We start from the raw sequence: 53,252 nt of genomic DNA on the forward strand, positions 1-53,252 counted from the left end.
TGGCTGTTTACTTATTTTGATTGGGACACTTCTCTATCAAACTTAATTATAGATTTTCGCATTTATGAGATTCATAGGAAAAAACCAATAGAATGGATGGGACAGTTGGAGAACTGTCCCGTCTCATTTAAGAAAGTTTAGAATTGAGAAACCAAATTGGCATTTATTTGCTGCTTGAACTTTGCCCTATATAGTTACGTTTTTACAATACCCAGTAAAATATCGGAGGCATTTTAAAGCTTATTAAGCTTTTTATTTGATGGGTAAACTCAAGTCTGATCAGTCAGCGACAATGACTTTGGAAAGTTATCAAAAGTAGGAGTGAAGATAATTGAGGAATAAAATCACAATTTTATCTATTTTATCATTGTTATGTTTACTTGGTGCCTGTTCGTCTTTAACCTCTGTCAATGATAACGATATACTTATTAAAACGAAAAGTGGAAATATCTCCAAAGATGATTTATATAAGGAAGTGGTAAATACCGAACGGGGAAAGGAATTGGTTCAGGAATTGGTTTATATGCAAATATTGAAAGGTAAATATGAGGTATCTGATAATGAAGTGAATCATCGATTAACAGAGATTAAAGAACAAGTCGGTGATAAAGATGAATTTACAATATTTCTACAAAAACAAGGATTTAATAATGAAAATGAACTAAAGGATTATATCGAACAATCACTTTATTTCTTAAAAGCAACAACAGAAGGGTTAAAAGTCTCGGATAAACAAATAAAAGATTACTATGAACAAAATAAAGATCAATATACAAAGGTGAGAACTAGCCATATTCTCGTGAAAAATGAGTCAGATGCTAAAATAGTAGATGAAGAACTCAAAAAAGGAAATGACTTTACTGAATTAGCAAAAAAACAATCGACAGACAAGGTGTCTGCATCACAAGGCGGAGATTTGGGTTATCTTTCCGGTCGAAGCCAGGAATTGGATCCGACTTTTCTTGCTGCGGCTATGAAGTTAAAAAAAGGTGAAGTGAGTGAGCCAGTCAAGACACTATTTGGTTATCACATAATTAAGGTAACAGATAGAAAGGAGAAACCATTAAGTGAAGTGGAAGACCAAATTAAACAAACACTTATGGAAAAAGACGCAAAACCGGTACAAGAGGTATTAAACAATTTGAATAAAGAAATTGAGATAAAAGAAGATGTATTTAAAGATGTATTTAAGAATGTAGAATCAAAAGAACCAAATATGTCCCATTAAGGTTAAAATGTTCAACTATAATTTTTCACTTCAGTTTACATAATGCATGTTATTGTACTATTCCATAACTGACGGGCGTATAGTTGTTATGAAATGGTTGTATTTTTTGTTATAAGTGTCTAATAAGAGGATTGTTACAATTGAACAAAACTGATCTAGTAAATACTGTAGCGACACCAGCAGAACCAACAATAGATGATGCTAAAAAGATGGTAGAAGAATACTTGAACAGATTTCTACTACCTGCGAAAGAGGAGAAAGTCCAGTTAGTTGGATTGGTACATTTGAAGTGCGTAACCGTGCAGCATGAATGGGGAGGAATCCGCAAACAGGAAAAAAACTACAAAGTGCGGATTCTAAAGTCCCAGCATTTAAGCAGATAAAGAATTAAAGGAAAGCTCTTAAATAAATTTATACTTGTTTAAAATCGTCTTGGGACTCATGTATCAAGGGGATTTTTTTTCATGTTATTTTAGGTACTTATAGGACAGCCCCCTGAAATTTTGAACAGGACCCATATTAGCATTCCATAGATAGATTAATTAAAACGTTTTTCGCCATTCGTCATCTTCTAATGCCACTCCATCAGTGCTGACGTAATTCACGATGAGTTCACCTCGAACAAGAGCGCGGTCGGTTTTAATGGATTGAATAATACTGTTAAAATCATTTTCATCTGAATCTTGTTTTTTACGGTGAATTGTAAGAAGGATAGATGGTGCAACATCATACTCTTTATAACTTTTTGGATGATTCGGGTCAATGTCTAATTCTCTTCCAATCTCCCTATCAAAAAGGACAACTAATTCACTAGAATCCCCTATTTTAGCCTGGATTTCTTCATAATTGTTACTATCAGTAATTTCTTTCATTTCGACTGATGACTTTACATCCCCAATTTTTTCTTCGAAATAGGGCTTTATTTCTTTTTCTGAATCATCTCTCCATTTATTAGAAATAAAGGAATCCTCCATTTTTCCAGTATGCACGTTAGAATACACAAGAAATTCTGTACCATACTTTTCCTCTCTAACTTTAGCGGCGTATTCAAACTCATCAAAGTTACCCATGTTATCGTATAACACGTCGTATACATACGTTTTTTCTTTAAAATTTTCCACTAGATATTGTTCCGCTTGCACCCGGACTTTCTTTTCTTCATCAGGATCACCCTTCATACCTTGTGTGAAGGAATACATCAGGATGACTACTCCTGCTAATATAAATAGAAAAATTACAAGTAAAATCAATAAAATCTTTTTTGTGTTACTCACGATATGCCCCCCTATTATCCATTCTCTTATTTCCATTATATTCTAATGTTTGAGATATACAAAAAGATATCCAAATTTACTGATTTATCTCTTGGAAAAATACTATTTCCTTGTTGCTGAGAATCTCTACATTAGAGCAGTCTTTTGATACAATAGTTTAATCAGTTGTACATAAAGGAGTGTTAAGTCTTGGAAGCCTTCCAAAGGGATTTGAATCATAATCGTGACGAATATAGAAGGATTAAATGGGGAAAACATCGTGAACGGGTAACAGAATTATTTGATACCGTTTTTTCCAAACAAGCTTTTGTAGATAAAATAGGGATTATTGGAGCGGGCAATTGTGATGATCTGGATTTAAATCATCTATCAACAAAATGTAATTCGATTTATTTATTCGATATAGATAAAGAAAGCATGGTAAATGGAATCAAGAACTTTTCAGAAAGTACTCGCAATAAAATTCAGTTAGTTGCAATGGATGTGACCGGATTGGATAAAATAAATTTCGAACAAACACTGACTTCCATGTTGGAGCATGGTGAAAAGACTGAAGACATCATTCAATACGTATTGAATATGAAGGATAAGTTATCAGAAATCGTTCATAATGAATTCAATGATTATATTGGCCAATTTGACATATTCGCAACATCGGCCATTTATACTCAATTATTTTATAATTGGGCGTTAGATACTCTTGAAAAGAATAAACACCACTATGAACAATTTGATTTAGTAAGAATGAAAGATGGATTTTTGGATGTAAGAGATCAGATTGTGCTTAATTTGCAGGATGTAGCCTTCAAGTGTTGTACTGGAAATGGGTTCTACATAACCTGGTCCGATATCTTGAAGATGGAACCAGAATACATTGAGACTACCAATCAAGGAATTAACGCCATTTTTTCATTAGCTTCCAATGTCGGGTACGGGGCCGCATTAATTGCCATCCAGCATTATATGAGTAAAGTGGATCGGCAAGATTTTTCCTTGCGCCATTGGTTATGGGATTTCGATGAAAATAAGCAATATTTATCAATCGGGCTATTGGGAAAAGTGAAACAAGTTTAAGGAACATCAGAGGACAATAAGGATATTAGCACAGACCTGCATCAAAAAAATCAAAATCCTACTTTCATATAAAGAGATCCTTTCTACTAGAAATCGAATAGAAGGGATCTCTTTATTTTTGAAAAACCTTACTAGTTATCTGCCACATCCAAAATAGGAAATATATTATTTGTAAGATTTTTCATAAACTTTTTAAACCCTCCATATACACACCAGCGAAGTTTGAATCGTTAAACTAGTGATTACTGGTAAAAAGGAGGACGATGATGATGGACTCACGAGAATTAACATATTTCGAACATACTATAGAAAAGCTAAAGGAAGCTTATGAACAAGTTTCAAAAGATATTACAAAACAAGACCACTCCTATAAAGAGTTACAAAAATATATGATTGATTACAAAAGTGAAATCGATAAATTTGAGATATATGATTATAGCCAAACGTTAAATATGATTGACCGACGGGGTTTTGCTCAAGTTACCGAACGAGAGCAACGAGAGCAACTAGAGAAACTAATCGATTCCCCATACTTTGGTCGATTTAATTTTGTTTATGAAGGCGATGAACCAGATGAAGTGGAATCATTTTATATAGGCCGTTTTGGATTTAGTGATGAAGCCAGTAATAATCTCATCTATGATTGGCGTGCTCCAGTTTGTAATATGTACTATGAATTTGAAATAGGAAAAGCTTATTATGAGGCAAAAGAAAATCATTTTGACGGTGAAATTGTTTCGAAAAGGCAATTCAAAATCGAAAATTCCAAAATTGAGTATATGGTTAAAAGCTCATTAACAATTCAAGATGCTGTGTTACAAAAGACTTTAAGTGAGCATGCGAATGATAAAATGAAAACGATCGTGACCTCAATTCAACGGGAACAAAATAAAATTGTCCGTAATGATTCTGCCTATAATGTCATCATACAAGGTGTCGCGGGATCGGGGAAAACGGCAGTTGCTCTGCATCGTATTGCGTACCTTTTATACAAATTTCGAGATACCCTACAAGCAAATCGAATTTTTATACTATCCCCTAACAAAGTTTTCGGTGATTATATATCTTCAGTCCTTCCGGAACTTGGCGAGCAGCCAATCCGTTCCTTTACTATAGATGAGTTAACGGAACAGTTACTTCCTAACCACTTAACTTACGTATCGTTTGAACAAGAGGTAAAAGATATTTTAGCAGATCCCAAAAGTGACTATGCAATAAGAGCTTCGATCAAATCAACTTATGCTTTTGTAGAACAGTTAAATGCTTTTTTACAAAGATTGAACTCAACCTTATTTAAAAATGGTACCCTTTCGGTTGCTGATTATGAATTCACAACAGAATATTTGCAGAATCGTTTCAGCAAATATGCAAAAGAACCCGTACTTATTCGCTTAGAGATGATAGCTGATGATGTAATGAATGTTCTCAAGACGAAGCGCCAAGGTGAACTAAAACTACCCAGTAAAAACGAAATCGTAAAACGATTAAAAAAACGGCTACTTATTAACTCCGCAATCGATATTTATAAAGCATTTATGTCGGAATTCAGTGAAGAAACATTCTATTTCAAAAAGCGGCACTTTGAATTTACCGATGTATATCCCTATCTTTATTGTCAGCTTTACTTTGAGGGTATAAAGACATTTGATATGATACAGCATTTTGTCCTAGACGAGATGCAAGATTATACACCCATTCAATATGCACTACTCGAAAAAGTATTTGAGTGTAAACGTACGATTATTGGTGATTTTAGTCAGGCACTTCTACCATACGAAACAATTTCAAAAGAAGGTTTTGAGCAAATTTTTTCAAACCTAGAATATGTTGAACTAACGACTAGTTACAGGTCATCTTATGAAATCGCAATGTATGCGAAAAAATTCATGCGGAATTCGACAATTCATCCAATCGCTCGTCACGGAGAGGAACCAAAAGAAATCCCCTATAAAACATTGAATGAAATGATTTTGAGATTGCTTGGATCTATTAAAAATGATTTCAAATCTACAGCCATCATTTGTAAAACGGAATCAGAACTTGTTTTGTTAAAAGAACATGTAAACCATTTGCCGATTCACCTAGTAGATGCTCATACAGAAAAATTTGAAAAGGGGATTATTTTAACAACAATCCAATATGCAAATGGACTTGAATTTGACTCGGTAATAGTGCCATTCGTAAATGGCACGAATTATCGGAATGAATTCGATCGTGGGTTACTCTATATTTCAACGACAAGAGCAATGCATGAACTAACCATTTTAAAAGACGAAGTAAATCCGTCTCCTTTATTATAAGTCCTCTAATAATGCGATGATTGACTTTACGTCTTTCATCGCATTTTTTAAATTTATCTCAAGTTCATCTGTAACATGTAAAAATTCATCAGCAAACTTTGGTGAATTTAAAAGGGATTGAATATCCCGTGCGGTTTGCACTTCTTCAATACCTTCTATTAAATGATGTATGGCTGCAATGGAAAAATGAGCAGTACGAAGCGTACGAATAATTAATAGTTTCTGAATATCACGCTCTGAATATTGACGTCGGTTTTGGGAATTTCGTTTTACCGTAAATAAGCCATTTCTTTCCCAATTCCTAAGGGTCTCTTCCGTTAATTGCAGATTATTTGCTACTTCTCTATGAGTGTATGTCTCAGTATGAACTACTACCTTCGTTAAAATCTTTTCAACTATTTGGACAGCACGACAAGTATAAGAATACTCCGCTTCTAAAAATTGCAGATATTTATTTGCTTCTATTAATGCCTCGCTAAACAGCTCACTACCACTTAATCGGACAATTCGGGTAGCTTGTTTGCGCAGGTTATTTTGAATGAATTCTTGTCGAAAAGCATAGCGAGCGATTTGCATTTGAATTAGATGGATGTTTGAATATCTCCTGTATGTATTTGCTTCTCTGGGAACTGAAGAAATAAACCCCCAATCCTCATAAAGCCTTACAGTGTTAGGGTGAACTTTCACTTTTTTTGCTACTTCATTTGTTCGCATTAAATCACTCCTTCCTTTAGCTTTTCCATTATAGTTAACTTTTAAAAATACAACAACATTTCATATCCCTTAGTAAAAAACAATTGTTGGTAGTGTTTTTTGTTGTTTTAGATAGTAGTAATTGAAAATAGATAAAAGGTATAAAAAACGGTCCAAAGAATTAACTTTTTGTCTAATGAATGTAACAGTCTATGCAAGTATAATAAAAAGAATAATCCGAAAATTAAGTTTTATAGAAAGTCATCATGTTTTTTAGTAAGTATTCGAAGGGAGTAGTGCTCTATGAAAAAGCAAAAACTACTGATAAATGGTAAGAGGTTAAGTGACTCACTTGAAAAATTTGCAGATTTCGGACGTACTGAAAATAATGGAGTCACCCGCCTTTCGTTGACTGAAGAAGACCGTTTAGTCAGAGATTACTTTTGCTCTTGTTGTGAAGAATTAGGAATGTCGATTAAAGTTGATGATATGGGTAATATTTACGCTACATTAGAAGGTTTGGAGAATAAACCGCCAATCGTCATGGGTTCACATATGGATACCGTGAAAAAAGGTGGGCGCTTTGATGGAATCCTAGGGGTGGCTGCTGGGTTGGAAGTGGTTCGTACCTTAGTAGATAATGATATCAAACCAAATGTTCCAATCACGATCGTCAATTTTACAAATGAAGAAGGAGCAAGATTCGAGCCTTCGATGATGGCCTCCGGGGTCCTTTCGGGGAAATTTGAAAAAACTACGATGATACAAAAAACCGATAGTGATGGAATTACTTTCGAAGATGCCCTGAACTCGATTGGGTATGCAGGAGATATTGAGTCCCGCCTAAAAGAGGCCACAGCCTTTTTAGAATTACATATTGAGCAAGGACCTATCCTTGAAAGAGAAGCTTTGAAGATTGGTGTAGTGGAATGTGTTCTTGGAATGGTCTGCTACGAAATAGAAGTGACTGGCGAATCAGACCATGCTGGAACCACTCCTATGAATATGAGAAAAGATGCCTTCTTTACGACAAATAGTCTTGTCACAGAAGCCATTCAAAAGTTAAATCTTCTTGATGAAGATTTAGTTTTTACCATAGGGCGGGTAAATGTGCATCCTAATATTCATACAGTCATTCCGAATAAAGTAGTTTTTACATTAGAAGCGAGACATAAGGATCAACAGGTTATTGAGCGTGTAGAAGAAATTATAAAAGGGCTAATACAGTCAGGCTCAAATGATGGGTGTGAAGTCATTGCCACAAAGCTATGGGGACGCGACACGGTTTGGTTTGATGAGTCACTTTGCGATTTATTAGAGCAATCTACTAATTCATTGGGGTATTCCTACAAAAGAATGGTAAGTGGAGCTGGGCATGATGCACAATTCATCGCAAGCTATATCCCTACCGCGATGGTTTTCGTTCCAAGTGTCAACGGAAAAAGCCACTGCGAAAACGAGCTGACATCTTGGGAAGATTGTGAAAAAGGTGTGAATGTCATCTTAGAAACAGTCCTTGCGATACAAGCTAAATAGGCAGATTGAAAAAACACTACTAATATATTACGTGGTTTCCTAAAAGGGCAGATTTCATATGAAATCATGCCTTTTTTTATTGCAACTTACCATGTTGGTGAAATGTATTTCTAAAGATAATGGAGCCTTCCGGATTTAGCTAAATGGAGGGTCGGAAATCTAGAATAGAATAGGAAAAAAATGGTTTTAAAATAGAGAGGATGGGTAATTAAAAAAAACAAATATATTTAGGGTGTTCAATGGCAAGAGGATGCGAAGGAGAGATGGAATTGTTCTTTTCTAAGGAGTTTTTACCAATAGGGAGTGTAGTTGGAGTCCAAGGTGATTCAAGGCGTTTGTTAATCATCGGTCGTCTGGTGTTTTCTGAAAATCATAATGTGGTTAAAGATTATACAGCTATTGAATATCCAAATGGTTATATCCATTCGAAAGAAAAATTCATTCTTTTTAACAAGGATGATATAGACGTTTTGTATCATTATGGGTATGTGGATGAAATGGAAGTAAAAGTTGATCAATTACTTAAAGAGGCGGAAACAAAGGGAGGCGATTCGAAAATTGAAGGAGGCCAAATAAGTGGGGGTATTTAAATTTAATAAAGACTTGCCTGATATGGTTTCTGGAAGCGTCCGAAAATTAGAAGATACGATATTAGCCGTTTATAAACCCATCGTTTTTTTTAGTAAGGAACTTGAGAATCATAGCGGTGAAGCTGTTACAGCGCTTAAGACAAAATTGAGTAATCATATCGAATTTTTTAACAAAGCTAGCGTTGGTTTACTGTATTTTGCTGATACTGTTATGAACTTTGTATCAATGATTTTGAGTACGGATGAATCAGGTTCAGTAGAGACTGTACCTCAGAACAACCGTGCAGTGCAGCAATACGAGTTTTCTTATGAAAATATGAGTAACGAAATTAAACTAAATGCCTACACATTAAAAACAGCAAAAAAAGAATTTTCTTCTAACTTAGATAGCTTAAACGAGTTGTTAAAAGACTTTGAAAAATTATTGAATGATGTACTTTTTCATACGGAGTTTCCTTGGGGGGATGTTGCCGATGTGTGGGAGGAAGGAAAGGTGCAAATTACTTTCCTTTTATCCACGTTTTTAAAAAGTGTCGAAGAACTTAGCACTGACGCGGATGGAATTATTAAAGAGCTTGAACGAGTAGATAATCTCATTGCTCATAACCTAGGGAAGTGTGAATAACCAGGAAAGGATAAAGAACCTATGTATAAAGAGCCAGAAGTAACGAGTTTGATCAATTTACACACTAGCCGCGCAAATGCTACGGTATTATTAGCAAATTCCAAACTTGTAAGAAATGCATATGCAAAGATTTGGGGTTTTATTGATTCAGGCAGTATAACGGAATTGGCTGGTACTATGATTATGTTTGACTTCTCTGATTTGAAAGCTGAAGTGGACCAATACATAAGTGATTTAGACGAGTTAAGGTTGAAGTCGGAGAACAAAAAACTTCAGTTAAAAGGCGATCAGATTGAAGAAGAACTATTAAAACTTACGAATATTATCTCTCAATGTCAGGAAATTTCACTTTATTATAATATGCTCAAAAGTGAAATATCTGAAATTGAATTAGATTTCGAAAATGCTGTCCGCTATTATCGTTCGCCGATGCGACAGGGATTAAATGATATTTCAATCATTTATAATTCCATGAAAAATATTAAAGGACCTATGGGGGACTTTGAAGAAGTATCAGTTTATATTCATGGAATCGAATCAAACGGGAACGAGTTTTTGGAAAGTGCTAAAAAGGCTTCTGTTGAGGGTGACGTAATCGTTCATGTGAAACGTAACGGAAAGAAAGAATATTATGTTGTGAAAATGAATGAATATGGCGAAAAGGAAGTGCTTGCACTAGACGATTTTCAATCCTTACAAAAGGAAGATGCCTTTAAATATCCTGAAGGACGTATTCATTTAGTTTATGATACAGAACAGTCAAATGAACATAGACAGGAAACCAGTGATGATTTAACTAGATTGCTCTCAGAAATGGGGCTTATAAACAAAACCACAAAACTTAATTTGTTTGGTCATAGTTATGGAGGCAGAAGGTCTATGCAATTTGCAATGGATTATCCAGACTATGTACAGAGCATTACTACTATCGGCACACCTTATGACAAAAACAAACTAGCTAAAACGGGAAACAGTTTACCTTATGTTGCTGAAAAAATAGGGCAAGACCCACGGCAATTTACAGATTTTTTGGATTTCAATCCAGAAAATAAAAGGGAGGATAATGGAATTCTCCATAGCAATGTCTATACCGATCTATCTAAGGAAGAAATGAAAGAGGACTTACAAAATCTCAAATCTGCAAATCCTGAAGTATATACTAAACTTGAAAAGATGAATATAATAGCTTCTGCCGGTTATCGAATGGAAACGGTATATTATGAGGGTGGGTCTATGGAAGTTAAAAAAGATAGCGACGATGTAGTCTCATTGGAAAGTCAAAATGCAAACAATCTTGAATCATTGATTGATGAAAGACCGCAATATGAGGTAGAGGGTGTTAGCACAATAAAGAATCCAGGTCATGGTAATGAAATTAAAGATGAAGAATTCATTGAACTCATAAGACAAGTTAATACAGACAAATAATTAGGAGCTAAAATCTATGAAAAAGTGTTTCTTTAACGGAATCGTACTTTTAATCATTATTTTTCTCATTGGATGTGGACCGGATCTTTCAACAACAAAAAAACAAGAGGAAGTGAAGGACTTGCTTTATATAAAGGGATTCCCTGAAACGGATAATGAGTCACTTTCTCGATTTATGATCAATTTTTTCGCTCCGAATTATGGTAATCCTCTTTTTATGGAAGACGGCGTTAGCGTAAATGCCATAAGAAAAGGGTCTGAAGAGTTCTCCCCCATTCAATACTTTTCGTATGGTAAGGTATTCCGTGACTTTTACAAGCCCTTGTTAGGTTTAGAGGATGTTTCATCAACATTGAACTCATTACAAAATAAAAATATAAAGCAGGAGGTTTTTCTACCAGTAAAACCACTGCATGAATATAATCTCCCTTTAGTTGAATTGGAAAAAAAGAATAGATTACGAATTAAGACCATGGAAGGTGAGAAAACACTCAATTTGCCTGGCATTTTAAATCGATATAGTTTGACGGAGACCGATCGGCTCAGTTTTAATATAAGGGGATTAAGTAAGGAATCAATGGCAATTGAAATACAACAATTAAATAAAAAAGAAAGTGGGTCAATTTTTCTTTTCGTAAAAAGTGATTTTTCAACGGTAACCGCCAGTAAACTGGTACCAGATGAACTTCAAAACGTCGTTGATTCTGAAGAATTGAAAAACTTTGAAGATTTATTCGTTAAGACTGATCCATCAGGGGAATTCTTTAACATCCTGCATTCCGAAACGATATGGAATAAAAAGGAACATACTGTTTTTAGGATTCATGAAAAAGATGTTCTTCTTAGTGATGATGGGAAGTTTGTCTATTTAAATGGAACGAAAGAAAGCTTTAAAGATGGGATACAAAGGATACAGACTATAGAAAATTATAAAAAAGGAAATGAGAAATACGAAAAAGTATTTAAAATAGATTTTATGGATATAGCAAAAGAGCTTAATCTAAAAGCGGATAGTGTCAACTTTGCCCATATTAATTTTTTTTACGATGACTTAATCGTATTAAGTGTTGATTACGAAGCAAAAGTAGTTGGAACAGCAGGTTTTACGAATGTATTAATTGATCTTAACGAGGATAGCGATAATTCTAAGGCTTATCTGGTGGATTTGGGGGTCCAATAACACCTTAAAGTTGATATATCAATACCCATGTCAAACTTCGATAAGGTAAACTATATAGGCAATTATTTGGCTAACCGACATCGGTTGGCCTTTTATTAGTTGCGATGAAATCCTGTAAATCATAAGGACACCAAGATGCCTTTTTTAGTAGACTTTGCCTGTTTCATTTTTTCTCAATATTCCGTATACTTATATTATTAGGAGTTACAGAGAGAACGTAATGTATCTCAAAATGAAGGTGCATGAGCGGGGGGATTAACATGAAATTTTCCATGATATTGGTCTTTATCATCATGATTGCTGCCTTATTTGGTACCATGGCTTTGGGTGGAAAAAGCGATGAAAATTATTCAGGCGCTGTTAGAGGCAATTTAACCAGGCTAACTTGGATATATGCCGTCCTAGGGATTGTCTTAGCTCTAGGAGTGGGGATTTATATAGTCACTGTATAAAACTAAGGGAGCGTTTCTTCTAACCGAGAAACGCTCCTCTTAGTTTAAGTTGGTATATCCATGCTATTTGTTCATCCTAAATACACGGTAGCCTAAACTATTTCCATAAGTGAGGGTTAGACGATAATGTTCTTCCAGTATTCGGCTGTAGGCTTCATTAGAAGGCAGAGGCTTGACATGTTCCGCTTGAGCATTCTCTAATTCTTCTATAACCGTATTGGATTTTAGAATTTCCAGGTGTGAAAATCCTTCTTTTTCAAAAGCACTTATCCATTCAGATTGTGTCAAGAGGGTTTTAAGCTGATAAAAATTCATGATTTCCTCTTTATGTTCACCAGGCAAAATACATTCCGCTGTCATATCTATAGAGATTAACGTGCCTCCAGGTTTAAGGACACGGTAGTATTCCCGAATGGATTTTTGAATGGTAGTGAATGATGTAGATGATTCAGCTATGATAAAATCAAAAAAATATTTGGGGAAGGGCATTTTTTCAATGGAGCCCATAAATACATTCACCGGTAATTGAACTTGTTGTAATCTTTTCGTTGTCTTATTTACCATTTCCGGATGATTATCCATTGCATAAACCTGACAACCATAAGTTTCGGCTAGATATTGTGAAGTCTGGCCAAGTCCACATCCAGCCTCGAGGATCTTATCATTTTTATGAATGTCTTCATTTTTTAGAATACTTTTGGTTAGTTCAAAACCGCCTGGATGAGCCCCTTCCAATTCATAAAAGACCAAGGCATCTTGGTAAGAGTGTTTCATTCCTGTTGTCTCCTTTTTCCATGTAATTGATTCATAGTATGTCACGGAAGTTAAAGTGGATATGATAATTGCTTTTCATAGTGGGTGTTTATCTATGCAAGCTAGTCCCCTTCTGCATACCATGTAGAATCGAATATAAGGGAAGTGTTTATTAAAGTGGGATATAACAATCAAAACTATTTTCATAAGTGCAGCCAAGGAATTGGGAGACCGGTAGAAATCCGTACAAATAGAGGAACAATCCATAGGGGCATTATTCATAGGGTAACACCCAACAAAGTCTATATTCGCCCATTTAATAATGGAGGTAACCTTGGTGGATTTGGCTATGGTGGATATTATGGGGGATTCGGTTGGGGAGCGGCTTCTGGGTTCGCTTTTGGAGCAATCACCTCATTAATCTTCCTTGCATTCCTTTGGTAATAGAAAAAGATTCTTTAAAAACCTGTAAGGCAATGGCCACAGGTTTTTTTCTATCTTTGTATTCCAAAGCGGAAAGGTACAATTAAATATTAAGGTACTAACAATAAGTATAATCACTCTAAACAATAGAATCCCCTTAATAAAAATTGTAAATGATCTATTATTAGGGGGATCATTTCATTCGAGAAGATTTTCTTTTATAACAGCTTCACATAAAACTACAGCCATTTCGCTAGATTATTAGATGATACGGCAATTTATTGGAGAATCCTTCTAAGGAGACAGAAACCATTGGAAAGTAAGACTGCTATCCCTTGCTCACCCTAAACGCACGGTAACCAAGACTATTTCCATGAGTAAGCATAAGGCGATAATGCTCTTTGATGATATCATTTAAGGTTCCTTTGAAAACCGGAGAATCGCTCGAGCGTTGGTTGGCAGCAGAGTATCTTTTTAACTCTTCTAAAACTGTACTGGAATGAAGGATTTCCGTATGTTTGAACCCTTGTTCTTTAAAGGCACGTACCCATTCCAATTCAGTCGGAATATTTTTAAGTTTATAGAAATTCATCAATTCAACTTTCAAATTGGCATGCAATGCAATTTCCGCAGTCATATCAATTGAAAGCAAAATTCCGCCAGGTTTTAATACCCTATAATATTCTGCAATGGACTTGTTGATTTCCGTAAAACCTGTGGTGGACTCAGCCACAATATAGTCAAATGAATCGTTGGGAAACGGTAATTCTTCTAAGGAACTCATATACACTCGAATAGGCAGATTGGCTTGTTGAAATCGCTGTGCTGCCTTTTTAACCATCTGTGGATGATTATCCACCGCATAAATGTGGCATTTAAAGGTTTCTGCCAAGAAATGTGATGTTTGCCCTATCCCGCATCCTGCGTCGAGTATTGTGGTATTCGCATCAATTCTCTCATTCATCATGATGTTTGATGTCAAATCGAAACCGCCTGGATGAGCACTTTCAATCCCGTAGAAGGCTAAGGCATCTAGATATGTGTGATACATAACTTTTATCTCCCTTGGTGTAGTCATATACATATTTTATGCTTTAGAATGAAAGGGTGACTGAAACATTCATGTCCTAGGTTGAATATTAGTGGACATATTAGGAGTTACCTCAGAAAAGGGGCGGTTTGTATGTGGAATCGGTGTTATCAAGTTCATTCCGCGAGCTTGCACTAAGGAAATGATCATTAGTTCTAGAATATATACTCGTTGTTTAATTCAAAATCACAGATATTCTCTATCTTTAAAGGTAAGAAATTGGTGTGAAGGCACTTGAAAGAAGGAACATAAATGAATAAGACAATTGGAATAGTGGCACATGTGGACGCTGGGAAAACAACATTTTCCGAACAGCTTCTTTTTTATACGAATAGCATTAAACATAGGGGGCGTGTTGATCATCAGGACGCATTCCTCGATAGCCATGATATCGAGCGGCAACGAGGAATTACGGTCTTTGCAGATCAAGCCATGTTTTCTTACCGAGATTCGAACTATAATCTCATCGATACGCCGGGCCATGTTGACTTTTCACCGGAGATGGAGCGGAGTATTCAGGTGATGGATTATGCAATCATCATCGTCAGTGCAGTGGAAGGCATAGAAGGTCATACGGAAACCGTTTGGGGGCTTCTCCAGAAGTATCAAGTGCCCACTTTTTTCTTTATCAATAAAATTGACCGTGTAGGAGCAGATGTGGATGCTGTAATGAAAGATATACAGTTGAATTTAACCCAGGACGTCTGTAATATCACAGACTCTTTCACAGATGGAGTGATGAAAGAGGAGCTTGTGGAATTTGTCGCTGAACGTAATGAACTCTTACTGGATCATTATATGGATCAAGGTTATAACCAGGATTTGTGGTTTAAGACGATGAAAGATTTGTTTCATGATAATAAAGTATTCCCACTTGCATGTGGGTCAGCACTGCATGGTGTCGGAGTAGAGAGTTTTATGAAAAAGGTTGACCAGTTAACGGCCACGGATTATCGCAGCCAAGGACCATTTGCTGGGCGTGTGTATAAGATTCGTCATGATGGTAACGGAACGAGAATAACATTTATCAAAGCATTAAGTGGAACATTAAGAGTACGAGATGAAATCGAATATGGAAAACCAGAAGACTCCGTCTTCGAAAAAATCACATCCATTCGCATCTATAATGGTAGTACATTTAAAAACGTAAATCAGGTTGCGGCAGGGGAACTCTTTGCAGTCACCGGTTTATCCTTGGCATCAGTTGGGGATGGTCTAGGACTGATTAAAGAAAGTTCCGTTTTTGACATGATACCGACATTAAAGTCAAAAGTTACATTTGAACCTACTGTGAATATCAAAGAAGCATTACAGTATTTTAAAATTATGGATGTTGAAGACCCCTCATTGGATGTGTCATGGGAAGAACGCTCTCAAGAAATACACGTTCATGTCATGGGGACCATACAGCTAGAAGTATTGGTGCAGTTGGTCAAGGACCGATTCCTATTAAATATCACTTTTGAAAAGCCTGAAATCCTCTATAAAGAAACAATCGGTACAGACGCTATTGGATATGGACATTTTGAGCCTTTAGGACATTATGCGGAAGTTCATCTTCAATTAGAGCCGGGAGAAAGAAATAGTGGGATTACGTTTGATAATAGATGTCATGCTGATGACCTTACTGTGGGAATACAGAACTTAATCCGCCATCATCTCTTTGAACGGGAACATCATGGCATACTTACAGGTTCTCCCCTTACGGATATACATGTAACACTACTTACTGGACGAGCTCACAATAAACATACATCAGGTGGGGACTTTAGAGAGGCTACATACCGGGCATTAAGGCAGGGATTGGAAAAGGCGGAAAATATCTTGCTTGAACCTGTTTACCTATTTAAGATCAGAGTAGACCTGGACCAGATGGGCCGTGTACTTTCTGATATTCAACAGGCACATGGGAGTTTCGATTCTCCAAAAACGGAAGGTGACAAAGCGATTTTAACGGGTCTCGTACCAGTTGCCACATTTATGGACTATAGTAGCCAACTGGCTTCTTTCACCCAAGGGAAAGGGAACATAAACTTGACCTTCGCTGGATATGACTTGTGTCATAATCCCAAAGAGGTCATCGAACGGACCGAATATAATAAAAATGCTGATCCTGATTACACCTCATCCTCCATTTTCTGTTCCAAAGGGCAAGGGTATACAGTAACGTGGGAAGAGGCCGAGGGAAATATGCATGGACTTCAATAAGAAAAATCATATGGAATTATACAGTTAAAATAAAAAGAAACCAGATGTCGCAGCTAAAATGCTTCATCTGATTTCTCTTCAATGGCAATGGCAGGGGTGCTTTTTGTAAGTGTATCAAGAATCTTTTCTACTTTATCACTATAAGAAAAGTCCCCGTAACAATATGGATAACGGAAATTTTCCTCATTGCCACCACAGTCGTAGAGTTCAGGGTTCTTTTCAACTTGCAGGGCAGAGAACTGTTTTGCTAGCTCCTCAGTATGTTTGCCGCCGGAATTTGCAACGTAATCAATATATCCAATCCCCATATTATAAGATTGGATGATGGTTGAGAAGTCAACGGCTTTTTCGTTCCCATATTCCATGATTCTCTGGAAATGTTTCACGCCATATTCGATGCTTTCATTAGGGTCGGTTATTGTATTGGGAGCTAGACCGGCGGATTCGGATGCTTGCATGGGATCTCCTCCTTTTCCTCGACTTTCTTGTTGCATCACGGCAATCAATGTTAGCGTTTGATCCTCAAGGCCATATTTCTTCAATTCAGATTGAATTTGGGTGCTATATTTTTCAACGATTGCAAACGAGTTCATCTTATTAAGCGGTGTTGATAGTTTTACTGAAAAAGGTGTCTGCAACACTTGTTTTATAAACAGAAATAAAAAAAGCATCATCGATATTATCAGAATGACCTTTGATTTTTTACGTAATCTTCTCATGTTTTCTCCCTATTATCACTTTATCTTCTCTTATTCTACCAAAAAGAATGAGTAATAACTATTTTAGTATTCTTTTAAACATCCACAGTATATAGAATGAGTCTAGTCGTAGAAAGTAACGTATCAGAATCTATTCGCCTTCCATCATTTTTTAAATTGAAGGGCACGAACGATTTATATTTACCGGATGAAAATATATGTTCATGAAATGAGTAAACCATTGTTTTTTACCGGTGTTTTGGTTGCTTTTTATATAAAGGAAGGCATATGATAAATAAGGAGTCTCAACTAGAAAAGATAATTTAAGATGAAAGAGGATTTTAAATGATTACATTGAAAAGTGAACGAGAAATACATTTGATGCATGAAGCGGGCAAGCTTCTTGCTGAGACGCATAGAGAAATCGCAAAAATGATCAAGCCGGGCGTAACGACTTGGGAAATTGAAGAATTCGTTGAAAAGTTCTTGGCTGATCATGGTGCAACACCGGAACAAAAAGGCTACCAAGGTTATAAATACGCGACGTGCGCATCTGTTAATGATGTAATCTGTCACGGTTTCCCACAGAAGAAGCCATTGAACGAGGGAGATATCGTAACGATCGACATGGTTGTAAGGCTTAACGGAGGATTAGCTGATTCAGCTTGGACCTATAGTGTGGGTGAAGTTTCCGAGGAAGCACAACGCTTGATGGATGTAACGAAAAATGCTCTTTATAAAGGGATCGAGGCTGCACAAGTAGGCAATCGTCTTGGAGATATCGGGCACGCCATCCAATCGTATGCTGAAGGAGAAAAATTCTCTGTCGTACGTGATTTCACAGGACATGGTATCGGTAAAACGATGCATGAAGATCCAACCGTGTTACATTACGGTAAACCTGGTAAAGGCGCTCGTTTAAAAGAAGGCATGGTCATCACAATCGAACCTATGTTGAATGCCGGAACATGGCATATGAAAGTGGACAAGGATGGCTGGACAGCAAGAACAACAGACGGCAAACTTTCCGCCCAATATGAACATACGATAGTGATTACAAAAGAAGGACCAATCATACTTACAGAACAATAAGAGATAACAAAAGCGATGACCTAATTTTATGGTCATCGCTTTTGTTATATCCTCGGTGTAAATTTATTCCAGTAAATACCTCGTCAGAATACTATGAATGAATTTGACAACTAAAATGGACGGTATACATAGTTTAAGTACTAAGGTAATTAGGCACGAAACCCTTTACTAATTTGTGGGTGCGCAGGATAATAAGAAGAAGCTGAACTATTTTGTGACAAACAATATATAAGGGGGGTTGACAGTGAAGAAAGGGGAAAAACTATCTACAACGGTTGAGTCTGTTGGATTAAGCCAGAGAGAATTCTTAACGATTTTTTTACTGCATTCTTTGACGGATAAAGCTAACTATCCACGTGCCATTCATCAAGACCTGAAAAATATGTTTACAGGGAAAGTCCATAGTTATGACTACTTATGTAAAATTTCTAATAATCTCGTCGAATCCGGCCATTTATCATTATATACGAGTAAAGGAAGAAATTATTATCAAATAACAGAAAAAGGGAAAGACCTTTATACATGGTACCAAGAAAATTTCCTGGAACGTTTTTCTGAAGTGAAAAAGGTCATTGACAGGTTTATGTTCGATTTAAAAGGTTCTGGTACGAATCCTCCGGTTGTGAATGAACTACCAGAAGAATACCGCTCTTATTTCTCGAAAATCATTTCTGTGAAGGATCTAGTCCGTTACGTTACTTTGAAGGCCGCTTTCACTAAAAGACCGATTTATATGGGGGAAATTGCCGACTTGTTAAAAAATCAATTCGGCTGGATTGCCTCCAATGGATACTTATATGATTTATCACACGAAATGGAGGAGAATGGGTTACTTGTTGGTAGATGGGAAAGTGAAAAACGAACGAAGCGTTATTTACGGATTACAGATGAAGGACAGCATCACTATAAACAAATTGCCGATTCTGCGGCTTACCAAGTGCAGGAAATCCAAAAGTACCTGGCAAGCGTAGTGACCTTTCTCGAAGAAAAATCCTAACATCTTTCAATCTCCATTTACTTCGTTAAGAACAACTAATGCCTAGTGACTGAAAAGATCAATCATCTCATGTATATGCTTAAGACGAATCGTTCAGGGGTAAAGTTTAATAAAACTGTTCTTAATTAAGGGGGAATCACAATGAAAGAAAAGCGCGATGAAATGAGTAGTATATATACATTGATTAAGAGCCAGGTCGATAAACTTCCTATTTCAGAATCTAAAAAGAATAAAATGCTGGACCAACTCTTAAAAGTAAAAACGATGACGGTTGATGCTAGGGAGCCACGGATTGCTCTTGTCGGAAGGCGTGGTTCAGGAAAGTCCTCTCTTATTAATTCGATGTTCGGAGAAAAACGGCAATATGTCAGTTCTGTTAAGTCTGGAACGGGTAAAGGCAAATGGCTGTGGTACCCTAGTGAAAACAATCCAAAAATCCGTTTGCTTGACTCTCGCGGTTTGGGAGAAAGTGAGGCGCCTACAGAGGCGTTTGAAGAAGAAACACCAATGGATGAGTTAATTAATGCGGTTACTGGGGAACAGCCGGATGTGTTTCTTTTCTTGATTAAAGCGAAAGAAACCGATTCACGGATTGAAGAAGATTTAAAAGAGCTAAATAAGCTACGGAAAATCGTGAAAAATAAACATCACTATGATGTACCAGTAATCTGTGTGGTTACCCAAGTCGATGAATTGGATCCACCTCATTATAAACAAGTGCCATTTGATGCCCACCCTAAGAAAAAACAGCATATAGATGAAGCAGTTTCGTTGATGGAAAAGCGATTTAAAGAAAGCGACATCCCACTTTTGAATATCATTCCGATTTGTTCTTATATTGATTTTGATGAAAATGGCAATATCGATTACGACATGAGATGGAACATCGATGAGTTATCTACCTACTTGATCGAGGCCTTACCCAGTGAAGCGAAATTAATGACGGCTAAGGCCATGCAAAGTCACTTCGTCAAGAAGAAATTCGCACGGACAATCGTCAGCACATTTACCGCTATTGCCAGTTTAATCGGCGCTGAACCCATCCCATTTGCTGATTTTCCAATATTGACCGGTATTCAAGGACTGATGATTGTAGTGATTGGATTTATCGCGGATAAAGAAATTAACACAAAAACAGCAAGTGAATTCATCGCCGCTCTAGGCATTAATGTCGGATTAGGCCTCCTTGTTAGGGAAGGCGTGCGTGCCGCAGTCCGTTTGATACCCGGCGCAGGTCTAGCTGTTTCGGGTGCTGTAGCGGGAGCCGTAACATATGGCATTGGTCAGGCTGCCATTACTTATTTCATTGAAGACAAAAGCATGGAGCAAGCGAAAGAAGCATATAAGCATGCTAATAATGTATATGAAAAAGAAGAAATTATCCCTTAATCAATTCGATTAAGGGAATTCTCGAATCATATATATGACTAAAGTGATAAGATATAGGTGAGTTATAGTGATGGATGATACTCGCGAATACTTGTAAGAGTATTTGGTTACATATCTAGAAGGGATGATCGACATGTTTTATCAAACAGACGCGCAAAAAAAATATATAGAAGAATTAGAGCGAGCGATACAGTCCTTCCCGGATCGTTCCGAATCACTTGATGAGTCTAAAGGTTTTCCTTTTGACAACATTCAAGAATTAAAAGCATTCGGTTATCCAACATTAACGTTGGCTAAAGAGTTTGGAGGACAGGGCGGTTCCTTATATGATTTTCTCTTAGCCCAGGAGAAAATTGCAGAATATTGTGGACCAACCGCTTTAGGAATTGGTTGGCATGTTGGGACGGTTTTATCTTTAACGGAGAAAAGGCCGTGGAAAAAAGAGGTCATGGACGAATTTTTCGAAGAAATATCTAGAGGAGCCCTTGTCAATACGGCTGCATCAGAAGCCGGAACGGGTAGTCCCACACGTGGAGGACGTCCTGAAACGACTGCACGTAAGAAAGGCGATAAATGGATACTTAGTGGCCGTAAAACGTTTACGACGCTTTCCCCAGTCCTTGATATCTTTCTTGTTACCGCCTGGGTAACGGAAGAAGAACAGATGGGTACTTTTTTGGTCCATCGAGACGTTCCAGGAGTATCGATAGAAGAAACATGGGATATGATTTCCATGCAGGGAACAGGTAGTCATGATCTTGTCTTAGATGACGTTATCATTCCAGAAAAGTACTATGTCATGCAAAAAAATCCCGGTAAAAGAATACCGGATGCTTGGCTACTGCATATACCAGCTTGTTATCTGGGAATTGCGACCGCAGCAAGAAATTATGCAGTCGAATTTGCAAAGACGTATTCCCCAAATAGTCTACCCGGACCCATCCGCGACCTTCCGAATGTGCAAAGAACAATTGGGGAAATTGAATTGGCATTAATGGAAGCGCGACATTTTCTCTTTTCCATTGCGGAAAAATGGGAAATGCAACCCGAAAATCATGACGAATTATCAAAAGAATTAGGAGCGGTTAAATTATCGGTCGTCAACAAATCCATAACCATTGTCGACAAGGCGATGAGAGTCGTTGGAGCGAAGAGTCTGCAACGGTCTAATCCGCTGCAACGATATTACCGCGATGTACGTGCAGGACTTCATAATCCACCCATGGATGATGTTACGATTACCACACTTGCGAAATCAGCCCTTTATTAAGAAAAAAGCTATTTAGACACTGAAATGGACCATTCGTTTCAGTGTTTTTTACGTTTAGTTATAGGGAAGCTTTAAATTTCTTTAAGACAAAACTTGTGAGGGATTCTCAGAAGAAGAACCTCATTCTTAGCTTTCATGGGTACAAATTAATGGAGATATTTATCACTTCGTTTTAAGTAAATATTCAATCTAGCTTTTATAGTACGTGAAGGTCTATAGGCGTGTTTGAAGGGAATTATCGAATAATTCAGCCTTCTTGATTGTATACGGATTGACGGTATTTCAACAATCCAGTATCATCAAGTTGAATTACCATTTATAGGATGTGTGCATTGATAAACAACTAGTAATAAACTGTTTGATTTTCGATAGCGAAGGGGGAAAATGATATGAAGTCACTTACAGAAGGACAAATCATTTGGGAACCGACACAAAAGCGGATTGAGCAAACGGGATTGACACACTATGCAAACTGGTTGAAAGAAAAGAAAGGCTTGGAATTTCAAGATTATCAACAACTATGGAAATGGTCAGTCGATGAACTCGAGGAATTTTGGGCATCTGTGTGGGAATTTTGCGAAGTGATTGCAACTAGACCATATGATAGGGTTTTAGCGGATCAGACGATGCCAGGTGCTAGGTGGTTTGAAGGCTCGCGGTTGAATTATGCGGAGAATGCCCTATCGAAAGAACAAGAAGGCAAGACGGCCATTTTCTTTCGTTCCGAGCATATAGTCAATCAAGAAATCAGCTGGAAAGCGCTAAAAGAAAAAGTTGCCTCTGTTTCTCACTCATTAAGAAAACTAGGGGTGAAATCGGGTGATCGAGTTGTTGCATACATGCCCAATATCCCTGAAACCGTCATTGCGTTCTTGGCTACGGCCAGTATAGGTGCCATTTGGTCAAGCTGCTCACCTGACTTTGGGGCAAAAAGCGTCATTGATCGCTTCAAACAGATAGAACCCGTTGTTTTATTTGCTGTTGATGGATATCACTATAATGGAAAGTCGTTCGATAAAACATCCGTAGTTGCCCAGTTACAAAAAGAATTGATTACAGTTAAACATACCGTACTAGTTCCTTACATAGATAAAGAGAATCTAGAGCAAAATATAGAAAATATCATTCCATGGAAAACACTTTTAATAGAATCATCAGAGTTGTCCTTTGAAAGCGTTGCATTCGACCACCCACTTTGGATTCTTTATTCTTCAGGTACCACGGGCATGCCGAAACCGATTGTTCAAGGACATGGAGGAATCATTCTAGAGCATTTAAAAGCCACGCGCCTGCATCAAGATATGACATCTGAAGATACGGTTTTCTGGTTCACAACGACTGGCTGGATGATGTGGAACCTGTTGATGGCCGGACTACTCAATGGGGCGACCATTGTCCTCTATGATGGCAGTCCTTCCTATCCTGACATGGATACACTTTGGAAATTGGCAGAAGATGCAGGTGTGACTTCATTTGGTACTAGTGCTCCTTTTCTTACCAGCTCGATGAAACTAGGCATTAAACCAATCGAAACATATGATCTATCAAAATTAAAATCTCTTTTTTCTACGGGGGCCCCTTTATCAAGTGATGCTTATAAGTGGGTGTATGAACATGTTAAAAAGGATATTTGGCTTAGTTCATCCAGTGGAGGGACTGATGTATGCTCCGGCTTTGTGGGGGGTGTATCCATACTTCCCGTTAGGATTGGAGAAATACAGGGTCGCTCGTTAGGTGTCCATGTTGAAGCATTTGATGAACAAGGGAACTCACTAGTAAATGATGTCGGTGAACTAGTGATCACTAAACCGATGCCTTCCATGCCGCTATATTTTTGGAATGATCATGATGGTGCAAGATACTTCGATAGTTACTTCGATACGTATCTAGGCATCTGGAAACATGGCGACTGGATTAAGATTGATGATAGAGGCAGCTGCATCATTTATGGACGTTCAGATTCTACCATCAACCGTTCAGGTGTACGCATGGGGACCAGCGATATTTACCGTGTCGTGGAAGCGATGGATGAAGTGATGGAGAGCCTGGTTATTGATAGGGAGGTACTTGGTCGAGGATCATCCTTGCTGCTATTCGTTGTCCTTAAGCGAGAGAACACTCTCGATTCGAATCTGATGACAAAAATCAAAAATGAAATTAGGGAACATGTTTCCCCACGCTTTATTCCAGATGAGATTTATCTCGTCAATCAAATACCAAAAACGTTGAATGGTAAGAAGATGGAAGTGCCAATACGTAAACTACTATTAGGATTCGAATTCGATAAAGTAGTAAATCCCGATTCCATGAGCAATCCTGAATCACTGTCGTTTTTCAAACAGTTGGCAATCGAGTTAAACGAGGAGAGAATCTTTTAAGAAAGATGGGCGGGGTTCAAAAACTCCGTCTTTTATTCGTTTTCTTAATGCTATTTTAATCTATCATTTTGTTAAGCTCATACTGTTGACTGGTGAGGCTTTGCAGACGTAAGGGGTTTAAGTAATATGTTGGGCTCAAATTAGAAGAAAAAATCAAGGATAGTGGCTTTATGGCCATTAAAGACGTACCCATTCAAAGTAACGTACAAGTTTATTTAAACGATATTGGTATTGGAAGGTTCAGACTAGATTAAGAGAAAGGACATCTACTTTGAAGCTATGCATACATAGGGAGAGGAGTTAAGTGGATTTTGTAGAGTACATTGATGATTAATTGAATTCGTACCTGATAACTCGGAGGTTCATAATCTGATGAAAAATTATTTATAGTTCTATACTTCATTAATGGAGAATTGGAGCAACTTTTCATATGAATTAACGTCTATCTAATAAAGGTGGGGATTCTATATGAAGAAATGGTTAGCATTATCATTCTTTGTGCTTAATCTAATGGGGTGTTCAAACAGTAATGAAATGGATGGGGAAAAGCCCCCAAAGGTTCAGATTGAACTGGCTAATGAAGCATATGAAACGAAACTAGGTACTTACTGTTGGAGCGATAACAAAGTAAATACTTGTGTAGATATGGCAGGACCAGTGGAACTATTAGCGGATAAAAAGCCTATTGAGGCACTACCAGGTGAGAAGGTTACCATAAAGATGGATTATGAACCTAAACCAAATGAAATGTATATAACACAGTTTAATGCGAATGAGAAAAATAAAGAAACAGATATTCATTTAAGGAATGATCAGTTTACTGTTCCTAAAGAAAAAGGCATTTACTATTATTCATATAGCGTGTGGTGGATGGATGGAGAAGATGCTACTGTGTCCAAAGGTGATGCTTTGTATGCATTTGTACTAAAAGTTAATTAGGAAGGGGATGTTGGTTGATGATACCTAAATTCTAATAGTGAAAAACCCAAACCAATAAATACCTATTAGTGGTTTGGGTTTTTATTTTGGTAAGTATCAAAACTAGAAGAGTGAATACATTTCTAAAAAGCAACAGGAAGTGAATCAAGACTTTGGGATGAGAGTGAAAACTGCCACTCAACTTTCTCCTTAGGAATACTTAACCTTAAGTTGGGCATTCGTTTTAAAAGAGTAGTAAAGGCAATATCTCCTTCTATACGAGCAAGCGGAGACCCTAGACATACGTGTAGGCCATGTCCAAAGGCGAGGTGACGATCTATCTTACGTTTTATATCTAAATCTTCTGAGTCAGTAAAGACTTTCTCATCACGATTGGCGGCTTTCACCATCACAAGTAGTAAATCTCCTTTTTTGATTTGCTGCCCACCCAATCGTGTATCTTCTTTAGCAAAACGTGGTCCTACAATCGTTGATGGACCATTGAATCGCAATAGTTCTTCAACAGCTGAAGGAACTAAAGTTAAATCAGCCTTAAGCATTTCTAACTGTTCTGGATGTTCAAATAACATCATAGTCCCAGTTGCAATTAAGTTCGACGTTGTCTCATGACCTGCAAAAATAAGTAATGTGATCATCGAAATCAATTCTGACTTATCAAGACGCTCACCTTGTTCTTCAATGGCAATCAACTGGCTAATTAAGTCATCGGAAGGATTCTTCCTTTTTTCTTCGACTAACATTTCAGTATATTCCCCGAACTCTTGTAAGTGCTTCCCAACTGTCGGATCTTGTTTACCCAAACCTAGGCCATTAGCGATTGCGGTGGACCAAACTTTAAGCTTTTCACGATCTTCATGGGGCACACCTAACATTTCTGAAATTACGTTTATCGGTAAGGGGTAAGCATAGTCTTTAACAATGTCCATCTCACCTTGAGACTGAACTTGATCCAGTAATTCATCGGCGATTTCTTGAACGCGAGAACGTAACCCTTCCATGTATCGAGGTGTAAAGGCTTTTGAAACTAACATACGTAATCTTCTATGATCTACACCATCAGCAAAGAGCATGGATTTCCCAGTGAAAAAGGTATCGGGCGACGATGAATCTACATCATTAGCCATTTTATCCCTAAAGCTTTTGTCATTCTCAATCGTTTTTGGGTCTACAGTATATATAGCGTGCTGTTTCAAAACTTGAATCGCTTCATCCATATGTACAACTAGCCATGCTTTACTATCTGTTTGGCCAAAAGGGTTTGGAATAGAAATGACAGATCCCGCTTTACGTATTTGCGCGAATATAGAAAATGGATTCTCTTTATTTTCTCCACTTAATAGATTTAGAACTTGCTCTGGCATCATTTGATCTGACTTATTCATGTTCTATCATCCTTCCTAATAAATATTGGTTATTAGTTCATACTCGTGTAAGTTGTCGTAAAGCAAAACTATTTCATTCAAAGAATCCAAAATTATTAATTAATTTGCAGTTTAGTAATAAGTACATGTACTATGATTACTTATTTCACTAACCTCCTTAATTAGAACTTCATCTTACTCAAAATACATTACTTTAATTTGAGTAAGATATTATTAAAGGTTACAATTGATTTTTTTCTTAGTCAATGCGAGTAAAGTACTTTACTGATAGTAGGTATAATGGAGGAATGTTTAGAAATATAGTTTTAAATCTGTATAACTTTGCTTATAAAAGAAATCTATATCTAACTAATTAATTGACTAAAGTATGTATTCAATTAATTAGTTAGGAGTGACACTTGTCCATTTATACTCAGCGAACTTATTAGTGAACGTATTAACGGAATTGCTATCATTCGTAACAAAATCAGACTGGAGGGAAAACGGAAAGGAAACATAATTATCATTTTCAGTTTAATTTATGGAAAGCGGCTACAGTTATATTTAACAATTGGGAAGGTTGTGATGTTGAAAAGAATTTATAGATATTATTAGTGTTAAAGTGGAAATCAATAATAAATTCGAATGAATTTATTATTCTGAAATACTTTTATTGAAGTGTTAACCCGTGATTTTTATCATTTTATTTATATTTATATATATTGATATAGTAATGGGCGTTTTAAGAATATCTTGTTCATTCGTTATACTTTTGATTGATTGAAGCCAGTGAAGTAAACGGATTTTACTAATATATATAATACGAGATAGAAGGGGAAGGGCGGGTAATATTGATAGTGGGTTTAAAAACAATTCAAGTCAATACACATCCAAAATTGAGAGATATTACTCGTATGGTAAACCAAAGTTTACATAACAATAAAAAAGTATTTTGGATGTTGTTTCATTTAGAATTAAAGACTCTTGGCGGTTTGCTGTTATAACGTATGGTATGGGGATAATATACAGGCTTGATACAAAATGTGATACAAACGCTTGTTATTATCTGGTAAGTAATTTAAAGCGAGACTAATATTAATAATATAAGCAGGAGCTCATATGAATATATTTCTGTTATGGAAATAAAATAACACTGGAGTTTCCAGATTACATTTACTGTGAGTGCATTAAAATGAATGAAAATTGTAAGTGATCCTGATCAAAAATAATCAATAATAGTTTTATAAATTATTTACATTAAATCTTAAATCATTTAAATAGATGAAAACTTGTATGTGTTATAAAAATCATAGTTATGTTAGAGCTTTAAATAAAAACATAAATTTTGATTCGGTCTCACTTAGTTAAGTATTCTTATGATATGAGACAAAGGTTGATATTATTTTATAACTTCCTATAATATATATTATGTAAACTAGAATTATTTATTTTGCTCTGTGACAGACTTTCTTCCCTAACCTTTCATGTCTGTTATACTTTAATGTTGATTTCAAGCATAGCCACTTTTTGTGATTTTTTTATTAATCTAAAGCTCCATTAGTTCCCGTTGAAAATCAAAATAATTCTAAAGTAATTCCTGCATTTCATAACACTATGGTAGCTGGAACTTTGGATGCTCCAGGTAATTAATGCTGTTCTTTCAGAATTGGGATCAATGTTACAAGGTTATGTATAAGCATATAATGAAAAAGCAGAATTAATTGCTGTTAAACGTTCAATTGGCTCATGAGAATAAAAAGCTCGGATAACCTTAAGCCCAACCCCTCCTTCTCTTTCTAATTTTGTATTATTTGCAAATCATGGATGTTATTATAATGAGAATACCAATACATACATAAATTAGGATTGGAGGATACCTATGAGTAATAATCAAAAGTTATATTTAATATTGACCTTGATACCTTTAGTGATCGCTCTTGTTATTGTATTTAATCCCGACTTTTTAATACCATTAGGGTATGAACTAGGTGTCAATGGTGTAGTCATTTCAAGAAATCTTTATGTCTTGTTTATCTTATACTTGATAACTAAGATCGGTTTTTATTTTGCAGAAAAGAAAAAGGATTAGCCATATAAAGCTAGTCCCTTTTACTTTATGTTTGACATCTTATTTTCCTCCCTTCCATAGAAAGGTAGCCATTTCCGGCTTTTTTTTTATTTCTACATATCTACGAAAGAAGGAATACATATGGCTAAAACTAAAAAGAAAACAATTGGCGAACTAACAAATAGTAGAATGTGTTGGGCTTTCGACCCCTCCACTCGTGTAATCAAGAATAAGAAAGGAAAGGGTTCTTATAATCGTAAAAAGGTTTCCGTATAAAATGCTACACAGGTTTCGCTCTTTAATGCACCAAAAATTTTATAATGCACCAAAACGATTTAATGAGCGGAGCTGAGATAATAAATAAGAGCAGTCCATTTAAGGCGCTGCTCATTCCTATAATATCTATACTAGTGAAGTTTTCTTCTTCCAGTTCCTCATAATGACTTCTCCTTCTCAATGTCCGATAATCTCTCCTTTTAGTAAAAGGAAGTGCCCGACTCGTTATTGAACTAAAGCCCCTATTTGCTCAATAAGTGTATTACTTTTTTAGGATTTTCCATTATTCTTTGAATTCACAATACGTTCATTTCCTCTTTTAAAGTTCCCTGTGATCTTTGCCAATATCAGTTGCACTGCTTTTTCATTTTCAGCAATGTTAATCTTTTCTAAAATTTTTTCAGCATCTTTACCTTTTAATAATTTTACTTGTTTTCCCTTATAATCGATAAAAACAGTATTACTTTTGGTAATTCTGTAACTAAACGGAGCTTCATCTAATCGTTTTCTATTATCAATATTGCCCACTTATAAACCTCCCTAATAAACTCCGAATCTACATTCCATTTAATCTCATTCGATTCCCGCCCCGTGCTCAAAGGCAATTATTTTGCCCCATTTTCTTTTTCATAAGCATTTCACAGAAAAAGGCCAATCCTACTTGGTTCAGGAATCCTTCCAAAATCTTTTAATATGCAAATACCATTCGAAATATTTTACAGATTTCCTTTTATTGAACGACAATATATTGTTGCTGTCGAACGTAGTTCTGAATTTTTTCATTATATGTTCAAAGGATCTCCAAATAGAATGAAATTTTATTTGGAGACCAATAATAGATACTATTTCATATGATGTACATGATTATGTGAGACAAAGTGTTACTTTCACCTTGTCTGAATTCTTGTCTGATCCCAAAAACTCTACTGTTCGACGTTCTACTATTGGATCTAAATTCTTTGGACTTTTCAATTTCAGACAAAAAAAGAATCCCATGAAGAATGGAATTCTTAAATCATTCATATTTAAACCTTCGTCTCCATTGGCTGCACCGGTATTTCCTCGATCTCTTTATTACCAGCAGACTTTTTTGACCAGTATGTCGCAAGAATGGGTCCGGATATATTATGCCAAGCAGCCGCCAGAACGCTTGGGAGCGCTGCTAACGGTCCGAAATGAGCAGTTGCAAGGGCAACGCCTAATCCAGAGTTTTGCATGCCTACTTCAATTGAAATCGCCCTTCTATTCACTTCATCAAGCCCAAGCGCTTTTGCCGCAAAGTAACCAATCAGAAGTCCGAATCCATTGTGAAGCATGACTGCCGTGAAAATAAGGAACCCAGATGTAGCAATACTGGAGGCGTTTCCTGAAACTACTGCGCTTACAATCGTGATAATAGCTACAACGGATATAAGCGGTAATACGGTTAAGCTTTTCTCTACTATAACAGGGAAAAACTTTTTAATGATCAGACCTAAAACAATGGGAAGAATGATGACTTGAACGATGGACATGAACATTGATGAAAAATTAACCGGCATCCATTGGCCTGCCAGCAACAGCAGAAGCAATGGTGTCATAATTGGAGCCAGTAAGGTTGATACCGAAGTCATAGCAATTGACAAGGGAACATTCCCTTTTGCTAGATATACCATAACGTTCGAGGCGGTCCCGCCTGGTACACAGCCAAGTAACACCAACCCTGCAGCCAATTCAGGTGGTAAATTCATGACTTTCGCAATAAAGAATGCCACTAATGGCATGATGACAAACTGTGCGGCAACACCAATGATTACGGGCAGAGGTTTTGTAATGATGATTTTAAAATCAACTGCCTTTAACGTAAGACCCATTCCGAACATGACAACGCCTAACAATATCGTAATATATCCTCCAAGACCCAAAAAGGGATCTGGAAACATAAAGGCAATGACGGATATTAAGATAACCCAAACAGCAAAATATTTTCCGGCTAACGCACTGAGAGTTTCTAGAACTTTCATCTCGTCACTCTCCTTCTTGCATGAATATTTTACTTGGATTTAATAGATTGTCAGGATCAAGGGCTTTTTTTATTTTTTCCATCACCAAGAGTGACTCCCCATGTTCTTGTTTCTGATATTTTTGTTTACCGACTCCCACTCCATGCTCTCCCGTACATGTTCCGTTGCGTTCAAGGGCGTATAGAACAATTTGTTCATTTAATTGTTTAGCCCTTCCCACCTCTTCTTTATTTTCGTTATCGATCATTAAGAGGATATGATAGTTGCCGTCGCCTACATGGCCGACGATTCCACCGGTCAGACCTAATGAATCCACCGTTTCCCTGGCGTGGTGAATGGCTCCAGATAGCTCCGATATCGGCAGGCAGACATCCGTTACCATCAGTTTTTTCCCAGGATGGCCGTGAATATAAGCATAGGCAAGATTATGGCGAGCTTCCCATAGGCGGTTCCTAGCAGCATTATCTGTTTCGAATTCAATATCGAGGCAATTATGTTCTGCTACTATTTCTTTTGTGAAAGCTACATCTTGTTTCAATCCAGCTTCATTCCCATGAAACTCCAAAAATAGCGTAGGACCTTCGTTATAGCTTGTATCGCTATGGAGATTCACCTGTTTCATGGATGGCTCATCCACTAGCTCTACCCTTGCGATTGGAATGCCAGCCTGTAATATAGATACTACGCCTTCAACTGCATCATTCAATGAAGGAAAGGATGCTCTTGCGGCCATAATATGCTCAGGAATTCCGTAAACTCTAAGGGTTAATTCAGTAAAACATCCTAGGGTCCCCTCAGAACCAACGAATAGGCCGTTTAGATGGTAACCTGATGATGATTTAGCGGCCAAATTACCGGTATGTATAATTGAACCATCCGCAAGAACCACTTCAAGATCACGGACCTGGTCTCGCATTACACCATATTTAACTGATGTAGTTCCACTAGCATTGGTAGCAGCCATTCCTCCTAGGGTAGCATCTGCTCCCGGATCGACGGAAAAGAATAAACCGTATTTTTTCAATTCTTTGTTCAGTTGAGAACGAGTCACGCCAGGCTGCACCTTTACAAGAAAATCATCACCACGTACTTCCAATACTTTATTCATTAGTGAAAAGTCAATGGTGATACCATGTTGGTATGGGATGACATGCCCTTCTAAGCTAGATCCCAATCCAAAAGGAACCACTGGAACTTTATGTATACTTGCTACCTTTACAACTTCGCTCACTTGCAGCGTTGTTTCCGGAAATACAACAATATCCGGAAGGCTTGTAGCATGATAGGATTCATCTCTGCCATGCAGTTCTCTTACTGTCAGGTTTTCGGTTACTTGACTTTCCGATAGAACTTCTTTTAAAGCCTTTACTAAACCTACGCTAGTTGCTTCCATCCCCATCTCCCACTTTCTACTCAAATATCTGATTGTAATAAAGTAAACGATTTCATAAACGAGTTATTTGTCCATAAATCATTATGAATATTAATAATTGGTCCAACCAGTTTTCATTATACTAAATATTTTGATTTTTTCAACAACTTTTCGTTTTCTTGAAATTAACGCTAATAAAACACATATTTATTAAAGATTAGTAGGTTCCGCCAATATCACCATGTATGAAATCTCTCTTTTATTTAGGGAGGAATTTATCAACATTGGTCTAACCAGTGTTATAACTCATATTTATTATGTAAAGTAAAAATTATCCGCTTGCTACAATGAGAAATGCTTGTTAAAATGAGTCCACTTATAGTGGGATAAGGATGTGTAATGAGTAATGGATTCTATACCAGTTAAATCGCCAAAAGTATACGAAATAATCTTCAATCAAATTAAAGAATCTTTTATTACTGGGGAACTCAAACCTGGTGATAAATTACCCTCTGAGCGGGATCTATCCATACGGTTTAAGGTGAGTCGAACTTCAATCAGAGAAGCTCTTCGGGTATTGGAGATTAACGGAGTCATAGAGGTAAGACCAGGCGATGGGAGATTTATAAGACATTCTGAAGTTCAGTCACTGATCAATCAGTTATCTACCACCATCACTGATGCTGAGAATGATATGGTTTATGAAATGCTCGAAGTTCGTAGAGTAATTGAAACGGAGTGTGCATTTTTAGCTGCACAGAAAGCAACCTCGCTAGATTTACAAAAAATGCTTAAGGCTTTAGAAAATATGGCGAATTCAGAACACGATGATGAATTGGGTTTACAAGCAGATCTGTTGTTTCATAATAGCATTGCACAAGCTACAAACAATTCCATATTTGCAGGACTGGTACATACCCTTAGTGATCAAATGAAAGAAACGATTCAAGCGACTAGACAGCACCGTTTTTCAAAACCAGGTCACTTTCAAGAAACCCTTCAAGAACATAAAGATATCTATATTTCTATCGCATTAAAAGATGCCGACAAAGCCAAGCACCTCATGGATGTCCATATTAAACGTATTAGAGAACAAATGGCCACAGCTACACTTGATAGCATTGGAAATAACGGAGAAAATAAGCTTCCAATTGTTTAAAAGAATCGGAAAGGATATATTTTGTATTATCGTCCCCATTTTCGCTTCCTACTTCATTTCATATAGTTATTGGAAGATCAACTATCTACTTTTTTTGTTTAATTTTGGAACCAGTAATATCAATTTCATTATATTTACTCTTGTAATATACTTTGTCCCCTTTATAATAGATGTTCTTTTGTTCAGTAGTCATCACATTACCATCAGGCAATTCAATTATTAACATTTGATCACTTTCATTTGAACTTCCCCCAGCTGGAACGAAAGTATTCTTCTTATTGGCTACCTGATTCCATGTGCCGAGAAAAAGGATAAGAGTAAAGATTACTATGGCTATATATAAAGTCCATTGACGCTTTTTTAATCTATCACTTCTGTTCAATTTAGTTCTCCTTTAGTAAGTTTTTCATAAGTCACAAAATAATGTACTCCTTAAAAGGAACGAGTTCAAGAGAAAGGGTTTGGAACTTATAACCAACCTCCGAAATCAGGAAGCTATTACCCTTTTAAAACCTCATAGTATCAGTAATCAAACGATATCTATCCATATAGAATAACGTTTTGAAAATAGGATAGCGTGCTTTGTCTTCATTTCATTTTCTCATTTCCAAAGCCAATGCCCTTTTCCTATATATTTTATGACAGTCTGCAAAAAGCCCTACCGCTTCCAGGTATTCCTACATAAAGTATTATAGCTAATCCCTCTTAGGAAAGAAGGCGGTATTTTGAACAGAAGTAAACGATTAAATCGAGGTTTTTGTGTACCAGGGTATAGATGGTGTGGTCCGGGTTGTTCGGGACCTGGTGCACCTACTAACGCGGTCGATTCGTGCTGCAAATCACATGATATTTGTTATGAAAAATATGGACCTTCAAAACACTGTGATCGAATCTTCCAGAATTGTCTTCGTCCATACATGAATACACGTAACAAAATGGGTAGGGATGCTTCCTTATTTTATGGAATTACGAGATTAAATAATAAATTCAGGTGAAGGCACGGCTCACCTTATGATGTAATTAATATAGGGAAAAATCTATTTTATAACCCATGTTTTTTCACTATTTGTCTTACCTGTCGCTCTCTACCTATTATGTTTAGGTTATGAAAGAAAGGGATGGCTCACTTGTCACCTAGAAATAATGCTCTCTAATCAGGAACTCTGGTTAAGCAGGGCTGTATTTAGTGGATACCTTCTGATCACGTGTCTGTCACTTAATTGCTCTTCCATTGAAGAGTCCAATATTACCTGTCACTTTGGTCCATGAAGTGTATGAAATAAGAAAGGTAAAGCCATTTGATATGCTTTACCTCTAAATTTCTATAAAATGATGACAATTCCTTTTTTAGTTTATTGGTCCGTGGTTTTTTGTTGAGTGAAGAAAAAAATGAAAAAAATTATTGGAAGAACTATTAGAAATACATTGTACCTCGAATTTTTTACGGTAGGTATATCAGTTAATGACATTATACTCATTCCCTCTTAATTTAGTTACCATTTCTGGAGGAACGTTGTAATGTTTACTTACGATTTTATTGAAAAAGTCATAATCTTCAAAGGGCAGTGCGGGGACAACTTCTGGGTAACCAAAAATGGGGCCTGAAACATTAATGGAGAAGTCACCGGATGAAACGAATGTGCCCGTAACATGTATGACGTTATTGATGAGTAATATAGCTAAAATAATATCAAGTATATCGATGAAAAGATTTCCCACTTCCTCATGATTCTTTCCCTCTAAACGATGCCCTCCAAAAAGTGGCCCACCTAAAGAGAGGCTAAATCTACCCGGTCTTACAAACACGCCAATAATTGTGATTTGTCCGGTCAATAATAGGATGGCTGTCGTAATTTCAATACTACGCTGAAAGGAGTGAATTATTGTTAAATTGGTATCCTTCTCACAGGATTCATTCAATATCATCACTCCCCATGTAGGCATTTTATTCAGGTAAACAGAAATCTGTCACTTCATTCAATGAATTTTATATTGTGTATGGCTGAATGCACCGCTTCTTCAATTTCTTTGTACCCGGTGCATCGACAAATATTAGAAGAAAGCCATGTTTTGATTTTCTCAGGGGTTGGGTCGTCGTCATTAAGAAGTAAAGCCGTAGCATTCATGATAAATCCAGGTGTACAGTACCCGCATTGAAAAGCAAAATGCTCAACGAATGCCTGTTGTATGGGGGTTTTGTGAAGACCTTCAATAGTAATGATTTCTGTATCATTGGCTTCAATCGCTAATACTAAACATGATTTCATTGGCTGTTTACCCATGATTACCGTGCATGCCCCGCAATCACCATTTAAGCATCCTGGCTTGGCTCCCGTGAATCCTATTTTTCGCAATACATCTAGTAATAGATCTGAGGCCAGTATCTCTCTCTCGTACCTCTCCTGATTAATTTTTAAGCGAATTGTTGTATTTTGATTCCCCAAATTCCTATTCATATTCTTCATCACCCAACTTAGACAAAATAGAAGTTAGCGTATTTTCCAATACAAATAGTCGATATTCATTAGATCCTTCAATGTCATTTAAAATTGAATTAGGCAAGTATTCAAAAGATGCCAAAACTCGGTCTTTATAGGATAAATTCTGGTCATTGAGGGTTTCTTCCATTGGGATCGAACGAAAGGGAAATGGACAAACTCCGCTAAATGCAAAACGTACATAACCGTCTTTTTTCAGGGAAGCCACGGTCAAAAGTGGATATCCCGTATCCCATTGTTGCCGTTTCTTAATACTCAGATGGGGAGCAGGAAGATACTCTTTTTCTGTAAGGATTTGCACTAGAAATTCACCTTCTTCCAGTTGTAATTCTTTATGAAAAACTTTGCTAAATAATAATTTTCTTATTCCTTTAGGTCCTGCAATAATTACAGCACTATCCGCTAATAAGAATGGCAGAACAGACTCTCTATAAAAAATATTCCCACATATATTCCCGCCAATTGTGATCTTATTTCTTGAAGTATAATCTGCAACTTCTTTTGAAGTCTTCGTTAATAAAGGGAAAAGCTTTTTCTCTTCAAAATCGCTTAGGCTCACCATAGAACCAATAATGAGTTCATTATTTTGGAATTCAAATATATTACATTCGTAAATTCCTTTTAAATCAATAATAGCATCGGCATATACAAGATTCAGTCGTCCTAATGTTATAATCTCTGTTCCTCCACCATAATACAAAGGAGTCTTCCCTTGAACTTTTAATGTTTGAAAAACGTCAAGAGCTTCTTGTATGGATTCTGGTTTATAATAAGCAAAATTGAAGGGTAACATCAGTGATGCCTCCCTTCTTTCTTCCCTTCCCAAATTAGTTCGGGAAGTAAGGGTAATTGATTTAAAGGTATACCCGCAGCAAGAGATAAACAGTTACCTAATGCAGCTGGCATTCCTAACAGGCCATGTTCACCAAGGCCTCTTGCCCCATATGGTGCTTCTAAATGCGGTGTTTCTAAAAACTCACAAATGTATTCGGGATTTTCACCATATCTTAAGGGTCGATACGTCCTGAATTGCGGGTTAAGGACTCTGCCTACATGGTCGAAATAGAACGTTTCACGACCAGCAAAGGCTAAGCCCATACTCATTGCACCCATTATTTGACCTTCAGCCGTTTTCTGGTTCAGCACTTTCCCTGCATCGATGACGGATATGGCTCTTACTACCTTGTAGGTATATTCATGGGTATCATATTCTACTTCCACCCCTTGTACGCCTACTGTCCATTCAGGTCCTGGGTTCCCTGCTCCCGTTTCGGAATCTAATTTGGATATATGAGGAGTTATATAATGTCCTCTACCGATGATTTGTCCTCCAATGGCATTTCCATTTGAATAGGTATATCCATAAACTAGCTCTTTGAAAGGAATGCGTATTGTTGGATCACCCCTGAGGTAAACAATTTCCTGACCGATTTCAATGTCTTCCAGCGGAACTCCTAATACAACCGAAGCAAGTTTCTTGATTTGGAAGATAGCATCTTCAGCAGCTTGAATTGCTGCTCTTCCAGCCATGAACGTTCCACGACTAGCGACCGTCTTCCAATGCTCAGGAGTACTTTGCGTATGGACTTCCATCTGAACATTCACACGATCGACTTTTATCTTCAATTTATCTGATACAATTTGTGCCAACACCGTTTTCGTACCTGTGCCGATTTCCACTACTCCTGATATAAGGTTAACACTCCCATCGGGATTGAATGTTAAAATCACACCGGACCCTGCGTTTGTATCAATGGTGGAATTTTTCCATACGCAAGCTATCCCCTTCGCCAATACTGTTCTGTCACTTTTTCTAATGAACTGTCCTTCTTCCCAATTCATTTTTTTCTTGAGCACATGTATACATTCAGGAAGATTCCCTACGGTACTTGAATTCAACGTAACTTGAGTTGGAGTAGAATGTCCAGGAAGTATCGCATTCCGTTCACGAAGTTCAAGTGGGTCCATGCCAAGTTTTTTTGAAAGAGAATCCATTGTCCTCTCAAAAGCAAACAAAACCTCTGCATGGGCAAACCCTCGATATGGAGAGGCGTATGGATGATTTGTATACATACAAAAAGAATCACACCAAACATTTTCAATGTGGTAGGGTCCCGTGCAATCCACTGCTCCAGCACGACTAAGGTCTGTAGCCTTGTCAGCATATGCTCCCCCATCCCAGAGATAAGTCAATTCAGCTACCTTAAGGACCCCAGACTGTGTGCATCCCAGTTTCACTGTCGCATCTAAACCTATATGGCATGGGGATGTAATGATATCCTCTTCACGACTATTTTCCACCTTAACCAACTTTCCACCGACCGCTTTAGAAGCGATATAGGCTAATAGCTCAAGTTGTACTGAGGCTTTACCGCCGAATCCTCCTCCAACCAAAGGGGTGTTTACGACGACTTTTCCGATTTCAACGCCAAAGTAATCGCTTATCAGCCGCTTGATCATGAAAGGAGCTTGCGAAGAAGAAGTGATGCAGACTTTTTGATCTGCATGTATTTCTGCCAATGAACATCTTGTTTCCATAGCAACATGATCAGAAGGAGAAAAGGAAAACTTTTCTTCAACGATTATATCGCTCTCTTGCCATCCAATTTCTTTATCACCTTTTCGGATTTTTGAATGATTTGCTATATTCGTACCTGGTTCAGGATATACCTCGGATATTTTTGTATATGTACCTAAATGGGAATGGAGTAGAGGAGATGAAGGGTCTATGCTTTCAGTCGGAGAATTGACAACAGGCAAAGGTTCATAAACAACTTTTACCTGGTCAGCAGCCATTCTTGCTTGTTTAGGCGTGTCCGCGACGACAAGTGCGACAACTTCACCGTGATAACGGACTTTGTCTTGAGCTATGGGATAACGATCTCTAATCTCTTCTCCTGTTAGCGGTAAATTTCCACCTGTTATGATTGCACGGACCCCACCGATTTTTTCAGCTTTCGATATATCAATCTTTCTAATTAGTGCATGAGCATAAGGACTGATCACCTTTTTAACGGAAAGGATATTTGCATGATGATGATCTCCTGTATACCTGGCTTGACCGGTCACCTTATCCCACGCATCTTTACGAATCACACCTTTTCCAATGATATCCATAGAAATCCCCTCATTATCTGTTTGATTCTAAGTGTTTTTTCCAAAACAAGTACTCTTCCATATAATCAATGTCAGTAAACAGTTGTTCGTCATTAAAGGGCAAAAGAATTCCTTGCTCCATTTGCTCTTTCAATACCTTTTTTGCACCTTGATCTCCTGTTAAGTGAAGTATCTTGGAAAAAAGCTGGTTATCTAAAAGAATGGGTGGCTGGATAATATCAAGAAAACTAGAGGCAACAAAGGAGGTAGTAGGTTTTTGTTTATATATTTTAATGAGTTGATTTATCATATCTGTCGTAATAAAAGGTTGATCGGCAAGTAAAATGACGACTGCATCCGAAAGTAAGATGTTCGCTTGTTCTATACCGACTTTAAGTGAGTGAGATTGTCCCGCATTAGATTTGGTAACTTCTACTTCCATTACTTTTTGGGTGCATAATCCAGATAAGTCTAGTCGATTTTGGTGTTGAGAAATGAGGATAATATCATCCAGATTTGAATCGAGGGCCTTTTCTAAACCCCATCTACCTATTTCTTTATTACCTAATGTTAAGGTTAATTTATTTGTTCCCATACGATAACTATTACCAGCAGCCAAGTATATACCGGAAATTCTCATTGACCGGTCTTCCTTGTTTTTATATGAATTAATTCAGCTATGATACTTACTGCAATCTCATATGGTCCTACAGCTCCGATCGATAAACCAATGGGTGCATGTATATTCTTAGGGATTTCATCATCAAATAGACTTGCCGTTCGCTTTCTTGAACCTAAAATGCCTAAATAGAATAATGACTCATCTTTAACAAAAGAAAGGATTTCCTTATCTCTCTGAAAGTTATGGGTCATCATAATGACATAATCGTCTTTTTTGAAGGAAATTTGTTTCTCAATTTCTTTTGGGAAGCCAATTATATACTTATCCGCTTCAGGTATATTATGTTCGTTACAAAGTGATTCTCTCCAATCACAAACTGTAACCGAGAATCCGGTTTGGGAAGCTAAAGAAACAACTGGATGTGCATCTGCTCCAGCACCAAAGATAATTAATCGAGGTTTTGGCGAGAACTTTTGAGTAAATACATAATTAGATGTTTGACTATATCTAAGCGATTCGTCTTTGAATGAATCTTCTGGTGAAAAATAGGATTCTGATAAGTTCCATTCATTACTTAGTACTCTTTGATAAATGCTATCCTTACCCTTGGTGATTGTGTCGTTGATACATAAAAGATTTTCTTTTAACTTATGATCTACATATTCAAGTAAAATATATAAGATTCCATTACAACCTGTAGATACTCCCCAATCCAAATCTTCATTATTTTCCATGTTATAGACGATGGTTTCCGCTTTTTTACTTTCAAATATTCTTTGAGAATGATGCAATAAATCGGTTTCCAAACAACCAGCACTAATAATGCCTGTGAATGTGCCATCTTTTTTTATGAGCATCGAGGTACCTTCACGCAAGTATGCCGAACCCTTCACCTGAATAATTGTTGCTAAGACACACTCCATAGAAGTGTTTTGCACTTCTTCCAAGATTTCGAATAGTTGATTCATGATCCTCCCCCGGTCATGTTGAATTCAAATAGGGTATTACTATCATTATGTTGAGTTATGAAAAAAATGAATTTTAGTGGAGAATGTAGGATTACTACTTTTTATGATTCGATGTACAAGCTCTAGGAGATAATAGGCCTTTCAATGGTTTATGAATGTTTAGAATATGTGACGAGATACATGTTCAATCTAATATGCATGCATAAGAAAAAGGAGCAAAATGATTGCTCCTTTTCTCTATGCTATAAACTAAATCGAATTACTTTTTCGATAACCCTTCCCAGGTAGACTGAAGCCACTTATCGAAGTCGGCTCCCTTTTCGCCTTCGTAGGCATCATATATATCAATTCTCATCTTTTTGAACTTCTCTTTGAACTCGTTATACGCATGGCCTTCAGGCAAGCTCTTTTTAATTCTTACCAAGACTTTGGTTACCCCTTTAAACAATTCACCTTTTTTCTTTGCAGGTAACTGGACATCTTCACCTAAACCTTTTAATTGACGGTAGGCTGCCTCTTGTACTTTATATACAGCATCGTTATTCATAATATGTGTTAGAATATCAATTACTTGTTGGTTTTTCAGCTGTCCTAATTCTTCGATAGCATCTAACCGTTCTCTCCAGTTCGCAGTACGGTGTGCCGATTTTTTTAATTCCTCATAATTTGCTGGTAATTCGATTGCTTTTGCTTCTTTATTATTCAAATGTATCAATTCTCCTTCTGTCTGTATGTAAGAATCAAGTTCTGACTAAATGAAACCATTCTTACATGTGGTACTAAGAATATATATATTCTTATCTATCTAGTATACCCTTTTCTTTATGTTAATATAGGAAAATTTTATAGACTGCCTAAGTAAATGTCCTAATCTGCACAAAAGTATAAACAATATTCACCATTTTGGTTTTGTTACCTTACATTCTGCTTCAAATAGTCTAATGCAAAAAGGGATCCCCAAAATGAGAATCCCTTTTCTTTAGTCATTTAATTCTTCAATAGAATCGATATCCATATAGGTTGGTACCACTAACCCGAGTTTCGTACCTTTCAAGTTTGGCCCAAGATCTACAATATCTTCTTTGTATTCTTCGTAATATTCAGCTGAAGTGGTTGGTAACCAGGCGGCAACCATAGCATCAGCGCTACCATTTGCGATTCCTGCGAACATAGGACCTATCTCTACTTGCTGTAAAGTAACCTTGAACCCTTGTTGTTCCAGAACCTTTCCAATTACATGGGTGCTAGCGATTTCTGATTCCCATGCTACATAAACTAGACTGATACTTTCTCCATTTCCTTTTTGTGCCCCGTTTGTCCACTCTGCTACTTGTTTTGGATGTGCCGCTATCCATTTTTCTGCGGCTTCTTCGGGTTCCATTCCAGTTGCTGTATCTGCCATCACTTCTTCCATATCACTCGATTTCCAGAAGAATTGATCCAGTACGGTATGGGCTCCTTTCGCATCCTTTTCAAGGCCTTTTCTAGTAATGGTATGAATGTCTTCATCTTTACCATAGGAGTTTTTGGGATCTTCAAGATATTTTAAGTCGAATGATTGAAACATCCAGTGCGGCGTCCAGCCAGTTACAATGATGGGTTCTTTATTGCCATAAGCCTTTTTCAATTCAGCGGTCATGGCAGCTGATGATCCTTCAACAAGGGTCCAATCATCCAGGTTATAATCTTCCATAGCCTTTTTGGTGGATTTCATGATTCCTGCTCCTGGGTCAATACCGATAATTTCATAATCGGTCAGACTGCCTACACTACCTGAATTCTCCTCGGAAGGGTTCTCTCCTTGTAAAGAAGCAAAAATACAGGCACCTAGAAACAAGACACCAAAAACTGAGAAGGCGATTCGTTTACTCAAAAAATTCGTATAGGCAGGATTTCGTAGGTTTTGTGTAATTCGGTCTAGGATAACGGCGATTATGACAATAGACAAACCCGCTTCAAACCCTTGTCCTACTTTGATCTGAGCTACAGCACGATAAACTTCTGCACCTAGACCTGGTGCTCCTACCAAGGAAGCTATAACAACCATGGAGAGAGCTAACATAATGCTTTGATTAATGCCGGCAAAAATGGTTGGAGCAGCCAATGGTAATTGAACTTTGAGTAATTTTTGATTATTTGTTGAACCGAACGCATCAGAAGCTTCAATTAATTCTTTCGGAACTTCCTGTATGCCAAGATTGGTTAAGCGAATTGTCGGTGCAACTGCAAAGATAATCGAAGCGAAAATACCAGGAACAACCCCAATTCCAAAAAATAAGATGGCTGGAATCAAATATACGAAAGCTGGCATTGTCTGCATGAAATCCAGAGTTGGAATGATGATTTTTCTCGCAGTAGGACTTTGGGCAGCCCAAATCCCTATCGGAATACCAATCGCAATCGTTAAGATCGCCGATGAAAGAACGAGGGCCAAAGTTTGGACACTAGCTTCCCAATAACCCAGATTATCGATTAACAGGAGGGCTAATACTGTAAAAAGGCCTAACTTCCATTTACTCGTATAGGCAACTAAAAGCGTCAAAAATATAATTAAAACCAGTGGTGGCCCTATACTCAAAGCATCAACAAGGATATTTAAAATCCCTTCGATTAATCGTGTTAGAAAAGAGAATAAACCAGCGAATGTGATGGTGATCCAATCAACTATTTTATCAACCCAAGTGCCTAATGGGATTCTTGTGATATTCATGTATTCACTTCCATCTCGTTCAAGGAATCTTTATTACCAGCCAAAGCACCAATGACGGCTCCACGGATAATGACTCCTTTCAATCTTTTCTCTTCATCGACTACAGATATCGGAAGTGTTGAAGTGGACATCACATCTAGTATTTCAATGAGTAATTGGTCTTCCTTAGCTAGCGGTATATCAGTTGTCATGACCTCTGATATAGGTTGATGGCTGTCTATAGCTTTAAGGGCCTGCTCAGCTGTAATGGCGCCCAATAACCTTAGCCTTCGATCTACTACAAAGATACTTGAATATCCTTGCTTCCGCATAATTTCCAATGCAACCCTTGGACCACGGTCCACACTGATTTTCTCTGCTCTTTTCATAACATGGGAAGCGGTTAATACCTTCGATAAATCTACATCTTCAACGAATTTCTCAACGTATTCATTTGCAGGGTTCATCATGATCTGTTCAGGTGTCCCGAGCTGGATGACGCTTCCATCCTTCATCAATGCGATTCTATCACCAATCCGTAAAGCTTCATCCAAATCATGTGTGATGAAAATGATGGTTTTCTTAAATTGGTCTTGTATCTCAAGTAATTCATCTTGCATATCTTTTCGAATTAGCGGGTCAAGCGCACTGAATGCTTCATCCATTAAGATGATATCAGTATGGCTAGCAAGTGCCCGGGCTAAGCCGACACGTTGCTGCATCCCACCGCTCAATTGGGAGGGTACCTGATTTTCATACCCTTTTAGTCCCACAACCTCTAGGGATTGCATCGCCCTTTTTTCTCGTTCTTCTACCGGCACTTTTTGTATTTCTAATCCAAACTCGGTGTTTTCCAAGATCGTTTTATGAGGGAATAAAGCAAAGTTTTGAAACACCATACTAATTTTTTTTCGTCTAACTTCCCTTAAACGAGAAGCATTCATTTTAACAATGTCTTCATTATTGATGAGGATTTCTCCCCTAGTAGGTGAAATTAAACGATTGAACATTCGAATTAAAGTGGACTTCCCGCTTCCAGATAGCCCCATGATCACGAAGATTTCACCCGGATAGATTTCGAAGTTCACTTTATTGACACCAACTGTTTGACCAGTTTCTTTTAAAATTTCCTTTTTGGATTTCCCTTTCTCCAATAAATCGATGGCTGCTTTTGGAGACTTACCGAAGATCTTTGATACATTCCTAACCGTTACAATTGGTTCTTCCATCAACTCACCTCTTCATTCATCATGTGTTCTTAACTAGTTATGTATAGAATGTGCTTCCAAACCAAATACATTCGTATGCAACTAAGTATGTACAATCATCCCATCGAGGATTCAGGAACTTTTTAGACCCACCGGATGTGAAAAGGAATGTTCTATAAGGATATGTTCTTATCTGGCATACGATAAAAAACACAGCAAGTACACTGTGTTTAAGGAATTTCCACTATTATTTTCTCAATCCCTCATGTCAATAATTACTGTCCAGAAGAAGCAATAAAGGTACGCAGAACTTGTTCAGTCAGCATCTCTAACAGTTCAGCTCCACGTTCCATGGCTTCATGTAGTGACATAGGTTCGTTGACAAGGCTATGCACACTTGTAAATCCATGTTGATATAAAGCATCAACCCCTTTGCCTATTGAGCCTGCTAGGGCAAATACAGGGATTCTTAGTTTCTTCGCTTCTTCAGCCACTCCCATTGGCGTCTTCCCTGATGTCGTTTGAACATCGATTTGTCCCTCTCCAGTAAAAACACATTGTGCTCCCGATAACTTTTCTATAAGACTTGAATATTCCATGACGATATCGACGCCTCTTCTCGTTTTAGAAGGAAAGAAAGCTTGAAAAGCACCACCAATCCCACCCGCTGCACCAGCCCCTGCTTTATGGTGTAATTGGACACCTGTCTTGATTTCCACCAGATCCGCCCAGGTCGATAAAGCCTCTTCCAACATTTCAACCATGTCTGGGGTTGCCCCTTTTTGCGGACCGAAAACCTTAGTTGCCCCATCGGCTCCAATCAACGGATTTTGGACATCTGTAGCAATGATGAATTCACATTCAGCTATTCTTGGATCGAAATCATGCATTTCAATTGCTGTAATGTGATAGTTCCGCTCCTCCATATCCGATTTCTACCCCTTCTTTATCTAAAACCTTCAGCCCTAACGCTTGGAGCATACCGACACCAGCATCATTTGTGGCGCTACCACCGATGGCTAATATGAATTTTCGATACCCGTCATTTAGCGCTTGATGAATAAGCTCACCCGTTCCATAAGTCGTCGCAATTAAAGGATTCAGCTTATTGGGTTCAACTAGACATAAACCGGATGCAGAAGCCATTTCGACTACACAGGTTTCTTCATCTCCTAAAACCCCATAGGCAGCTTGTACTTTGTTTAATAGTGGTCCATTTACTAGTACGTCAACTCTTTGACCATGTGTCGCAGCTATTAGACTTTCCATCGTTCCCTCACCGCCATCAGCCAAGGGGACTACTACTGTTTCTGCCGCAGGCAAAACCCTTTTAACGCCACGCTCCATTGCCTGTGCCACCTCAGGGGCCGTCAAACTTCCTTTAAAGGAATCTGGTGCAAGAACGATTTTCATAATTCCATCTCCTTCCTAAGCGGTTTATATATACAGTTAATTATAAACTTAATAGACGGATTATTCCTTCTTCTATTGAATCACGCAGTAAACGGGGACCATGAGGAAAAAATGAAGCGCATGTGCCCCCATTGGATAATTGTATAAATGCAGGAAGGACCGCGTAGATTAAACGATATAGTTCTGCATATAGGAGGGGTAAAATGGATGTCATAGCCAATCTTTTGATTATCTTGGGATTCGCTCTTGTCTTTATCATTATAATTATGGCTGTCCTGATGTTGATTTACATGATTTTCTTTGACCGAAACCAGAAGCATCATGCAATACTTAGAAACTATCCCGTACTCGGAAGGGTTCGCTATTTCTTGGAAAAAATCGGACCAGAAATGCGGCAATATTGGTTTAACAGTGATAATGAAGGGAAACCTTTTTCCCGTGATGAATACGAGCATATGGTTAAAGGTTCTAAATATTTAAGAGATGTGGTAGGGTTTGGTTCAAAACGTGATTTTGATGAGGAAGGTCTCTTTGTTCGAAATAGTATGTTCCCAAAACTAGCCGAAGAAGAGAAATACGATAGGGAAACAAAAGTGAAAACCAAAAGGTATATCCTCCTAAAAGATCCTCTCTTTTCGCAAAGAGAGGAAAAATGGGAAGATGAAGAATCACTTGCCTTTTTATTGCACGACAATGATACGGTAGTTATAGGCCCAAACGTAAAATACCCATTTAAATTAAAAGGTCTTATCGGAATGTCTGCGATGAGCTATGGATCTCTGGGTAAGAATGCTATTACAGCTTTGTCTGAAGGGTTAGGCATGGCTAAAGGTACTTGGATGAACACGGGTGAAGGTGGTTTGTCTCCTTATCATTTAGAAGGTGGAGTGGATATCATCATGCAAATCGGCCCCGCAATGTTTGGCGTACGGGATAAGTTTGGTGAGATGGATTGGGATGAACTGAAAAGGAAAAGCGAAATTCCACAAATCAAGGCATTTGAAATAAAATTAGCTCAAGGAGCTAAAACTCGCGGAGGACATATCGATGCAGAAAAGGTAAATCCTGAAATTGCCGAAATACGAAAAGTTGAGCCTTATAAATCGATAGATAGTCCGAATCGTTTTCATCAATTTAGTGATGTAGGTACTTTATGTGAATTCATTGAAAAAATCAGGAATCATACAGGGATACCAGTAGGAATCAAGATGGTCATCGGGGGAAATGATAGTGTCGAGGAATTGGCTAAATATATGAAAGATACTGGAAAAGGGCCTGATTTCATTTCATTGGATGGTGGGGAAGGCGGTACGGGAGCTTCATATCAGGAATTGATTGATAGCGTAGGATTGCCTATTAAATCGGCGTTACCCATTCTTGTATCAACCCTTGAGAAATACGGAGTAAGGAATCAGGTTAAAATCATTGCCTCAGGAAAATTATTCACCCCGGATCGTATAGCAATTGCTTTAGCCATGGGAGCTGATTTGGTCAATATTGCCCGGGGATTCATGATAGCGATTGGTTGTATACAGACAATGAAATGTCAATCTAACGCCTGTCCAGTCGGAGTAGCGACGACTGATCCCGACTTGCAAAAGGCACTGGTCATTGACGAAAAGAAGTACCGGGTCGTTAATTTTCTTGTCACTTTACGAAAAGGTCTTTTTCGTATATCGGCTGCTGCTGGTTTGGATTCACCTGTCGATTTTCAGCCAAAGCATATTAGCTATAAAGATGAAAAAGGTATCGTAACTTCATTGGAAAATATCATCCACGAAGTAAAAGAAAAAATAGCTACACCATAACGTTTACTCCTACAGTTGGTTTTCATAAAAGAAAAGGGCCTCAAGACGAGAGACCCTTTTCAAATATATGAAGAATTAGGCATTTAAACGAAAATCCACTTTTTCCTCTTCAGGTTTCTTATCTACCAATTGACCATGGCGATAATAGACATACACCGCAGAAATAAAACCTATTATTGAAAGGAAAGCGTCGAAAATGAATATGATAGATATATTCCCACTTTTTGACATCATCCCTGTGATAAGCGGCATGACAATAGATGCCAATCCTGCAGCGGTTGCAACAAACCCTGTAACGGTCCCTTTTTTCTCCCAAAAGAATTCAGTCATAATTGTAATGGCTAATTGGAAAACGCCTGCAGTTGAAAGGCCTATAAAAAAGGCTGTAATGGACACGATGATAGGTATCTTAACTAAAAGGATTGTCAAAATAGAAACAAAGGTAATAATCGGATAAACCATGATGACGGTAATGGGTTGTAAAAATTTCTTTAGTAATACAGATAGAACCAAAACGGAAAGGAGAGCACCCAAACTATAATAACTTAATAGTTTTATTGAATTGGCCATACTCATGCCTACCGCTTCCTGTCCATATGATGGAAGCCATATTTGGGAAACGGTGAACAAGCCAGTCGATGTAAACCCAATTAAAATAAGGGCAAATCCCTCTTTCCTCAACACCGGTTTCCCTTTGAACTTGCTCTTCTTTGTATTATTCTCGGAAATACTGGCATTACCTTTTGGGTTACTCGGGAAAGATACAGTAAATAAAAATAGCATATTGATTAAATAAATAGCAGCAGGTATAAAGAAGGCGTATCCATAAAACATATCATGATCTGAGATAAATAGAATCATGAAAGGAAGAAGGAATGCTCCTGCAGACATAAAGGCTTTAACTAAAACACTAGCAGAGCCAGCTGAATTAGGAAAAATCTCGATCAGACCCGGATATGAACCAGCATCCATCGATGAATTGGCAACACCTGCGAGTATTGCAAAAACAAAAGCCAATTGATAACTCGGGGACAGGGGAATCCCGATTAGAAAAATGCCCATACCGAATGCAGAGGCATAGACTAGCGGTTTCCGCCCAATTTTATCTGATAAATAACCAGTATAGGCATATGTAAGCAATTTCCCTACTCCGATAGCAGCAATAATATAACTAATACCAGCACTATCCGTATCCCATTGCTCCGATAAATAAGACATATTCGATGCCAGCATGATATTCACCATACCAAGCAAGAAATAATTCATATAAACTCCTGTTGCGGTATTCAAATGCCTGTTCTTCATTCTCAAAACTCCCAACTAATTAGTGACAGAGAATCAACTTTAAATTTTCTGAATAATATAATTATATAACACTTTCCATCATATTACGATACCCCGTCATGTAAATAACGCCATATATTCATATTTTTAATGAGTATGAATAATCTCCATCTCTTAGTGCTGTCCTATTTTCCTAACTTAAAGAATTATACGTATCGATCAGCAGATTAAGTTGTTTAATATCCTCTCTTCCTCTGATTCCTCTGCAAAGATCCGCCATCTTTTGTAACATGATTATTTGTTGTTCATATTTAAAAGCTTTATTATTGCTCTCCACTCTACTAGTCTTTTTATCGACATTCGAAATTATTAATCCTAAAAGCCGGTTTTTAATTTTCATTTGATTAGTAAGCTCTTTAACGAAATGTTCTTTCTTTGCTTTATCCCAAAATAATACTTTGTCCACGGAGTACCCTCTTCCTTTCACTTGATTATTAGTATAAACTTCGAAACAAAAAAAGAATAATGGTAAATCTCAACTTCAATTGTAAGATTACAATGGGATAGAACAATGTTGGCAGTTTTTTAATATTGAATATATTGGGTCAAAACGATAAAAAAGCTCATAAAATGAGCTTAATCATTAAATCGATTGGTAATACCAAATCCCATCTCTTTTATATTTTCGGCATTTTCCTTTGGAATGGAGATACTCTAGGTGAGCCAATGTCTCCCCAATTGCAAACCGAGATTCGTGAGTCGATAGGTGTTTGAACAGAATCTTACAAGCAGCTTGTATAGTGGTCGGTTCTTTCATATTTTCATAGGCTACATGTAACCGTTCTTGGTGGTGATCTAATAATTCCGTAATTCTTTTATTTGCGTCTTTGAAGGGCTTTCCATGTGAAGGAATCACATAGTCTACATGTAACTTCTGAATTTTCTTTAAGGAAGTAAAAAAAGCCTCCAACGGATTGCTGATTCCTTGAAACCAATAAGATATGTTTGGAGAGATTCTCGGCAATATATGGTCAGTAGAAAAAAGGATGCTGTTTTCCTTATTGTATAAAGTAATTAACCCGTCTGAATGTCCTGGTGTAAAAATCACCTCATACTCTAGCTTGCCAAATAAAATCTTCATTCCTTCCTCAAGATGATGGTTAACCGTGGGATAGGGCTTTACCTTTGGAATAAAGCTGCTTTCATCACTAGATAAGGCTTGGGCTAAATCCTCTTCCATACCGCATGATTCATAATTAGATTTCAGGAAATCGAGTGTTTCAGGTTCCCAATAGGTAGTGCCTGCTTTTTCATCCACTTCCGTCATCCACACATCAGCACCCGTTAACCGTTGTAAATGACCTGCATACCCAAAGTGGTCGGGATGATAATGAGTAAGGATAATATCCCCTATTTCATGTTTTTCGATTATCGGTTTCCATATATCACGTGCTGTTTGGTTGTTTAATCCTGCATCGATAATTGTCCACCCATTCGCTCCTTCGGCTAAAAAACAATGCACGTGATCTAACCTAAAAGGCAATGGAATCGTCACTTGTGTAACTCCCAATTCATTCAGCAAATATAATTACGCTCCTTCTAATTCCGGATTTTTTATATTAAATAAAAAGAGTACTAAATAAAATTTCAATGTTATTTACTAATTCGGCACTTTTTCAATAGTTCCTTTAATTTGGTTATGACAAACAAAAAGAAAAGGATGCACATGAATGACCCCCATCATTGTTTGATGGGGGTCATTCACCTATTTTATTGTTCTTCTTCGATTGTTTCATTGAGGTTAAAGAGAAAATGGTAAGTTAGTTGGAACGCCTCGCCTAACGTCATCTCATCCTTAAATCCTTGTACAGCATTCAAGGCGAAATTAACATCCCATAGGCCGTCACCTTGGTTAAACATCATGCTGAATGTCCCAATATCTCCTTGAAGTTCTTGATTGAAATAGGCTTTAAGTGCATCTCCCATTTTTTTCTGGAATTTCAAACCGAACATGGCGTTATAAGTGCCGAATACATCATCTACTTCCAAAGAAAGTGCCTCAACTCCAATTAAATCAAACCAAGATGATTCAAAGTAAAGGAATTCATTTTTATTCATTTTTAAGTATTCAAGAGGCTGAGTTAGAAATGCAGCGGTTTCTTCTTTAATCAATTCTTCGGTTTCTTTATCACTGAGTTCGATATAAGCATCAGTAAAGCGGGTAGTGTTTTCGATTTCTTCTATAGTTATATCATCAGCGAGCAACTGATGCTTTTTTACATACGCCTTTTCTTCTGTATATAACTCAATCGTATCTCCATTCAAAGTCTTCGATATGTATGTTTCCATTTGTTTTCTTAACATCGGTATTCGTCCTCCTAATATCTTTTCAAGCCTTTTCCTCTTAATCATAGCATAACTTACAGAGATAAAATAACTGTGTGAATAATCAAATACCATTCAAGATGTAGCAATCGGATAGTGTCTTCGTTATAGTTATAGAAGAACGTTTACACATATGAAAGAAATGGGATGTTTATATGCAAAAAATCATTATAATAGGTGCAGGGATTTTAGGCGCATCCACTGCCTACCAGCTTGTGAAAAAAGGCGCTGAAGTAGTCATTATAGATCGTCAAGATAATGGGCAAGCCACCGCTGCTGCGGCAGGTATCGTTTGTCCTTGGATATCGCAGAGACGTAACAAAGCATGGTATCATCTTGCTAAAAATGGGGCCCGCTTTTATCCAAGTTTAATTAAAGAGCTTGAAAATGATGGGGAAACAGAGACAGGCTACGCTAAAGTAGGGGCCATCAGCTTACATACTGATGAAGAAAAACTGATTGGCATGCAAAAAAGAGCGACAAAGCGTAAGGAAGACGCTCCTGAAATTGGTGATATCACTATGCTCAGTGTGGAAGAAACACGTGCTCTCTTCCCACCACTTTCGGGTGAGTATGCTGCGGTTCATATAAGTGGTGCGGCACGGGTTGATGGTCGCGCGTTACGAGATAGTCTATTGCGTGCGGCACAAAAAAATGGAGCGACATTGATTCATGGCGACGCTTCACTGAACTTCGAAGGAAATTCTGTAACCGGTGTAACGGTGGAAGGCAATAGCATGGTTGCAGATAAAGTAATTGTCTGTGCAGGTGCATGGGCGTCTCATTTACTTGAACCATTAGGAGTGAATTTTCAAGTTAGCTTCCAAAAGGCGCAGATTATCCATCTAGCATTACCAAATAGCAACACGAATAACTGGCCTGTTGTTATGCCCCCTAGCGATCAATACATATTAGCTTTCAATGAAAATAGAATTGTAGCGGGAGCCACTCATGAAAATATGGAGGAATTTGATTACCGAATGACGGCAGGAGGTTTGCAGGAGGTTTTTGATAAAGCTTTACATACTGCGCCAGGTTTGGCCGAGAGTACATTTACTGAAGCAAGGGTCGGCTTCCGTCCCTTTACCCCAGGCTTCCTTCCGGTTATTGGCCCCCTTCCTGATTGGGATGGCATCATCGTAGCCAATGGACTTGGCGCTTCTGGTTTAACAATGGGACCTTATATTGGATCTCAACTGGCGAACCTTGCTCTTGACAGGGAATTAGACATTGATTTAGCAAACTATGACGTAAAGGGCGCAATACTGTAAATCTTCAATTCGACTTAAGTAGAATGACAAAAAGACCCAAGGCATTGATCTATAAAATGTACCCTATAGAGTAGACACTTTAAAAAAGTCTCTCTGTAGGGTACTTTTATTTGTATAAAGAAAAGATAGGATTGGAGATACATCACAATGAGCA

The 53,252-nt window shown here is 37.5% G+C and carries 47 protein-coding genes and 1 pseudogene; 24 read left to right on the forward strand and 24 right to left on the reverse strand.

Going from position 1 to position 53,252, the window contains the following annotated elements:
- The first annotated feature begins 331 nt into the window (after positions 1-331).
- Entirely contained in the window at positions 332-1,228 is an 897-nt protein-coding gene (locus ACIQXU_RS19070) for a peptidylprolyl isomerase (RefSeq protein ID WP_402991672.1), read from the forward strand.
- Positions 1,229-1,368: 140 nt separating this feature from the next.
- Positions 1,369-1,611, forward strand: coding sequence for an HU family DNA-binding protein (locus ACIQXU_RS19075; protein ID WP_402991675.1), 243 nt, complete (start codon positions 1,369-1,371; stop codon positions 1,609-1,611).
- A gap of 159 nt (positions 1,612-1,770) precedes the next feature.
- Here ACIQXU_RS19075 and ACIQXU_RS19080 read toward each other — a convergent pair whose 3' ends face one another.
- The gene (locus ACIQXU_RS19080) at positions 1,771-2,502 is read right to left on the reverse strand and encodes a hypothetical protein (protein WP_402991678.1); all 732 of its coding nucleotides are present in this window, start codon (positions 2,500-2,502) and stop codon (positions 1,771-1,773) included.
- Positions 2,503-2,691: 189 nt separating this feature from the next.
- Between ACIQXU_RS19080 and ACIQXU_RS19085 the strand changes: the two genes are divergently transcribed.
- Positions 2,692-3,576, forward strand: a complete 885-nt coding sequence (locus ACIQXU_RS19085) for a hypothetical protein (protein WP_402991681.1) — start codon at positions 2,692-2,694, stop codon at positions 3,574-3,576.
- A 269-nt stretch (positions 3,577-3,845) separates the two neighbouring features.
- Positions 3,846-5,876, forward strand: a complete 2,031-nt coding sequence (locus tag ACIQXU_RS19090; RefSeq protein ID WP_402991683.1) for a HelD family protein — start codon at positions 3,846-3,848, stop codon at positions 5,874-5,876.
- Here ACIQXU_RS19090 and ACIQXU_RS19095 read toward each other — a convergent pair.
- On the reverse strand, positions 5,871-6,590 hold the full coding sequence (locus ACIQXU_RS19095) for a MerR family transcriptional regulator (RefSeq protein ID WP_402872873.1): 720 nt from the start codon (positions 6,588-6,590) through the stop codon (positions 5,871-5,873). The genes ACIQXU_RS19090 and ACIQXU_RS19095 overlap by 6 nt on opposite strands.
- A gap of 282 nt (positions 6,591-6,872) precedes the next feature.
- Here ACIQXU_RS19095 and ACIQXU_RS19100 point away from each other — a divergent pair, with 282 nt between their 5' ends.
- The 6 genes from ACIQXU_RS19100 (at position 6,873) to ACIQXU_RS19125 (ending at position 12,380) form a co-directional block, all read left to right on the forward strand.
- Positions 6,873-8,105 (forward strand): Zn-dependent hydrolase, encoded by a 1,233-nt coding sequence (locus tag ACIQXU_RS19100; protein ID WP_402991686.1) that lies wholly within the window; start codon positions 6,873-6,875, stop codon positions 8,103-8,105.
- 263 nt (positions 8,106-8,368) lie between these two features.
- Complete coding sequence (locus ACIQXU_RS19105) at positions 8,369-8,695, forward strand: DUF4176 domain-containing protein (RefSeq protein ID WP_402991689.1); 327 nt, start codon at positions 8,369-8,371, stop codon at positions 8,693-8,695.
- The gene (locus ACIQXU_RS19110; RefSeq protein ID WP_402959542.1) at positions 8,682-9,320 is read left to right on the forward strand and encodes a hypothetical protein; all 639 of its coding nucleotides are present in this window, start codon (positions 8,682-8,684) and stop codon (positions 9,318-9,320) included. Before ACIQXU_RS19105 ends, ACIQXU_RS19110 begins: the two co-directional genes overlap by 14 nt.
- 21 nt (positions 9,321-9,341) lie before the next feature.
- Positions 9,342-10,748 (forward strand): alpha/beta fold hydrolase, encoded by a 1,407-nt coding sequence (locus tag ACIQXU_RS19115; RefSeq protein ID WP_402959545.1) that lies wholly within the window; start codon positions 9,342-9,344, stop codon positions 10,746-10,748.
- Positions 10,749-10,869: 121 nt separating this feature from the next.
- Complete coding sequence (locus ACIQXU_RS19120; RefSeq protein WP_402991692.1) at positions 10,870-11,928, forward strand: hypothetical protein; 1,059 nt, start codon at positions 10,870-10,872, stop codon at positions 11,926-11,928.
- Between the two features lie 260 nt (positions 11,929-12,188).
- Positions 12,189-12,380: a hypothetical protein gene (locus tag ACIQXU_RS19125; protein WP_402872894.1), complete on the forward strand. Its 192-nt coding sequence runs from the start codon at positions 12,189-12,191 to the stop codon at positions 12,378-12,380.
- 63 nt (positions 12,381-12,443) lie between these two features.
- Here the strand turns inward: ACIQXU_RS19125 and ACIQXU_RS19130 are convergent, their stop codons facing one another.
- A complete protein-coding gene (locus ACIQXU_RS19130) occupies positions 12,444-13,154 on the reverse strand; it encodes a class I SAM-dependent methyltransferase (RefSeq protein WP_402991695.1) in 711 nt (236 codons plus the stop codon).
- Between the two features lie 156 nt (positions 13,155-13,310).
- Between ACIQXU_RS19130 and ACIQXU_RS19135 the strand changes: the two genes are divergently transcribed.
- The gene (locus ACIQXU_RS19135; RefSeq protein ID WP_402872900.1) at positions 13,311-13,577 is read left to right on the forward strand and encodes a hypothetical protein; all 267 of its coding nucleotides are present in this window, start codon (positions 13,311-13,313) and stop codon (positions 13,575-13,577) included.
- A 307-nt stretch (positions 13,578-13,884) separates the two neighbouring features.
- Here the strand turns inward: ACIQXU_RS19135 and ACIQXU_RS19140 are convergent, their stop codons facing one another.
- Positions 13,885-14,607 (reverse strand): class I SAM-dependent methyltransferase, encoded by a 723-nt coding sequence (locus tag ACIQXU_RS19140; protein WP_402872902.1) that lies wholly within the window; start codon positions 14,605-14,607, stop codon positions 13,885-13,887.
- A gap of 291 nt (positions 14,608-14,898) precedes the next feature.
- On the opposite strand from ACIQXU_RS19140, the gene ACIQXU_RS19145 reads away from it, so the two are divergent.
- Positions 14,899-16,854, forward strand: a complete 1,956-nt coding sequence (locus ACIQXU_RS19145) for a GTP-binding protein (RefSeq protein ID WP_402959555.1) — start codon at positions 14,899-14,901, stop codon at positions 16,852-16,854.
- 53 nt (positions 16,855-16,907) lie between these two features.
- Here ACIQXU_RS19145 and ACIQXU_RS19150 read toward each other — a convergent pair whose 3' ends face one another.
- Positions 16,908-17,573 (reverse strand): lysozyme family protein, encoded by a 666-nt coding sequence (locus tag ACIQXU_RS19150; protein ID WP_402872907.1) that lies wholly within the window; start codon positions 17,571-17,573, stop codon positions 16,908-16,910.
- Positions 17,574-17,897: 324 nt separating this feature from the next.
- On the opposite strand from ACIQXU_RS19150, the gene map reads away from it, so the two are divergent.
- The 6 genes from map (at position 17,898) to ACIQXU_RS19180 (ending at position 25,617) form a co-directional block, all read left to right on the forward strand.
- A complete protein-coding gene (map, locus tag ACIQXU_RS19155; protein WP_402872909.1) occupies positions 17,898-18,644 on the forward strand; it encodes a type I methionyl aminopeptidase in 747 nt (248 codons plus the stop codon).
- A gap of 244 nt (positions 18,645-18,888) precedes the next feature.
- The gene (locus ACIQXU_RS19160) at positions 18,889-19,641 is read left to right on the forward strand and encodes a PadR family transcriptional regulator (protein ID WP_402872911.1); all 753 of its coding nucleotides are present in this window, start codon (positions 18,889-18,891) and stop codon (positions 19,639-19,641) included.
- Positions 19,642-19,782: 141 nt separating this feature from the next.
- A complete protein-coding gene (locus tag ACIQXU_RS19165; protein WP_402991698.1) occupies positions 19,783-21,030 on the forward strand; it encodes a GTPase family protein in 1,248 nt (415 codons plus the stop codon).
- A 124-nt stretch (positions 21,031-21,154) separates the two neighbouring features.
- Positions 21,155-22,300, forward strand: a complete 1,146-nt coding sequence (locus ACIQXU_RS19170) for an acyl-CoA dehydrogenase family protein (protein WP_402991701.1) — start codon at positions 21,155-21,157, stop codon at positions 22,298-22,300.
- Between the two features lie 389 nt (positions 22,301-22,689).
- A complete protein-coding gene (locus ACIQXU_RS19175; protein ID WP_402991704.1) occupies positions 22,690-24,678 on the forward strand; it encodes an acetoacetate--CoA ligase in 1,989 nt (662 codons plus the stop codon).
- Between the two features lie 468 nt (positions 24,679-25,146).
- A complete protein-coding gene (locus ACIQXU_RS19180) occupies positions 25,147-25,617 on the forward strand; it encodes a hypothetical protein (RefSeq protein ID WP_402991707.1) in 471 nt (156 codons plus the stop codon).
- Positions 25,618-25,739: 122 nt separating this feature from the next.
- On the opposite strand, the gene ACIQXU_RS19185 is transcribed toward ACIQXU_RS19180, so the two are convergent.
- On the reverse strand, positions 25,740-26,999 hold the full coding sequence (locus ACIQXU_RS19185; protein ID WP_402991710.1) for a cytochrome P450 family protein: 1,260 nt from the start codon (positions 26,997-26,999) through the stop codon (positions 25,740-25,742).
- 1,858 nt (positions 27,000-28,857) lie between these two features.
- On the opposite strand from ACIQXU_RS19185, the gene ACIQXU_RS19190 reads away from it, so the two are divergent.
- Together ACIQXU_RS19190 and arfA are read left to right on the forward strand one after the other, a co-directional pair.
- Positions 28,858-29,067 (forward strand): hypothetical protein, encoded by a 210-nt coding sequence (locus ACIQXU_RS19190; RefSeq protein ID WP_402991712.1) that lies wholly within the window; start codon positions 28,858-28,860, stop codon positions 29,065-29,067.
- Positions 29,068-29,187: 120 nt separating this feature from the next.
- Positions 29,188-29,322, forward strand: a complete 135-nt coding sequence (gene arfA / locus ACIQXU_RS19195; protein ID WP_402991715.1) for an alternative ribosome rescue factor ArfA — start codon at positions 29,188-29,190, stop codon at positions 29,320-29,322.
- Positions 29,323-29,592: 270 nt separating this feature from the next.
- Here arfA and ACIQXU_RS19200 read toward each other — a convergent pair whose 3' ends face one another.
- The 3 genes from ACIQXU_RS19200 to ACIQXU_RS19210 form a co-directional block, all read right to left on the reverse strand.
- Complete coding sequence (locus tag ACIQXU_RS19200; protein WP_402959434.1) at positions 29,593-29,850, reverse strand: hypothetical protein; 258 nt, start codon at positions 29,848-29,850, stop codon at positions 29,593-29,595.
- 497 nt (positions 29,851-30,347) lie between these two features.
- On the reverse strand, positions 30,348-31,325 hold the full coding sequence (locus ACIQXU_RS19205) for a bile acid:sodium symporter family protein (protein WP_402991718.1): 978 nt from the start codon (positions 31,323-31,325) through the stop codon (positions 30,348-30,350).
- Positions 31,326-31,329: 4 nt separating this feature from the next.
- On the reverse strand, positions 31,330-32,718 hold the full coding sequence (locus ACIQXU_RS19210) for an FAD-binding oxidoreductase (RefSeq protein WP_402991721.1): 1,389 nt from the start codon (positions 32,716-32,718) through the stop codon (positions 31,330-31,332).
- Between the two features lie 385 nt (positions 32,719-33,103).
- Between ACIQXU_RS19210 and ACIQXU_RS19215 the strand changes: the two genes are divergently transcribed.
- On the forward strand, positions 33,104-33,856 hold the full coding sequence (locus tag ACIQXU_RS19215) for a FadR/GntR family transcriptional regulator (RefSeq protein ID WP_402991724.1): 753 nt from the start codon (positions 33,104-33,106) through the stop codon (positions 33,854-33,856).
- A gap of 85 nt (positions 33,857-33,941) precedes the next feature.
- Here ACIQXU_RS19215 and ACIQXU_RS19220 read toward each other — a convergent pair whose 3' ends face one another.
- Positions 33,942-34,238: a hypothetical protein gene (locus ACIQXU_RS19220; protein ID WP_402991727.1), complete on the reverse strand. Its 297-nt coding sequence runs from the start codon at positions 34,236-34,238 to the stop codon at positions 33,942-33,944.
- 343 nt (positions 34,239-34,581) lie between these two features.
- On the opposite strand from ACIQXU_RS19220, the gene ACIQXU_RS19225 reads away from it, so the two are divergent.
- A complete protein-coding gene (locus tag ACIQXU_RS19225; RefSeq protein WP_402991730.1) occupies positions 34,582-34,851 on the forward strand; it encodes a Parvovirus coat protein VP1-like protein in 270 nt (89 codons plus the stop codon).
- 460 nt (positions 34,852-35,311) lie between these two features.
- On the opposite strand, the gene ACIQXU_RS19230 is transcribed toward ACIQXU_RS19225, so the two are convergent.
- From ACIQXU_RS19230 to ACIQXU_RS19275, 10 genes and pseudogenes are all read right to left on the reverse strand, one after another.
- Positions 35,312-35,782, reverse strand: a complete 471-nt coding sequence (locus tag ACIQXU_RS19230) for a hypothetical protein (RefSeq protein WP_402872986.1) — start codon at positions 35,780-35,782, stop codon at positions 35,312-35,314.
- Positions 35,783-35,829: 47 nt separating this feature from the next.
- Entirely contained in the window at positions 35,830-36,312 is a 483-nt protein-coding gene (locus ACIQXU_RS19235; protein ID WP_402991733.1) for a (2Fe-2S)-binding protein, read from the reverse strand.
- Positions 36,305-37,147, reverse strand: a complete 843-nt coding sequence (locus ACIQXU_RS19240) for an FAD binding domain-containing protein (RefSeq protein WP_402991737.1) — start codon at positions 37,145-37,147, stop codon at positions 36,305-36,307. The genes ACIQXU_RS19235 and ACIQXU_RS19240 overlap by 8 nt, the downstream gene beginning before the upstream one ends.
- Complete coding sequence (locus ACIQXU_RS19245) at positions 37,147-39,471, reverse strand: xanthine dehydrogenase family protein molybdopterin-binding subunit (protein ID WP_402991742.1); 2,325 nt, start codon at positions 39,469-39,471, stop codon at positions 37,147-37,149. Before ACIQXU_RS19245 ends, ACIQXU_RS19240 begins: the two co-directional genes overlap by 1 nt.
- Before the next feature lie 13 nt (positions 39,472-39,484).
- The gene (locus tag ACIQXU_RS19250) at positions 39,485-40,090 is read right to left on the reverse strand and encodes a nucleotidyltransferase family protein (protein ID WP_402991745.1); all 606 of its coding nucleotides are present in this window, start codon (positions 40,088-40,090) and stop codon (positions 39,485-39,487) included.
- On the reverse strand, positions 40,087-41,040 hold the full coding sequence (locus tag ACIQXU_RS19255; protein WP_402991748.1) for an XdhC family protein: 954 nt from the start codon (positions 41,038-41,040) through the stop codon (positions 40,087-40,089). Before ACIQXU_RS19255 ends, ACIQXU_RS19250 begins: the two co-directional genes overlap by 4 nt.
- A gap of 259 nt (positions 41,041-41,299) precedes the next feature.
- Positions 41,300-41,746: a HEAT repeat domain-containing protein gene (locus ACIQXU_RS19260; protein WP_402873001.1), complete on the reverse strand. Its 447-nt coding sequence runs from the start codon at positions 41,744-41,746 to the stop codon at positions 41,300-41,302.
- 273 nt (positions 41,747-42,019) lie between these two features.
- Positions 42,020-43,750, reverse strand: coding sequence for a glycine betaine ABC transporter substrate-binding protein (locus ACIQXU_RS19265; protein WP_402991751.1), 1,731 nt, complete (start codon positions 43,748-43,750; stop codon positions 42,020-42,022).
- A complete protein-coding gene (locus ACIQXU_RS19270; RefSeq protein WP_402873005.1) occupies positions 43,747-44,958 on the reverse strand; it encodes a quaternary amine ABC transporter ATP-binding protein in 1,212 nt (403 codons plus the stop codon). The genes ACIQXU_RS19265 and ACIQXU_RS19270 overlap by 4 nt, the downstream gene beginning before the upstream one ends.
- Before the next feature lie 335 nt (positions 44,959-45,293).
- Positions 45,294-46,350 (reverse strand): annotated as a pseudogene (locus ACIQXU_RS19275) (glycerate kinase); the annotation flags it as partial.
- A gap of 203 nt (positions 46,351-46,553) precedes the next feature.
- Between ACIQXU_RS19275 and ACIQXU_RS19280 the strand changes: the two are divergent.
- Positions 46,554-48,158 carry an FMN-binding glutamate synthase family protein gene (locus ACIQXU_RS19280; protein WP_402991754.1) on the forward strand — a complete coding sequence of 535 codons (1,605 nt, stop codon included), beginning with the start codon at positions 46,554-46,556 and terminating at the stop codon, positions 48,156-48,158.
- Positions 48,159-48,233: 75 nt separating this feature from the next.
- Here the strand turns inward: ACIQXU_RS19280 and ACIQXU_RS19285 are convergent, their stop codons facing one another.
- The 4 genes from ACIQXU_RS19285 to ACIQXU_RS19300 form a co-directional block, all read right to left on the reverse strand.
- Positions 48,234-49,463, reverse strand: a complete 1,230-nt coding sequence (locus tag ACIQXU_RS19285) for an MFS transporter (RefSeq protein ID WP_402991757.1) — start codon at positions 49,461-49,463, stop codon at positions 48,234-48,236.
- Positions 49,464-49,635: 172 nt separating this feature from the next.
- Positions 49,636-49,908, reverse strand: coding sequence for a hypothetical protein (locus ACIQXU_RS19290; RefSeq protein ID WP_402873015.1), 273 nt, complete (start codon positions 49,906-49,908; stop codon positions 49,636-49,638).
- A 177-nt stretch (positions 49,909-50,085) separates the two neighbouring features.
- Positions 50,086-51,024, reverse strand: a complete 939-nt coding sequence (locus ACIQXU_RS19295) for an MBL fold metallo-hydrolase (protein WP_402959404.1) — start codon at positions 51,022-51,024, stop codon at positions 50,086-50,088.
- Positions 51,025-51,212: 188 nt separating this feature from the next.
- Positions 51,213-51,806, reverse strand: a complete 594-nt coding sequence (locus ACIQXU_RS19300) for a branched-chain amino acid aminotransferase (protein WP_402991760.1) — start codon at positions 51,804-51,806, stop codon at positions 51,213-51,215.
- Between the two features lie 176 nt (positions 51,807-51,982).
- Between ACIQXU_RS19300 and ACIQXU_RS19305 the strand changes: the two genes are divergently transcribed.
- Positions 51,983-53,098 carry an NAD(P)/FAD-dependent oxidoreductase gene (locus ACIQXU_RS19305; protein WP_402991763.1) on the forward strand — a complete coding sequence of 372 codons (1,116 nt, stop codon included), beginning with the start codon at positions 51,983-51,985 and terminating at the stop codon, positions 53,096-53,098.
- Positions 53,099-53,252: the final 154 nt, after the last annotated feature.

It is taken from the genome of Peribacillus sp. NPDC097284 (assembly GCF_044761765.1).
GTDB lineage: Bacteria > Bacillota > Bacilli > Bacillales > DSM-1321 > Peribacillus.

Excerpts from the sequence above, each read along its gene's own strand:
- ACIQXU_RS19145 (WP_402959555.1), top strand. The coding sequence starts at position 14,899 with ATGAATAAGACAATTGGAATAGTGGCACATGTGGACGCTGGGAAAACA.
- ACIQXU_RS19100 (WP_402991686.1), top strand. The coding sequence starts at position 6,873 with ATGAAAAAGCAAAAACTACTGATAAATGGTAAGAGGTTAAGTGACTCA.
- ACIQXU_RS19095 (WP_402872873.1), bottom strand. The coding sequence starts at position 6,590 with ATGCGAACAAATGAAGTAGCAAAAAAAGTGAAAGTTCACCCTAACACT.
- ACIQXU_RS19180 (WP_402991707.1), top strand. The coding sequence starts at position 25,147 with ATGAAGAAATGGTTAGCATTATCATTCTTTGTGCTTAATCTAATGGGG.
- ACIQXU_RS19150 (WP_402872907.1), bottom strand. The coding sequence starts at position 17,573 with ATGAGAAGATTACGTAAAAAATCAAAGGTCATTCTGATAATATCGATG.
- ACIQXU_RS19240 (WP_402991737.1), bottom strand. The coding sequence starts at position 37,147 with ATGTTACCCTTCAATTTTGCTTATTATAAACCAGAATCCATACAAGAA.
- ACIQXU_RS19255 (WP_402991748.1), bottom strand. The coding sequence starts at position 41,040 with ATGAATCAACTATTCGAAATCTTGGAAGAAGTGCAAAACACTTCTATG.
- ACIQXU_RS19170 (WP_402991701.1), top strand. The coding sequence starts at position 21,155 with ATGATCGACATGTTTTATCAAACAGACGCGCAAAAAAAATATATAGAA.
- ACIQXU_RS19235 (WP_402991733.1), bottom strand. The coding sequence starts at position 36,312 with ATGAATAGGAATTTGGGGAATCAAAATACAACAATTCGCTTAAAAATT.
- ACIQXU_RS19185 (WP_402991710.1), bottom strand. The coding sequence starts at position 26,999 with ATGAATAAGTCAGATCAAATGATGCCAGAGCAAGTTCTAAATCTATTA.
- ACIQXU_RS19265 (WP_402991751.1), bottom strand. The coding sequence starts at position 43,750 with ATGAATATCACAAGAATCCCATTAGGCACTTGGGTTGATAAAATAGTT.
- ACIQXU_RS19210 (WP_402991721.1), bottom strand. The coding sequence starts at position 32,718 with ATGGAAGCAACTAGCGTAGGTTTAGTAAAGGCTTTAAAAGAAGTTCTA.
- ACIQXU_RS19165 (WP_402991698.1), top strand. The coding sequence starts at position 19,783 with ATGAAAGAAAAGCGCGATGAAATGAGTAGTATATATACATTGATTAAG.
- ACIQXU_RS19270 (WP_402873005.1), bottom strand. The coding sequence starts at position 44,958 with ATGGAAGAACCAATTGTAACGGTTAGGAATGTATCAAAGATCTTCGGT.
- ACIQXU_RS19105 (WP_402991689.1), top strand. The coding sequence starts at position 8,369 with ATGGAATTGTTCTTTTCTAAGGAGTTTTTACCAATAGGGAGTGTAGTT.
- ACIQXU_RS19285 (WP_402991757.1), bottom strand. The coding sequence starts at position 49,463 with ATGAAGAACAGGCATTTGAATACCGCAACAGGAGTTTATATGAATTAT.
- ACIQXU_RS19130 (WP_402991695.1), bottom strand. The coding sequence starts at position 13,154 with ATGAAACACTCTTACCAAGATGCCTTGGTCTTTTATGAATTGGAAGGG.
- ACIQXU_RS19115 (WP_402959545.1), top strand. The coding sequence starts at position 9,342 with ATGTATAAAGAGCCAGAAGTAACGAGTTTGATCAATTTACACACTAGC.
- ACIQXU_RS19280 (WP_402991754.1), top strand. The coding sequence starts at position 46,554 with ATGGATGTCATAGCCAATCTTTTGATTATCTTGGGATTCGCTCTTGTC.
- ACIQXU_RS19175 (WP_402991704.1), top strand. The coding sequence starts at position 22,690 with ATGAAGTCACTTACAGAAGGACAAATCATTTGGGAACCGACACAAAAG.
- ACIQXU_RS19230 (WP_402872986.1), bottom strand. The coding sequence starts at position 35,782 with ATGATATTGAATGAATCCTGTGAGAAGGATACCAATTTAACAATAATT.
- ACIQXU_RS19140 (WP_402872902.1), bottom strand. The coding sequence starts at position 14,607 with ATGTATCACACATATCTAGATGCCTTAGCCTTCTACGGGATTGAAAGT.
- ACIQXU_RS19300 (WP_402991760.1), bottom strand. The coding sequence starts at position 51,806 with ATGTTAAGAAAACAAATGGAAACATACATATCGAAGACTTTGAATGGA.
- arfA (WP_402991715.1), top strand. The coding sequence starts at position 29,188 with ATGGCTAAAACTAAAAAGAAAACAATTGGCGAACTAACAAATAGTAGA.
- ACIQXU_RS19215 (WP_402991724.1), top strand. The coding sequence starts at position 33,104 with ATGGATTCTATACCAGTTAAATCGCCAAAAGTATACGAAATAATCTTC.
- ACIQXU_RS19250 (WP_402991745.1), bottom strand. The coding sequence starts at position 40,090 with ATGAGAATTTCCGGTATATACTTGGCTGCTGGTAATAGTTATCGTATG.
- ACIQXU_RS19205 (WP_402991718.1), bottom strand. The coding sequence starts at position 31,325 with ATGAAAGTTCTAGAAACTCTCAGTGCGTTAGCCGGAAAATATTTTGCT.
- map (WP_402872909.1), top strand. The coding sequence starts at position 17,898 with ATGATTACATTGAAAAGTGAACGAGAAATACATTTGATGCATGAAGCG.
- ACIQXU_RS19245 (WP_402991742.1), bottom strand. The coding sequence starts at position 39,471 with ATGGATATCATTGGAAAAGGTGTGATTCGTAAAGATGCGTGGGATAAG.
- ACIQXU_RS19090 (WP_402991683.1), top strand. The coding sequence starts at position 3,846 with ATGGACTCACGAGAATTAACATATTTCGAACATACTATAGAAAAGCTA.
- ACIQXU_RS19305 (WP_402991763.1), top strand. The coding sequence starts at position 51,983 with ATGCAAAAAATCATTATAATAGGTGCAGGGATTTTAGGCGCATCCACT.
- ACIQXU_RS19190 (WP_402991712.1), top strand. The coding sequence starts at position 28,858 with ATGAGTAATAATCAAAAGTTATATTTAATATTGACCTTGATACCTTTA.
- ACIQXU_RS19125 (WP_402872894.1), top strand. The coding sequence starts at position 12,189 with ATGAAATTTTCCATGATATTGGTCTTTATCATCATGATTGCTGCCTTA.